Annotated in this window: 53 protein-coding genes and 1 other RNA gene (1 of these 54 cut by a window edge); 16 read left to right on the forward strand and 38 right to left on the reverse strand. The window is 65.9% G+C overall.

The window, feature by feature from the left end; genetic code table 11:
- The 13 genes from murB to rsmH form a co-directional block, all read right to left on the reverse strand.
- Positions 1-718: UDP-N-acetylmuramate dehydrogenase (murB, locus tag AX729_RS09125; protein WP_061022157.1), on the reverse strand; the 718-nt coding region annotated here is incomplete at its 3' end.
- Between the two features lie 4 nt (positions 719-722).
- Entirely contained in the window at positions 723-2126 is a 1404-nt protein-coding gene (murC, locus tag AX729_RS09130) for a UDP-N-acetylmuramate--L-alanine ligase (RefSeq protein WP_061022159.1), read from the reverse strand.
- A 217-nt stretch (positions 2127-2343) separates the two neighbouring features.
- The gene (locus AX729_RS09135; RefSeq protein ID WP_061022257.1) at positions 2344-3174 is read right to left on the reverse strand and encodes a class I SAM-dependent methyltransferase; all 831 of its coding nucleotides are present in this window, start codon (positions 3172-3174) and stop codon (positions 2344-2346) included.
- Between the two features lie 89 nt (positions 3175-3263).
- Complete coding sequence (gene murG, locus AX729_RS09140; protein WP_061022161.1) at positions 3264-4364, reverse strand: undecaprenyldiphospho-muramoylpentapeptide beta-N-acetylglucosaminyltransferase; 1101 nt, start codon at positions 4362-4364, stop codon at positions 3264-3266.
- Between the two features lie 116 nt (positions 4365-4480).
- A complete protein-coding gene (ftsW, locus tag AX729_RS09145) occupies positions 4481-5632 on the reverse strand; it encodes a putative lipid II flippase FtsW (RefSeq protein WP_061022162.1) in 1152 nt (383 codons plus the stop codon).
- A 149-nt stretch (positions 5633-5781) separates the two neighbouring features.
- Positions 5782-6093 (reverse strand): hypothetical protein, encoded by a 312-nt coding sequence (locus AX729_RS09150; RefSeq protein ID WP_156456826.1) that lies wholly within the window; start codon positions 6091-6093, stop codon positions 5782-5784.
- Between the two features lie 95 nt (positions 6094-6188).
- Positions 6189-7589 carry a UDP-N-acetylmuramoyl-L-alanine--D-glutamate ligase gene (gene murD / locus AX729_RS09155; protein WP_061022167.1) on the reverse strand — a complete coding sequence of 467 codons (1401 nt, stop codon included), beginning with the start codon at positions 7587-7589 and terminating at the stop codon, positions 6189-6191.
- A gap of 10 nt (positions 7590-7599) precedes the next feature.
- Complete coding sequence (gene mraY / locus AX729_RS09160) at positions 7600-8703, reverse strand: phospho-N-acetylmuramoyl-pentapeptide-transferase (RefSeq protein ID WP_028177068.1); 1104 nt, start codon at positions 8701-8703, stop codon at positions 7600-7602.
- 182 nt (positions 8704-8885) lie between these two features.
- A complete protein-coding gene (locus tag AX729_RS09165) occupies positions 8886-10268 on the reverse strand; it encodes a UDP-N-acetylmuramoyl-tripeptide--D-alanyl-D-alanine ligase (RefSeq protein ID WP_061022169.1) in 1383 nt (460 codons plus the stop codon).
- A complete protein-coding gene (locus AX729_RS09170; RefSeq protein WP_061022171.1) occupies positions 10265-11722 on the reverse strand; it encodes a UDP-N-acetylmuramoyl-L-alanyl-D-glutamate--2,6-diaminopimelate ligase in 1458 nt (485 codons plus the stop codon). The genes AX729_RS09165 and AX729_RS09170 overlap by 4 nt, the downstream gene beginning before the upstream one ends.
- Before the next feature lie 79 nt (positions 11723-11801).
- Positions 11802-13544 (reverse strand): peptidoglycan D,D-transpeptidase FtsI family protein, encoded by a 1743-nt coding sequence (locus AX729_RS09175; protein WP_061022173.1) that lies wholly within the window; start codon positions 13542-13544, stop codon positions 11802-11804.
- Positions 13541-13933 carry a cell division protein FtsL gene (gene ftsL, locus AX729_RS09180; RefSeq protein ID WP_061022175.1) on the reverse strand — a complete coding sequence of 131 codons (393 nt, stop codon included), beginning with the start codon at positions 13931-13933 and terminating at the stop codon, positions 13541-13543. Before ftsL ends, AX729_RS09175 begins: the two co-directional genes overlap by 4 nt.
- Positions 13934-13935: 2 nt before the next feature.
- Entirely contained in the window at positions 13936-14925 is a 990-nt protein-coding gene (gene rsmH, locus AX729_RS09185) for a 16S rRNA (cytosine(1402)-N(4))-methyltransferase RsmH (RefSeq protein WP_061022259.1), read from the reverse strand.
- Positions 14926-15366: 441 nt separating this feature from the next.
- Between rsmH and AX729_RS09190 the strand changes: the two genes are divergently transcribed.
- The gene (locus tag AX729_RS09190) at positions 15367-16230 is read left to right on the forward strand and encodes an N-acetylmuramoyl-L-alanine amidase (protein WP_197433561.1); all 864 of its coding nucleotides are present in this window, start codon (positions 15367-15369) and stop codon (positions 16228-16230) included.
- A 118-nt stretch (positions 16231-16348) separates the two neighbouring features.
- Here the strand turns inward: AX729_RS09190 and AX729_RS09195 are convergent, their stop codons facing one another.
- Complete coding sequence (locus AX729_RS09195) at positions 16349-17581, reverse strand: RNA polymerase sigma factor (RefSeq protein WP_061022177.1); 1233 nt, start codon at positions 17579-17581, stop codon at positions 16349-16351.
- Positions 17582-17603: 22 nt separating this feature from the next.
- Positions 17604-17957 (reverse strand): YciI family protein, encoded by a 354-nt coding sequence (locus AX729_RS09200; RefSeq protein ID WP_061022263.1) that lies wholly within the window; start codon positions 17955-17957, stop codon positions 17604-17606.
- A gap of 151 nt (positions 17958-18108) precedes the next feature.
- Between AX729_RS09200 and rnpB the strand changes: the two genes are divergently transcribed.
- An RNA gene (gene rnpB, locus AX729_RS09205) (RNase P RNA component class A) lies at positions 18109-18589 on the forward strand.
- Between the two features lie 186 nt (positions 18590-18775).
- Here rnpB and AX729_RS09210 read toward each other — a convergent pair.
- Together AX729_RS09210 and AX729_RS09215 are read right to left on the reverse strand one after the other, a co-directional pair.
- Entirely contained in the window at positions 18776-19489 is a 714-nt protein-coding gene (locus AX729_RS09210; protein ID WP_061022179.1) for an alpha/beta fold hydrolase, read from the reverse strand.
- Positions 19490-19555: 66 nt separating this feature from the next.
- On the reverse strand, positions 19556-19984 hold the full coding sequence (locus tag AX729_RS09215; protein WP_061022181.1) for a DUF983 domain-containing protein: 429 nt from the start codon (positions 19982-19984) through the stop codon (positions 19556-19558).
- Between the two features lie 79 nt (positions 19985-20063).
- Here AX729_RS09215 and AX729_RS09220 point away from each other — a divergent pair, with 79 nt between their 5' ends.
- A complete protein-coding gene (locus AX729_RS09220) occupies positions 20064-21434 on the forward strand; it encodes an aminotransferase-like domain-containing protein (RefSeq protein ID WP_061022183.1) in 1371 nt (456 codons plus the stop codon).
- Position 21435: 1 nt separating this feature from the next.
- On the opposite strand, the gene AX729_RS09225 is transcribed toward AX729_RS09220, so the two are convergent.
- Positions 21436-21699, reverse strand: coding sequence for a hypothetical protein (locus tag AX729_RS09225; protein WP_061022185.1), 264 nt, complete (start codon positions 21697-21699; stop codon positions 21436-21438).
- Between the two features lie 228 nt (positions 21700-21927).
- On the opposite strand from AX729_RS09225, the gene AX729_RS09230 reads away from it, so the two are divergent.
- The gene (locus AX729_RS09230) at positions 21928-22671 is read left to right on the forward strand and encodes a sulfite exporter TauE/SafE family protein (protein ID WP_061022186.1); all 744 of its coding nucleotides are present in this window, start codon (positions 21928-21930) and stop codon (positions 22669-22671) included.
- A 144-nt stretch (positions 22672-22815) separates the two neighbouring features.
- Here the strand turns inward: AX729_RS09230 and AX729_RS09235 are convergent, their stop codons facing one another.
- The 4 genes from AX729_RS09235 to AX729_RS09250 all read right to left on the reverse strand — a co-directional run bounded on the left by AX729_RS09235 (position 22816) and on the right by AX729_RS09250 (position 29619).
- Positions 22816-24225, reverse strand: a complete 1410-nt coding sequence (locus AX729_RS09235; protein ID WP_061022188.1) for an MATE family efflux transporter — start codon at positions 24223-24225, stop codon at positions 22816-22818.
- 64 nt (positions 24226-24289) lie between these two features.
- On the reverse strand, positions 24290-26089 hold the full coding sequence (locus AX729_RS09240) for an ABC transporter ATP-binding protein (RefSeq protein ID WP_061022189.1): 1800 nt from the start codon (positions 26087-26089) through the stop codon (positions 24290-24292).
- Between the two features lie 403 nt (positions 26090-26492).
- Positions 26493-28079: a DHA2 family efflux MFS transporter permease subunit gene (locus tag AX729_RS09245; protein WP_061022192.1), complete on the reverse strand. Its 1587-nt coding sequence runs from the start codon at positions 28077-28079 to the stop codon at positions 26493-26495.
- Between the two features lie 214 nt (positions 28080-28293).
- Positions 28294-29619, reverse strand: coding sequence for an HlyD family secretion protein (locus AX729_RS09250; RefSeq protein WP_061022194.1), 1326 nt, complete (start codon positions 29617-29619; stop codon positions 28294-28296).
- A gap of 194 nt (positions 29620-29813) precedes the next feature.
- Here AX729_RS09250 and AX729_RS09255 point away from each other — a divergent pair, with 194 nt between their 5' ends.
- Both AX729_RS09255 and AX729_RS09260 read left to right on the forward strand, forming a co-directional pair.
- On the forward strand, positions 29814-30449 hold the full coding sequence (locus tag AX729_RS09255; RefSeq protein ID WP_061022196.1) for a TetR/AcrR family transcriptional regulator: 636 nt from the start codon (positions 29814-29816) through the stop codon (positions 30447-30449).
- Positions 30450-30494: 45 nt separating this feature from the next.
- The gene (locus AX729_RS09260; RefSeq protein ID WP_061022198.1) at positions 30495-30836 is read left to right on the forward strand and encodes a DUF6665 family protein; all 342 of its coding nucleotides are present in this window, start codon (positions 30495-30497) and stop codon (positions 30834-30836) included.
- On the opposite strand, the gene AX729_RS09265 is transcribed toward AX729_RS09260, so the two are convergent.
- The 6 genes from AX729_RS09265 to AX729_RS09290 form a co-directional block, all read right to left on the reverse strand.
- Positions 30837-31577, reverse strand: a complete 741-nt coding sequence (locus AX729_RS09265) for a Crp/Fnr family transcriptional regulator (protein WP_061022200.1) — start codon at positions 31575-31577, stop codon at positions 30837-30839.
- A gap of 72 nt (positions 31578-31649) precedes the next feature.
- Complete coding sequence (locus AX729_RS09270; RefSeq protein WP_061022203.1) at positions 31650-33005, reverse strand: amidase family protein; 1356 nt, start codon at positions 33003-33005, stop codon at positions 31650-31652.
- 60 nt (positions 33006-33065) lie between these two features.
- Positions 33066-34076 (reverse strand): taurine ABC transporter substrate-binding protein, encoded by a 1011-nt coding sequence (locus tag AX729_RS09275; RefSeq protein ID WP_061022205.1) that lies wholly within the window; start codon positions 34074-34076, stop codon positions 33066-33068.
- Between the two features lie 22 nt (positions 34077-34098).
- Positions 34099-34938: an ABC transporter permease gene (locus AX729_RS09280; protein WP_082770387.1), complete on the reverse strand. Its 840-nt coding sequence runs from the start codon at positions 34936-34938 to the stop codon at positions 34099-34101.
- Entirely contained in the window at positions 34935-36233 is a 1299-nt protein-coding gene (locus tag AX729_RS09285; protein WP_061022207.1) for a M20 family metallopeptidase, read from the reverse strand. The genes AX729_RS09280 and AX729_RS09285 overlap by 4 nt, the downstream gene beginning before the upstream one ends.
- Before the next feature lie 244 nt (positions 36234-36477).
- Positions 36478-37692, reverse strand: a complete 1215-nt coding sequence (locus AX729_RS09290) for an extensin-like domain-containing protein (RefSeq protein ID WP_061022208.1) — start codon at positions 37690-37692, stop codon at positions 36478-36480.
- A gap of 533 nt (positions 37693-38225) precedes the next feature.
- On the opposite strand from AX729_RS09290, the gene AX729_RS09295 reads away from it, so the two are divergent.
- Positions 38226-38996 (forward strand): DUF2147 domain-containing protein, encoded by a 771-nt coding sequence (locus AX729_RS09295; protein ID WP_061022210.1) that lies wholly within the window; start codon positions 38226-38228, stop codon positions 38994-38996.
- A gap of 207 nt (positions 38997-39203) precedes the next feature.
- Complete coding sequence (locus AX729_RS09300; protein ID WP_061022212.1) at positions 39204-40637, forward strand: FecR domain-containing protein; 1434 nt, start codon at positions 39204-39206, stop codon at positions 40635-40637.
- Positions 40638-40692: 55 nt separating this feature from the next.
- On the opposite strand, the gene AX729_RS09305 is transcribed toward AX729_RS09300, so the two are convergent.
- Positions 40693-41265, reverse strand: a complete 573-nt coding sequence (locus AX729_RS09305; RefSeq protein WP_061022214.1) for an NUDIX hydrolase — start codon at positions 41263-41265, stop codon at positions 40693-40695.
- A gap of 64 nt (positions 41266-41329) precedes the next feature.
- Positions 41330-42193, reverse strand: a complete 864-nt coding sequence (gene asd, locus AX729_RS09310) for an archaetidylserine decarboxylase (RefSeq protein ID WP_061022217.1) — start codon at positions 42191-42193, stop codon at positions 41330-41332.
- 35 nt (positions 42194-42228) lie between these two features.
- Between asd and AX729_RS09315 the strand changes: the two genes are divergently transcribed.
- Entirely contained in the window at positions 42229-43893 is a 1665-nt protein-coding gene (locus AX729_RS09315; protein ID WP_061022219.1) for an aminotransferase class III-fold pyridoxal phosphate-dependent enzyme, read from the forward strand.
- 347 nt (positions 43894-44240) lie between these two features.
- Here AX729_RS09315 and AX729_RS09320 read toward each other — a convergent pair whose 3' ends face one another.
- From AX729_RS09320 to AX729_RS09330, 3 genes are all read right to left on the reverse strand, one after another.
- Entirely contained in the window at positions 44241-44900 is a 660-nt protein-coding gene (locus AX729_RS09320; protein ID WP_061022221.1) for a hypothetical protein, read from the reverse strand.
- 143 nt (positions 44901-45043) lie between these two features.
- Positions 45044-45733: a class I SAM-dependent methyltransferase gene (locus AX729_RS09325; RefSeq protein WP_061022224.1), complete on the reverse strand. Its 690-nt coding sequence runs from the start codon at positions 45731-45733 to the stop codon at positions 45044-45046.
- Positions 45734-45766: 33 nt separating this feature from the next.
- Positions 45767-46819 carry a glycosyltransferase family 4 protein gene (locus tag AX729_RS09330; RefSeq protein WP_061022227.1) on the reverse strand — a complete coding sequence of 351 codons (1053 nt, stop codon included), beginning with the start codon at positions 46817-46819 and terminating at the stop codon, positions 45767-45769.
- 270 nt (positions 46820-47089) lie between these two features.
- On the opposite strand from AX729_RS09330, the gene AX729_RS09335 reads away from it, so the two are divergent.
- Both AX729_RS09335 and AX729_RS09340 read left to right on the forward strand, forming a co-directional pair.
- Positions 47090-47806: a L,D-transpeptidase gene (locus AX729_RS09335; RefSeq protein ID WP_061022229.1), complete on the forward strand. Its 717-nt coding sequence runs from the start codon at positions 47090-47092 to the stop codon at positions 47804-47806.
- Positions 47807-47918: 112 nt separating this feature from the next.
- A complete protein-coding gene (locus tag AX729_RS09340; RefSeq protein WP_061022231.1) occupies positions 47919-48338 on the forward strand; it encodes a c-type cytochrome in 420 nt (139 codons plus the stop codon).
- Between the two features lie 14 nt (positions 48339-48352).
- Here AX729_RS09340 and AX729_RS09345 read toward each other — a convergent pair whose 3' ends face one another.
- Positions 48353-48748: a nuclear transport factor 2 family protein gene (locus AX729_RS09345; RefSeq protein ID WP_061022233.1), complete on the reverse strand. Its 396-nt coding sequence runs from the start codon at positions 48746-48748 to the stop codon at positions 48353-48355.
- A gap of 132 nt (positions 48749-48880) precedes the next feature.
- Between AX729_RS09345 and AX729_RS09350 the strand changes: the two genes are divergently transcribed.
- Positions 48881-49348 (forward strand): Lrp/AsnC family transcriptional regulator, encoded by a 468-nt coding sequence (locus tag AX729_RS09350; protein WP_061022267.1) that lies wholly within the window; start codon positions 48881-48883, stop codon positions 49346-49348.
- The gene (locus AX729_RS09355) at positions 49345-49848 is read left to right on the forward strand and encodes a GNAT family N-acetyltransferase (protein ID WP_061022235.1); all 504 of its coding nucleotides are present in this window, start codon (positions 49345-49347) and stop codon (positions 49846-49848) included. Before AX729_RS09350 ends, AX729_RS09355 begins: the two co-directional genes overlap by 4 nt.
- Before the next feature lie 13 nt (positions 49849-49861).
- On the opposite strand, the gene AX729_RS09360 is transcribed toward AX729_RS09355, so the two are convergent.
- Complete coding sequence (locus AX729_RS09360) at positions 49862-50134, reverse strand: hypothetical protein (RefSeq protein ID WP_061022237.1); 273 nt, start codon at positions 50132-50134, stop codon at positions 49862-49864.
- Positions 50131-50922 carry a DUF899 domain-containing protein gene (locus AX729_RS09365; RefSeq protein WP_197433562.1) on the reverse strand — a complete coding sequence of 264 codons (792 nt, stop codon included), beginning with the start codon at positions 50920-50922 and terminating at the stop codon, positions 50131-50133. The genes AX729_RS09360 and AX729_RS09365 overlap by 4 nt, the downstream gene beginning before the upstream one ends.
- A gap of 153 nt (positions 50923-51075) precedes the next feature.
- Between AX729_RS09365 and AX729_RS09370 the strand changes: the two genes are divergently transcribed.
- The 3 genes from AX729_RS09370 to AX729_RS09380 all read left to right on the forward strand — a co-directional run bounded on the left by AX729_RS09370 (position 51076) and on the right by AX729_RS09380 (position 54674).
- On the forward strand, positions 51076-52296 hold the full coding sequence (locus tag AX729_RS09370) for a response regulator transcription factor (RefSeq protein WP_061022241.1): 1221 nt from the start codon (positions 51076-51078) through the stop codon (positions 52294-52296).
- 29 nt (positions 52297-52325) lie between these two features.
- Positions 52326-52964: a Vgb family protein gene (locus AX729_RS09375; protein WP_061022242.1), complete on the forward strand. Its 639-nt coding sequence runs from the start codon at positions 52326-52328 to the stop codon at positions 52962-52964.
- Positions 52965-53105: 141 nt separating this feature from the next.
- Positions 53106-54674 carry a DUF4403 family protein gene (locus tag AX729_RS09380; protein WP_061022244.1) on the forward strand — a complete coding sequence of 523 codons (1569 nt, stop codon included), beginning with the start codon at positions 53106-53108 and terminating at the stop codon, positions 54672-54674.
- Between the two features lie 86 nt (positions 54675-54760).
- Here AX729_RS09380 and AX729_RS09385 read toward each other — a convergent pair whose 3' ends face one another.
- Complete coding sequence (locus AX729_RS09385; RefSeq protein WP_061022246.1) at positions 54761-55279, reverse strand: PRC-barrel domain-containing protein; 519 nt, start codon at positions 55277-55279, stop codon at positions 54761-54763.
- Between the two features lie 227 nt (positions 55280-55506).
- Positions 55507-55714 carry the end of a hypothetical protein gene (locus tag AX729_RS09390; RefSeq protein WP_061022248.1) on the reverse strand. 365 nt of this gene lie beyond the right edge of the window, so the window shows 208 of its 573 coding nt (coding positions 366-573); its start codon lies off the right edge, out of view — the gene reads right to left on this strand; its stop codon occupies positions 55507-55509.

The following is a 55714-nucleotide window of genomic DNA, read 5'->3' on the forward strand; positions in this document are numbered from 1 at the left end:
CGTCAGATGTGTATAAGAGACAGTTCTTGAAGGTCGAGCCGCCGGTCTTTTCCCGGATCGGCTGCGCAGTCTCGCGATGCGTTTGCACCTCCGCCATGCGCGCGCGGATTGCCTCGGCATCCCTGATCTCGCCGCGAAAGCGCGCGGAGGTGAAGATGATGGAGGGATCGACGCCGCTGTTGCGGTAGACGAACTTCATCTCGGCGTTGGAGAAGACATGCTGCGTGCCGTCGCGCCCCACACCCCTCGCCTCGATCAGCACGTCCTTGGTCTCACCGCCATTGGCGCCCGCATTCATGCGCAGCGCGCCGCCGATCGTGCCGGGAATGCCGAAGTAGAATTCGAGCCCGCCGATATTGGCGCTTGCCGCAACCTCCGCCACGCGCTTGTCGAGCGCGGCCGCGCCGGCAGTGACGACATCGCCGCTCGCGCTGGCATCGCCGAAGGCGCGCGGCGCAAGGCGGATCACGACGCCCGCAATGCCGCCGTCGCGCACGATCAGGTTGGAGCCGACGCCGACGACGTAGACCGGAATGTCGCTGGCGAGATGCGCGAGGAAATAAGCGAGATCGTCCTCGTCCGCGGGCGTGAACAGCACCTGCGCCGGACCGCCGACACGAAACCAGGTGAGCTCGGCGAGCGACTGGTTGGCGAGCAGCCGGCCGCGCAGCTCCGGCATCGCGGCTTTGAGGGCGGGCGTGATGTCCGGAAATCCCACAGCCCTACCCCAACGCCTTCAATTCGCCCGGCAACGCGTAGGCCCATTGCGTGATGTTGCCGGCCCCGAGGCACACGACGAGATCGCCTGATTTCGCGAGCCCTTTGACGATACCCGCGAGCTCCGGGGCCGCCGGCAGCGGGATCACCTCGCGATGGCCGTGCGCGCGCAAGCCTTCCACGAAATGGTCGCGGTCGATGCCGTCGATCGGCGCTTCGCCCGCGGCATAGACGTCGGCGACGATCACGGCATCGGCATCGTTGAAGCAGGTGCAGAATTCCTCGAACAGCGACTGCAGGCGGGTGTAGCGATGCGGCTGCACCACGGCGATCACCTTGCCGGTGTAGGAATCGCGCGCCGCTTTCAGCACCGCCGCAATCTCCACGGGGTGATGGCCGTAATCGTCGATGACGGTGATGCCATTCCATTCGCCGGTCTTGGTGAAGCGCCGCTTGACGCCGCCGAAGCCTGCCATCGCCTTGCGGATCGCCTCGTCCGACACACCGAGCGTGTGCGCAACCGCGATTGCGGCGGTCGCATTCGAGGCGTTGTGCCGGCCCGGCATCGGCAGCGCGAGGTCCGCGATCTCGTGCACGGCACCGGTCTTGCGGTCGCGGATCACGACCTTGAACTTCGAGCCGCCGCCGCCCGCGGTGAGATCGACCAGGCGCGCATCGGCCTGTGGATTCTCGCCGTAGGTGATGATGCGGCGGTCCTCGATCTTGCCGACGAGGCTCTGCACCACGGGATGATCGATGCACATCACGGCAAAGCCGTAGAACGGCAGGTTTTCGACGAAATGGCGAAACGCGTCCTGCACCGCCTCGAACGTCTTGAAGTGATCGAGATGCTCGGGATCGACGTTGGTGATGATCGCGACATCCGTCGGCAGCTTCAGGAAGGTGCCGTCGCTCTCATCGGCCTCCACTACCATCCAGTCGCCGGCCCCGAGCCGTGCGTTGGAGCCGTAGGCATTGATGATGCCGCCGTTGATCACGGTGGGATCGAGGCCGCCGGCATCGAGCAGCGTTGCGACCATCGTGGTGGTCGTGGTCTTGCCGTGGGTGCCGGCGATGGCGACGCAGCTCTTCAGGCGCATCAGCTCGGCCAGCATTTCGGCACGGCGCACCACGGGAATGCGCCTTTCGCGCGCCGCCATCAATTCCGGATTGTCGCGCTTGATCGCGGAGGACACGACCACGACCTCGGCACCGTCGACATTCTCGGCCTTGTGGCCGACCGAAACCTTCGCGCCCTTCTTGCGCAGACGGTCGAGATTGTAATTGTCGGAGGCATCCGAGCCCTGCACGGCATAGCCGAGATTGACCAGCACCTCGGCGATTCCGCTCATGCCGATCCCGCCGATCCCGACGAAGTGGATGGGTCCGATCTCGCGCGGCAATCTCATGGCTGTGTCTCTGTCTATTCCGGCTGCGGCCGCGGCATTACGCCTGTCGTGGCCGGCAACCGGCGAATCTCCTCCACTTCATGCAAGACCGGACGGATCGGGACAAGCCCGGTACGGCCTCCAGATGAGGTAATTTCCGGTTGAATGCCCCATTTTGGCCCGTTTCGCGGACCGCGAGGCCCGCGCTCCGATCACGGGGACCATGTCGCCGCTGACGTCAGACGGAGCCGGTTCGCGCGGCTGCCTCATCCTGGAGATCGAGCACGCGAAGATAGTTGCGCAGGCGATTGGCCTCGAGCGCGCCAATGAGCTTGTTCTGGTGATACGGCAACAGGAGATCGGCGAGCGGCGCGCTCCAGGGCGCGTCCAGATCGAAGATCACGCCGAGCCCGAATACGGCCGGGATCTCGGCAAAGCCGAGCTCGCGGCCGCCCCTGAGCGCGTCGGCCAGAAAGTCGTCGACCGCCGTCATCACGCCATTGCGCGCGCCGCCGGAGACCTCGGCAAACGCGAACTGGCCCATGCCGCGGAAGCCACGCCCCTCGACGAGGGCTGCCTGACCGGGAACCGCACCGGCATCGAAGCTGTAGGCATGGCGATACTCAGGTGGAATACGCTCGGGCGCATAGTAGAAATCGCGCCGACCACACGGCCAGCCGATGTCGTGCACAAAGACCAGAAGCGGCTTGCCGGCGCGACGGCTGATCGCATCGATGTAGCCGAGCTCGTTGTAGACCGTGTACCAGTTGTGATCGCCATCGACGACCCAGGCATCTGCCGCCGCAACATCGGCGAACGCCTCCAGGCTCGTCTTTGCGAGATGGCGAACGTCCGGGTTGATCTTCAGCCACTCCATGAATTCGTGCTTCGGCGCGGGATCGATGGCGGTGAGGTGTCCGGCGCGCCCACGACAATGCTCGGCAAGGAAAGGCGACATGCCGCCATATTCCGAGCCGATCTCGACGATCTCGCGCGCATCGGCGAGCCTGAGTGCCTCGAGGACCAGATCGGAAAACTCCGCGAGGGAGTGAATCAGCAGGCCCGCCACCAACAAATCCTCCGCCAGGTGTACCTGAACGCGCCGCGCGTGCGACTTCGAGCCGAGCGACCCATCTGCAAGCTTGAACGGCGCGGACGCTAAATTCCGGCGGTCTTCACCACGAGGTCCGCGAGCCTTTCGGCCGCGTCGAGCCGGCCGGCGCCGCGGGCAGCCTCCGCCATCCGAGCGAGGCGCGCGGGCTCGGCCGCGAAGGCGGAGATTTCGGCGGCGAGACGATCGGAGGTGAACTCGGCCTGCGGGATGCGGATCGCGCCGTCGACCTTGACCAGCACGCCGGCATTGGCGAACTGGTCCTGGTCGATCGAGCCGGGCAGCGGCACCAGGATGGAGGGTCGGCCGATCGCCGCGAGCTCGGCGACGGTGCCCGCGCCGGAGCGCGACACCACCAGATGGTTCGAGGCGAGCCGCGCCGGCAAATCCGTGAAGAACGGGGCGAGCTCAACCTTGATCTTGAGCTTGTCGTAGATCGCGCGCACGCGGATCATGTCCTCTTCGCGCACCTGCTGGGTGAGGACGAGGCGGCTCCATAACGCAGGCTCGAGCCGCTCGATCGCGCCCGGCACGATATCGGCCATGATGCGCGCGCCCTGGCTGCCGCCGACGACGAGAAGGCGCAGCGGACCATTCACCTCGGGAGGACTATATTTCACGGCAGCGGCGGCGAGGACCGCCGGCCGCATCGGCGTGCCGACGGTCGTTGTCTTGGCTGCCAGCGCCGGATCGCGATCGAGCACGCCGGGCAAGGACGTCGCGATGGCGCGGACGCGGCTCGACAGAAACCGGTTGGCGCGGCCCAGCACGGCGTTGGCGTCGTGGATGATGCTCGGCACGCCGGCGAATTTCGCGGCCACCAGCGGCGGCAGCGTCGGATAGCCGCCGAATCCGACGACGGCGACGGGCTTCAACCGCCTGATCAGACGATACGCGGAGAGCGTGCCCGCGGCGAGCGTCAGGCCGGCATAGGCGAGCTGGAGCGGATTGCGGCCGCGCGCGGTCTCGCTTGCCACGACGTCGATCATGTCCTTGCTGAACAGCCCGCTATAGCGCAGCGCGCGCTCGTCGGTGACGAGGCGGACGCGAAAGCCGCGCCGGATCAGCTCGACGCCGAGCGCCTCGGCCGGAAACAGATGGCCGCCGGTACCGCCCGCGGCGAGAAGAATCAGGGGGGACGTCTCCATGGTCGGAGGTTTTACAGCCTATCCTCCGTCATTGCGAGCGTAGCGAAGCAATCCAGAATCCCTCCGCGGAGACAGCCTGGATTGCTTCGTCGCTTCGCTCCTCGCAATGACAATGCCTACGCGTAGCTGCGCATCGCCTCGGCGTGGCCGCTCGCTTCGACTTCGGTGCGCGGGCGCAGCCGCGTCAGCGCCAGCATCATGCCGACACCATAGGCCAGCGACACGATCGAGGAGCCGCCATAGGAGATGAAGGGCAGCGTCATGCCCTTGGCGGGAATGAGCTGGAGGTTGACCGACATGTTGATCGCTGCCTGCACGCCGAACAGGATCGCGAGCCCGGACGCCGCGAAGCGCGAGAACATGTCCTCATTGGCATAGGCGCGCGACAGCGTGCGGATGACGACGAAGGCGAACAGGGCCAGCATCACAAGGCACAGGATGATGCCGAACTCCTCGGCCGCAACCGCGAACACGAAGTCGGTGTGGCTGTCCGGGAGGCTGCGCTTGGCGATGCCCTCGCCCGGCCCGAGCCCGAACCAGCCGCCGTTGTAGAAGGCTTCCATGGCGGTATCGACCTGGAAGGTGTCGCCGGAGGCCGGATTCATGAAGCGCCTGATGCGGCCGGCGACATGCGGGACGAACAGATAGGCGCTGAACAGGCCGGCGGCGCCGAGACCTGCGAGACCGAGCACCCAGATCATGCGCATGCCTGCGATGAAGAAGAGCGAGCCCCACACCATCAGGATCAGCATGGTCTGGCCGAAGTCGGGTTCCATCACCAGCAGGGCCACCAGCATCAGCAGCAGCACCACTGCGATCGAGGTTGCCGGCATCTCCGGCCGCCTCGTCGATTCCGCGAACAGCCATGCCGCGATCACGACGAACGACGGTTTTGCGATTTCGGAGGCCTGGATATTGACGCCGAGCAGCGTGATCCAGCGTCGCGAGCCCTTCACCTCCGGGCCGATGGCGAGCGTGAGCACGATCAGGATGATGCTCGCCGCGAAGATGATCAGCGCGGAGCGGCGGATCGCGCGCGGCGACAGGAACGAGACCCCGAGCAGCACGATGCAGGACGGCACCAGGAACAGCACGTGGCGGCTGAAGAAATGGAAGGAATCAAGGCCAATGCGGGTTGCAACCGGCGGGCTCGCCGCCAGCGACAGGATCACGCCGGTCAGCATCAAGGCCAGGATGGCGCCCATCAGCGGCTTGTCGACGGTCCACCACCACTCGGAAAAGGGGGTGCGTTCTTCACGGGAGAGCATGGGCGGCCGCTTTCGGACGGAGGTCGGTCCATTGGTCGCCGAGGTTGGTTACCGGGGGGTTAAGGGAATGGATGAAGTTTTCGGAGTGCGTGCCCCGGACGCAGCGCAGCGCCCTTGCGGTGCGCAGCAGAGTCGGGGGCACGAGAGCCCTACTCGTAATTGATCGTGACGTCCCCCGCGCGCTGATCGCGCTTGTAGACCTGGACCGTCCCGGGAATGAACCCGATCCTGACCGCGCGCTCACTGCTCCACGCGACGACAACATCAAGGTGCTCGCGCACGCTGAGAAAGGTCGGCGTGCTCTCGGGCGAGAACGTCCGGCCGCGCGCGATGATGCTGGCTTGCGTGCTGTCGGGCACCGTCGCGCCGCATGACTTCCAGACCACGACGACCAACTGGCTACCGTTTGGCGAAGCGAATGCGCGCTGGCGAACGACGCGGCATGCACCGAATCCGCTCATGATGTTGTCAATGACGACAACAAAGAGGAAGCCCGCAACGACGGGAACGGCAAGCACAACGGCGCCAATCCCGATCCAGCGTCGCCGCGACATCCTCACACCACCGGCTTCACGCCCGGCAGCGCCTGCACCAGTTCGCGGAACCTGGTGCCGCGGATCTCGAAGTTGCGGTACTGGTCGAAGGAGGCACAGGCGGGGGACAGCAGCACGACGGCGTCAGCGAGACCGGAGTCCTCCGCATCGCGCGCAGCGTGCTCGACCGCGACATCGAGGGTCTGGCTGATCTCGTGCGCAACCTGCGTGCCCAACGTGCCGGAAAACTCCTGCGCGGCCTCGCCGATCAGATAGGCCTTGCGGATGCGCGGAAAGAAACCAGTCAAACTGGTGATGCCGCCCGCCTTGGGCTTGCCGCCGGCGATCCAGAAGATGTCCGAAAAGGACGACAGCGCATGCGCGGTGGCGTCGGCGTTGGTGCCCTTGGAATCGTTGACGAACAGCACGTTGCCGCGGCGGCCGACCTGCTCCATGCGGTGCGCAAGGCCGGGAAAGCTGCGCAGGCCGTTCTGGAGCACGTCGAGGCTGATGCCCATCGCGAGCGCAGCGGCGGCGGCGCAGGCCGCGTTCTGCGCGTTGTGCAGACCGCGCAGCGAGCCGATACCGCCGAGCGCAGCGACTTCGCTGCGGGCGCCGCCCGAAGCGCTCACGATATTGCCATGCTCGACATAAATGCCGGAGGCGAGCGGATTCTTGACGGAGATGCGCACCACGTTCTTGCCGGCACGGTCGAGCCTGTCGGCGACATCGCGGCAATAGCCGTCGTCAACACCGACGATCGAGGTGCCCCCGGCTTGCACGCCGGCGACGAGGCGCTCCTTCACCGCGGCGTAGTGCTCGATGGTACCGTGACGGTCGATATGGTCCTCGCTGACATTGAGCAGGATGCCGACAGAGGGATCGAGCGAAGGCGTGAGGTCGATCTGGTAGGACGACATCTCGATGACGTGGACGCGTCCCATGCGCGGCGGCTCCAGCGACAGGATCGCGGTGCCGATATTGCCGCCCATCTGGGTGTCGTATCCGGCGACCTTCGTCAGGTGCGCGATGAGTGCGGTCGTGGTCGACTTGCCGTTGGTGCCGGTGATGGCGACGAACGGTGCGTCAGGTGCGTGCCGCCGCCGCTCGCGGCAGAACAGCTCGATATCGCCGATCACCTCGACCCCGGCCTCGCGCGCCTTCAGCACGCTCCAGTGCGGCACCGGATGGGTGAGCGGCACGCCGGGCGCGAGCACGAGCGCGGCGAAATTCGCCCACGAGACGTTGCGCAGATCCGCGGTGATGAAGCCGGCCTGCGCGGCCTTGGCGACGTTCTCGGCATTGTCGTCGGCGGCGATCACTTCGGCGCCGCCCGCCTTCAGCGCGTGGCAGGAGGCGAGCCCCGAGCCGCCGAGGCCGAACACTGCGACCGTCTTGCCGGCAAAGGATGTGACCGGGATCATCGTGTGACCGTCACCGCAGCTTCAGGGTGGACAGACCGGCGAGGGCCAGCATCACCGAGATGATCCAGAACCGGATCACGATCTGCGGCTCGGTCCAGCCGAGTTGCTCGAAATGGTGATGGATCGGCGCCATCCGGAAGATGCGCTTGCCCGTGAGCTTGAACGACACCACCTGCACGATGACGGAGACCGCCTCCAGCACGAACAGGCCGCCGATCACCGCCAGCACGATCTCGTGCTTCACCGCGACCGCGATCGCGCCGAGCATGCCGCCGAGCGCGAGCGAGCCGGTGTCGCCCATGAAGATCGAGGCCGGCGGCGCGTTGAACCAGAGGAAGCCGAGACCGGCGCCCAGCAATGCGCCGCAGAGCACCGCGAGCTCGCCGGTGCCGGCGACATATTTGATCTGGAGATATTCGGCGAACACGGCGTTGCCGGCAAGATAAGCGATCATCGCAAAGCTCGCGGTCGCGATCATCACCGGCACGATGGCGAGGCCGTCGAGACCGTCGGTGAGGTTCACCGCGTTGCCCGAGCCGACGATGACGAAGGCGCCGAAGATGACGAAGAACCAGCCGAAATGCAGCACGGTGTCCTTGAGGAAGGGGATCGTCAGCGCGGTCGAGGCCGGATCGCGGTTCAGCCGCACCAGCGCGTAGCAGGCGACCAGCGCGATGACCGCCTCGATCAGCAGGCGAAGCTTGCTGCCGAACCCGGTCGTGGTCTGCTTGGTCACCTTGAGGTAATCGTCATAGAAGCCGACAAAGCCGAAGCCGAGCGTCACCGCCAGCACGATCCAGACATAGGGGTTGAGCGGATTGGCCCACAGGACCGTCCCGACCGTGAGGCCGGACAGGATCATCAGCCCGCCCATGGTGGGCGTGCCCTTCTTGGCGAGATGCGATTGCGGACCGTCGGAGCGGATCGGCTGCCCCTTGCCCTGACGGATGCGCAGATGATCGATGATCCAGGGCCCGAACAGGAACACGAACAGCGCGCCGGTCACCACCGCGCCGCCGGTGCGGAAGGTGATGTAGCGGAAGACGTTCAGGAAGGTGCGAACGGCACCGAAGCCCGGAAATGTGTTGGAGAGCTCGATCAGCCAGTAAAACATTCAGACGATCCTATGGCGCCTTTGCACACGCAGCCCTGGCCTTGTTCGTGGCCATTATCTTGGCCTCAACGTACCTCACGCGCGTTCGCTGGTCTTCATCATCGGGTCGGGCACGACCGCAGGGGAAACCGACGGCTTCGTGCCGCAAAAGGTGGATTCGGGAACAGCGCCTTCCAAGCAGTTTATGCCTTTGCCTGCAAGGCGGCCACAAGGCCCGGCACAAACTTGTTGACCCAGAACATCTTCTTGCTGCCCTTGACAACCACGACGTCGCCTGCCTTCAGCAGGCTCGCGACCTCGCTCGGCTTCAGCGTGGCGGGATCGTCATGCCAGCCGAGGCCCTTGCCTGATGGCAGCACGTCGAACAGGTGGCGCATCAGGGGCCCGACGCAATAGATGCCGTCGATGCCGTCGAGATGCCCGGCGAGGCCGGTGTGATAGCTCGGTGCATCCTCGCCCAGCTCGAGCATGTCGCCGAGAACCGCAATGCGGCGCCCGCCGCTCACGTTGCGCGCCTGCAGGCTTTGCAGCGCAGCCGCGACGCTGGCCGGATTGCCGTTGAAGCTGTCGTCGATCACGGTGACGCCGCCCACCGCCTGTTCGACGCCGCGGCCCGTCATGATGCCGACGCGGTCGAGCTTGATCGCCAGCGTCGCGACGTCGAGATGCGCAGCATGGATGGCGGCCAGCGCGGCCAGCGCGTTGTGGACCCGGTGCGGCGCGCCCGGGGTGAGGCTGAAGGCGATCTCCTTCTTCCCGATCGCAGCCACGACCTGCCAGCTCTCGCCGTGGGGCGCGTGTGCGACCTCGTGCACCTCGGCATGCTCGCCCCCGAAGCGCACGACCTTGCCCTTCCACTCGGGCGCCTTGATCGCGGAGGGCAGCACCAGCACGCCGTCCTCGGGCAGACCGAGCGCGACCGACACTTTCTCGCGCCGGATGGCTTCGAGCGAGCCGAGCTTTTCCAGATGCACCGGCTGGACGTTGACGACGAGGGCGACCGTCGGCCGGGTCAACTCGCTGAGCCGCGCGATCTCGCCCTGCTGGTTCATGCCCATCTCGACGACCCAGAGGCTCGCATCTCGCCTGGCATTGCACAGCGTCAGCGGCACGCCCCAGAAATTGTTGAAGCTCGACGGGCTCGCATAGGCGTTCGGATAGGCGGCGAGAAATTCCTTGGTGCTGGTCTTGCCCGCGCTGCCGGTGAGCCCGATCACCGGTCCGTTGAAGCGGGCGCGGGCGGCGCGCGCGAGGCCCCAGAGGCCGTCGATCAGCGTGTCCTTCACGACGATCTGGGGAACGCGGATGCCGGCGATCTCGTGCGGCACGATCATCGCGACCGCGCCGGAGGCTTCCGCCTTGTCCGCGAACTCCCAGCCGTCACGCGCGCTGGCGAAGGCCGAGACGAAGCCGCCGCTCGGCGTGCCGCTCAGCGCGACGAACAGGCTGCCCGGCTTCACGAGGCGGCTGTCCTGGGTGACGAAATCGATCGGCGTATCCGGGAATGATCCGGCAACACCAAGCGCACGCGCGACCTCGGCAACCGTCCATATTGGCGCGCTCATGCAACCCTCGATGCTAGTGCGGCGGCAATCGCCTCGTGATCACTGAAGGGCAGCACCTCGCTGCCGACGATCTGGCCGGTTTCATGGCCCTTGCCGGCGACGAGCAGCGCGTCCCCCTCCTGCAAGTCCTCGATCGCCGCGCGGATCGCGGCGGCGCGGTCGCCGATTTCGCGGGCGCCCTTTGCCGTGGCGAGGATCGCGGCGCGGATGGCTTCCGGCTTCTCGCTGCGCGGATTGTCGTCGGTGACGATGATGCCGTCGGCGTTCTCGGCCGCGATCTCGCCCATGATCGGACGCTTGCCGGCATCGCGGTCGCCGCCGGCGCCGAACACGACCACCAGCCTGCGCTTCGCATAAGGCCTCAGCGCCTGGAGCGCCTTCGCCAACGCATCGGGCTTGTGCGCGTAGTCGACGAAGATCGGCGCGCCATTGCGCTCGCCGACGCGCTCGAGCCGGCCCTTGGCGCCTTCGAGATGTTCGAGACTTGCGAACACATCTGCCGCATCGCTGCCGGTGCCGATCGCAAGGCCGGCCGACACCAGCGCGTTCTCGATCTGGAACTCGCCGACCAGCGGCAGCCGGATCGAGTAGCGCTTGCCGCGATGTTCGAGCGTCAGCTTTTGCGAGAAACCTTCGACGGCGGCCTCCGCGAGGCGGATGCCCTCGCCTGCTCCATCGCCGTTGCGACCCAGCGCCATGACGCGCAGGCCGCGCGACTTCGCCGCCTCGATCGCTTCGGTCGAGCAATCATGATCGGCCGAGATCGCTGCGGCCCCGCCCGGCGGCACCAGCTCGCGGAACAGGCGGAGCTTCGCCGCGAGATAATGCGCTACGGTCGGATGATAATCCATGTGGTCGCGCGAGAGATTGGTGAAGCCGCCCGCGGAGACGCGCACGCCGTCGAGGCGATACTGGTCGAGCCCGTGCGATGAGGCCTCGAAGGCGAGATGCGTGACGCCCTCGCGCGCGATCTCGTCGATCTGCCGGTGCAGCGCGATCGGATCGGGCGTCGTCAGCGAGCCATAAACGGTGCGTTTGGGCGAGACCAGACCGATGGTGCCGATGCTGGCGGAGGCATGTCCCAGCCGCTCCCAGATCTGACGCGTGAAGGCGGCAACCGAGGTCTTGCCGCTGGTTCCGGTCACGGCTGCGATCGTGGCGGGCTGCGCGGGAAAGAATCTTGCCGCGGCCAGCGCCAGCATGCGGCGCGGATTGGCAACGGCGATGAACGGCACCTTGCAGGCAGCCGGCGCCTGGTCGCCGACCACGGCGACTGCGCCAGCCGCAATCGCAGCATCGATGAAGCGCGCGCCATCGGTCTTGCTGCCCGCGATGGCAAAGAAGAGATCGCCCGGCTTGACCATGCGGCTGTCGAGCGCAACGCCGCTCACGTCGAGCGCCGCAACAGCGGGTTCGATCGCGGCATCGTTGCCCAGGAGGTCGCGCAGCTTCATGGTCTTCCAGTCGACATGCCGGAAAGCCCGATCCCCGGGAAAATCCCGACTCAGCACCGGCAATGGCCTACCCGGTTGATTACTGGGTTGTCCTGGATGCTGCAAGAATAAGGCGCTCGGACGGCGGCAGGTCAAACCGCGGCTCGATGCCCAGCAGCGGCGCGATCCGCTCGATCACCTTGCCGCCGGTCGGCACCGCGTTCCAGCCCGAGGTGATGAAACCATGCGTTTCAGGCAGCGCCTGCGGCTCATCCAGCATGATCAGGACGTGATATTTGGGATCGTCGCAGGGCAGGACGGCGGTGAAGGAGTTGAGCACGCGCTTCTTGGCATAACGTCCGTTGACGACCTTCTCGGACGTGCCGGTCTTGCCGCCGACGTAATAACCTTTGACGTCCGCCTTTCTCGCCGAACCGACTTCGGCATTGAGCCGCATCAGGAACCGCATCTTGTCGCTGGTGTCCGCCTTGATCACGCGCTTGGCCATCGCCATGGCTTCGGATTCGCTGCGCTTCATGAATGTCGGCGGAATCAGATAGCCGCCGTTCACCAGCGCGTTGATGCCCATCACGGCCTGCAGCGGTGCCACCGACAGGCCCTGGCCGAACGCTGCGGTGACCGTATTCAGTTCGCTCCAGCGCCGCGGCAGCAGCGGCGCCGCGCTCTCCGGCAATTCGGTACGCAGCCGCGTCATCTGGCCCATCTTGGCGAGGAACGCCTTGTGCGCCTCGACGCCCTGGTTGAGCGCGATGCGCGCCGCGCCGATGTTGGACGAGTAGGTGAACACTTCCTTGGTGTTGATGAAGCGGCCGAGCGGATGACTGTCGTGGATCGTGAACTTGCCGTAGTGCAAGTTTCCGCGCGCGTCCCACATCGAGTTCAGGTTGATCTTGCCGGAATCGAGCCCCATCGCCAGCGTGAACGCCTTGAAGGTCGAGCCCATCTCGTAGACGCCGGTGGTCAGGCGGTTGATGCGATCGGGATCGTGCGCTTCCTTCGGATTGTTCGGATCGAAATCCGGCAGCGAGACCATCGCCACGATCTCGCCCGTCTTGACGTTGGAGACAATGCCGGAAGCGGCCTTGGCGTGGAACTTGTCCTTGGCCTTCAAGAGCTCGTCTCGCAGCGCGTGCTCGACGCGCAGATCGATCGAGAGCTCGATCGGCTTCTGCAGTCGATCGGTTGCAAAGCCGGCGCGGTGGAGATCGGCGAGCCCCTGGTTGTCCAGCCACTTCTCGAGGCCGGCGATGCCCTGGTTGTCGATGTTGACGAGACCGATGATGTGGGCGACCTCGTTGCCGGTCGGATAGACGCGCTTGTTCTCGCGCAGAAAGCCGATGCCGGGAATGCCGAGCTTGTGGATGGCCTGCTGTTGCGCGGGCGTGACCTCGCGCTTGAGCCAGGCGAAGCCCTTGCGCGACTTCAGGCGCTCGCGCACCTCGGCCTCGTCGAGGTCGGGAATGGTCGCGGTCAGCAGCTCGATCGCCTCGTCCTTGTCGATGATGCGGCGCGGCTCGCTGAACAGGCTCGCCGCCTTGACGTCGGTCGCAAGGATCGCGCCGTTGCGGTCGACGATGTCGGGCCGCGCGGTGGCCACCACCTCCTGCGAGGCCGCCCGCCGCGCGCTGTGGGCGTCGGCGCCGATCGCGAACATCACGAGGCGGCCGCCGATCAGGGCGTAGACCGCTCCGAAGGCGAGCATCGCAAGGCCAACGCGCGCGCGCGCCTTCGCGGCGCGATCGACGTTGCGCCCGTAGAGCAGGCTGCGGATCAGCCGCTGCCGCCATGGTTCCGCTGGTTTGGCCGGAGTCGCAGTGCTCATTGCTTGTCCTCGGGCTGAGGCACGGAGCCCGTTACGGTATCGGGATCGCTCGCGGCTTCGATGGCATTGAGCATGGCGCCGATGGGATCGGGCTCGCCCGGCCTGAACATCCGCGGCGGACGCTCCGGCAGGTTCTTCAGCGTGTCATATTGTGTGCCGTTGACCGGCCTCAGCGACAGATGCCGGTCGGAGAGGCCTTGCAAGCGATGCGGGGCGTCGAGCTTGGCCCACTCGGCCCGCAGTGCCGCGATCGCGTCGCGCTGCTCGCGGATCTCCGCACGCAGCCGCAGCACCTTCTCGGTGCGCGCGGTGGAGTCCATCTTGATCCGGTAGACATGGGCCGCCGCGAAGATGAGCGCACCGATGACGAGGAGGTGGATGAAACGCATGCCTAGCCACCCCTCATCACGTCGGAGAGCTTCGGCCAGGACGGCGGCGCGTCGCCTTGATGTACCGGCGCCGCGGTGCGCTCGGCAGCACGCAGCTTTGCGGAACGCGCGCGCGGATTGTTCGCGACCTCTTCCTCGCCGGCGACCACCGGCCGCCGCGTCAGAAGCTGAAAGCTCGGAGCGGCTTGCGCCGTTTCCGGCAGGTGACGCGAGCCGCCGCCGGTCTTGGCGCGCTCGGCGAGGAAAGTCTTGACGATGCGGTCTTCCAGCGAATGGAACGAGACGACGACGAGGCGGCCGCCGGGCTTGAGCACGCGCTCGGCCGCCGCGAGTGCGGTCTGGAGCTCGTCGAGCTCCTCGTTGACGAAGATGCGCAGCGCCTGGAACGTCCGCGTCGCCGGGTGAATGTCGCCTGGTTTGGAGCGCACGACCCTGCCGACGAGATCGGCCAGCGCGCGCGTGGTCGTGAACGGCGTGTCCTTGCGGTCCGCGACGATGGCGCGCGCGATGCGTCGCGAATGTCGCTCCTCGCCGAACAGATAGATGATGTCGGCGAGATCGCCTTCCGACGCACGCGCGACCACGTCGGCCGCGGTCGGGCCCGTCTGCCCCATTCGCATGTCGAGCGGACCGTCGAGGCGGAAGGAGAAGCCACGGCCGGCCTGATCGAGCTGCATCGAGGACACGCCGACATCCATCACGACGCCGTCCACGGCGTCGATGCCCTGCGCCGCGCAGACCTCGGCGAGGTTGGAGAAGCGGTCCTCGACCAGCGTGAGCCGGCCCTCGGAGCGTTCGACCAGCTCGACGCCGCCGGCAATCGCGGTGCGGTCGCGGTCGATGGCGATGACACGGGTTCCCGGCACCTCCAGGATCGCGCGGCTATAGCCGCCGGCACCAAAAGTGGCGTCGACATAGACGCCGCCCTCGCGCGGGGCGAGATGGGCGATGGCCTCCCGACCGAGAACGGGAATGTGCGGAACCGAGCTCATGCGCAACGCCTGCCGACCGACCAGCCTGACATCCAAGCGAGATCGGGGTCGAACAAGCCCATGGCGCCTCGAATCATTCCGCGTCGCGGCGGTTCCACGACAAAGCCCTCGTCCATCATGGTTACCGAGCCCATTCGTCCCGGGCCACAAACCCAGTGTTCCCAGTGGAATTTGTCGGGCAGCCATGGGATTTCGAGCCAAAATACGCTTTGGCCGCCTCCGGACGCGGGTCGGCTCTTCATCCCTCAGTAACGGCCCTTAGCGTTAAGAAAGCGTTGCTCGACTCGATACAAGTCGTAAAGGTGACGAATGGGGTGATGCCTCATCCACACACATCGCCGAAATGCATCCGTTAACCGCGCCACGCGATTGCGTACGGTGGACGGTAAAGGAATAGTAAAGAGAAGGGCTTGCCCCACTCTCCGTTCGTTTGAGCTGCTCATGCCCTCCGGTTCGTCCACACCATCGGGATCCGATTCGAAGCGTCAACGTGTTATCCCGGTTCCCAAGTCCGTGGCGAGCCTGCGGACGTTCGAGCCCGATTCCTCGACCGTCTCGGACATCATCCCCTCGCCCAATTACGGCGAGCGCAACAAGGGACGGCAGCCGGACATGATCGTGCTGCACTACACCGGCATGCCCGATGTCGAGGGCGCGCTGGCGCGGCTGTGCACGGCCGGCACCGAAGTGTCGGCGCATTATGTCGTGCTGGAGGACGGTCGCATCGTGCAATGCGTGCCCGAGGCCAAGCGCGCCTGGCACGCGGGCGTCTCCTCCTGGGCCGGAGAGGACGACATCAACTCCTGCTCGATCGGCATCGAGATCATCAATCGCGGCCATGACTGGGGCTATCCGGAATTCCCGCTGCGCCAGATCGCGGCCGTGATCGCGCTGTGCCGCGGCATCATGCTCCGCCGCAAGGTGCCGGCCCACCGGGTGCTCGGCCATTCCGACGTCGCGCCCGCGCGCAAGAAGGATCCCGGCGAAAAATTTCCGTGGCATTCGCTGGCCAATTCCGGCGTCGGCCACTGGGTCACGCCCGCCCCGATCGTGCGCGGCGAGACTCTGATGCTCGGCACCATCAGCGACGCCGTGCTGAGCATGCAGCAGGCGCTCGCCAGGTACGGCTACGGCGTGCCGCTGACCGGCAAATACGACGCCGCGACGATGGAAGTCGTCACCGCCTTCCAGCGCCACTTCCGCCCGGCGCGGCTCGATGGCGTCGCCGATCATTCGACGCTGTCGACCTTGCAGGCGCTGCTGGCGAGCCTGCCGGCGGAAGGGACACCGGCCGCGTCGAAGTGACGGAGCAAGCTCTATCCTCCGTCATTGCGAGGAGCTGTTGCGACGAAGCAATCCAGAATCCCTCCGCGGCGACAGCCTGGATTGCTTCGCTTCGCTCGCAATGACGGGTTGATAGAGCCTACCCGATCTCCCTCATCCGTCGCGCATACAAACGCCGCAACGGCTCCAGCTGTGTCGCCGCAGACGCTGCCTGATACGCCTCGTACGCTTCATCCTTGCGCCCCAACCGCCGCAGCAGATCCGCGCGCACTGCGGGCAGCAGCTCATAGCCGCGGAGCCCGCCGCGGGCGCTGATCGCATCGACGAGATCGAGGGCACGTGCCGGCCCGTCGACCATCGACACGGCGGCAGCGTGGTTGAGCTCGACCACCGGAGAGGGACAGATGCGCAGCAGCACCTCGTAGAGCCCGGCGATCTGAGGCCAGTCGGTCTGTTCAAAGCTCGTCGCACGTGCATGCAGCGCGGCGATCGCGGCCTGCACGGCATAAGGCTGCGGCCGGCCGGGCAGGCGCAGCGCATCGTCGACGAGGCGCAGGCCCTCCTCGATCTGCGCGCGATCCCACAGCGTGCGGTCCTGCTCCTCGAGCAGCACGATGTCGCCGGCCGGCGTCTCGCGCCCGGCGCGGCGGGCGTCGTGCAGCAGCATCAGGGCCAGCAGGCCCTTGATGCCGGTGCGATCCGGAATCAGCCGGTCGAGCAAGCGGCCGAGCCGGATCGCCTCAGCCGCAAGGTCGGGCCGCATCAGGTCCGCGCCCTCGGTCGCGACGTAGCCCTCCGTGAAGACGAGATAGATCACGGCGAGCACGCCGTCGAGCCGCGGCGCCAGCGCATCGTGCTCAGGCACCTCGTAGGGGATTCCGGCGAGCCTGATCTTCTGCTTGGCGCGGACGAGGCGCTGCGCCATCGCCTCCTCGCTGACGAGAAAGGCGCGCGCGACCTGGGCGGCCGACAGCCCGCAGACGGTGCGCAGCGTCAGCGCGACCTGGACTTCCGGCGCGAACGCCGGATGGCAACAGGTGAAGATCAGTCGCAGCACGTCGTCGTCGAGTATCAAGGGCGGCTCGTCGGCCTTTTGCGCGTTCAACTCGATCTCGTGCACGAGCGCCTGCTGCTTGCCGCGGAAGACCGCCTGGCGGCGAACCCGGTCGATCGCCTTGTTCCTGGCGACATTGACCAGCCAGGCGCGCGGATTGTCGGGCAGACCGCACGCCGCCCAGCGTTCCACCGCGACGGCAAAAGCGTCTTGAAGCGCGTCCTCGGCCAGATCGAAATCGCCGACGAGGCGGATCAGCGTGGCCAGCGCCCGCCCCGCCTCGTCGCGAAAGATCTTGTCGATCTCCGAAAGGGTCATGCGTCGACGCGCGGCCCGGCCGTCACTTGTCGTGCATCCAGATCGGTCGCACCTCGATTGACCCGAATCGCGCCCCCGGAATGCGGGCCGCGATCTCGATGGCCGCGTCGAGATCCCTCGCCTCGATCAGATAATAGCCGCTGAGCTGCTCGCGCGTTTCAGCGAACGGACCATCAGTCGTCAAGGCCTTGCCGTCGCGTACCCGCACGGTGGTGGCGGTCGTCGTCGGCCGCAGCCGGTCGCCGGCCTTGAAGTGGCCGCTCTGAATGATGTCTCGCGTGAAGGTCTGGTATTCGGCCATGATCTTCTCGTCGGTTGCCGGGGCGATCTTGGCGTACTCGACTTCGTTCAGATAGATCATCAGCAGATATTGCATTGCTTCACTCCTGTTGTTCGGCTGGATCGCCGACATCCAGTCGAACGGGGCACGCTCCAAACGACATCGCAGGATAAATTGTTTTCGGCCGACGGTGTGCGTCGCGATATCGGCTTGACGAAACCGTCACAAATGGCCCATGCGTAGGCCGTCAGTCGGCCGGACGGCCGCTCCGGCAGGGGCCGAAAGGCCGCCGGGGAGGAAAGTCCGGGCTCCCTTGACATGCGGTGCCGGATAACGTCCGGCGGGGGTGACCCCAGGGAAAGTGCCACAGAGAACGAACCGCCCGCCGTCGCCCCTTACGGGGCTATGGCGTGACAAGCCCTCGGGCTCGCCACGCCGAAGCTGCGCAAGCAGCGCAGGCGGGTAAGGGTGAAAAGGTGCGGTAAGAGCGCACCGCGGTTCCGGCAACGGAGCCGGCATGGCAAACCCCACCGGGAGCAAAACCGAATAGGGGCGGCATAGCGGGCCGTTCGCGAAAGCGATAACGCCGGGGGGCGATGTCAGGCCCGCCGTCCGGGTAGGTTGCTCGAGGCCGTGTGCAAACACGATCCCAGAGGAATGGCCGTCACGTATCGGTCGCGCAGGCGAACGGTGCCCTACAGAACCCGGCTTACAGGCCGGCTGATATCTTCAACGAGGGGTTCGATGCTGATCGCATCGAGCCCCTCACCATTTTGGGCCGAGCGCGCAGCTATTCACCAGTGTCATTCCGGGGCTCGCGAAGCGAGAGCCCGGAATCCATCGGGCGGCAGAGAGGGTGGAGAGATGGATTCCGGGTTCGCGACGTCGTCGCGCCCCGGAATGACGAGCGAGAGTCAGGCGACGAATTTCTCCAGCACGCCCATCAACGCCTCCGGCGTCGTGACATTCGGCGCATGACTCGCATCGAGCTCGATGTAGCGCCAGCCGTCCTCGCTCCTGGTACGTCTCGCAAACTGCCCGAACACATCGCCCGGCGGAATGCGCGTGCAATAGATGTAGCTGCGCGGCACGGACGGCTCGCCGTGCTCGAGCCTCAAGCGCGTCTCGAAGCACTTGATCGGCATCGGGACTCGGCGGGCATTGAGCCAATCGAGATCGGCTTGGGGCGTGTCGGGTGGCGGCGGATTCGGCGGGATGCGATAGCCGTCGCCGGCAGCGGCCGCCTTGCGCATCGGCTCGCGCCCGGACTCGTTGAGATCGAACAGCGATTGGCCATCGCGGGGAACGAAGGCGTCCAGATAGATCAGCTGCGTCACGCGCTCGCGCGCGCGATCAGCAACGCCGGTCGCGACCATGCCACCATAGCTGTGGCCAAGCAGCACGATGTCGCTGAGATCCTCGAAGGCGATGACGTTGAGGATGTCCTGGATGTGCGTTTCCAGATCGATCGCAGGGCTTGCCAGATGCGCGCGCTCGCCGAGCCCGGTATAAGTCGGCGCCACCAGGCGGTGGCCGGCCTGCGCCATCAGCGGATGCATCTTCTTCCAGGCCCATCCGCCGGACCAGGCGCCATGACAGAGCAGGAAGGTCTTCGCGCGTGCGGCCATCGGCGTTTCCATCGTTCTTGTTGGTACGACGGAGTGTAGCGGCCGGACGCGCGGTGTAAACGCCGCTCAGGCTGCGCGCGTGTCCACCTTCACCAGCACCGGCGCAAGCTCACCGGCCTCGCGCCGCAGCTTGCTCGCCTCGAAACCGTGCATGCCGAGCTGCCATTGCAGGCCGACGATGGCGCCCTTGGTCGGTTGCAGCAATGCGAGCGAGGCGAACAGCGTCACCGGCAGCCACACCGCGAGTTGCAACCACTCCGGCGGCGCATAGGCAGTCTCGACGGCGAGGATCGCGGGAACCACGAGATGGCCGACCACGACCATCACGAGATAGGCGGGAAAGTCGTCCGCGCGCTGGTGGAACAGCTCCTCGCCACAATGGTCGCAGGCGTCGGCCACTTTGAGGAAGCGGCCGAACATGTGCCCTTCCCCGCAATTCGGACATTTGCCGCTGAAACCGCGCCACATCGCTTTTGCCAGAGAGACCGTCGCCATGACCCCACCTCTTCCTTTTCAACGATCCATACAATAATATCTTGCATCCATACATTCAAAGGATATGGGGCTAAATTGCATGGATTGGACCCCTACAATCTCGGAGCTGAGCGGTCCGCGCTATCAGCGCATCGTCGAGGCGATGGAGGCCGACATTGCTGCCGGCCGCCTCGTGCGCGGCCAGCAATTGCCGACGCAGCGCGCGCTCGCGAAAGCGCTCGGCATCGACCTGACCACGGTGACGCGCGCCTACACCGAGGCGAGGCGCCGCGGCATCATGGAAGCCCGGGTCGGACAGGGCTCGTTCGTGTCGGAGACCAGCGCGCGCCGCGCGGTCGACCTGCCGCATCCCGTCGCGATCGATCTTTCGATGAACGTGCCGCCGCATCCGCTGGAGGCGCAGCTCGACGAGCGCATCATCGCCGGGCTGGAAGCCATCCGCGCGCAATCGGGCCTCACGGCGTATCTCAACTATCAGCCGCCCGGCGGCAGCACGCATGAGCGCGAGGTCGCGGCGCGCTGGATGCGCGCACGCGTTGCGCATGCGCAGGCCGACAAGCTCCTGATCTTCCCCGGCGCGCAAACCATCCTGTTCAACCTGCTCGCCCATCTTGCGCGGCCCGGCGACATCGTGCTGACGGAAGCGCTCACTTTTCCGGGCATCAAGGCCGCCGCAGCACGGCTCGGCGTCAAGCTTGTCGGCGTCGCCATGGATGACGGCGGCATCCTGCCCGATGCGCTGGCGAAGGCGTGCCGCGCGCACCGACCCAAGGCCGTCTATCTCATTCCGACGCTGCACAATCCGACCACCGCGACGTTGTCCGCCGAGCGGCGCAGTGCCATCGCAAGGATCATTCGCGATGCCGACACGGTCTTGATCGAGGACGACGCCTACGGCCCGCTCGACCGCTCGGCATCGCCGATCGCGAGCCTCATTCCGGAGCGGACTTATCTCGCGACCACACTGTCAAAATGCATCGCGCCCGCGCTGCGCGTCGCCTACCTGCTGACGCCCGACAGCGGCGCGCAACGGGACATGCGCACGTACTTGCAAGCGACCGTGCAGATGCCGGCGCCATTGATGGTCGCGCTGGTGACGCATTGGATCGAAAGCGGCATTGCCGATCGCATCATCGCCGCCATCCGCAGCGAGGCGGTCGGCCGCCAGCAGCTCGCGCAGCGCACGCTGAGGGGTTTTCAATTCCTGGCCAGGCCCGCCGCCCATCATCTGTGGTTGCGGCTGCCTGAGGGCCGGCCGGATGTCGCGGCACATCTCCTGCGGAATGGACTGGCGGTCGTCGCCGCCGATGCTTTCACGGTCGACGGGACACCGCCTCACGCGGCGCGTGTCTCGCTGGGGGCGGCGCGGAACAGATCGGAATTGACGGAAGCACTGCGCATCCTGATCGGCGCGCTGCAGAAGCCTGCCGACACCAGGCAGATCGTCTAGGTCATCGACGGTGACGTCGATGGCCGGAGCGCACCGCCGGCACCCCAGCTGACGGATAGGCCTGCGCTGCGTAAGCATCACTCGGCATTGCCTGCTGACCGAGAGCCGCACGCGCCGCAGGCGTGAGCTGCCCGCCATTCAGAACGTCGCGGTCAGGATGAGCGGCCTGATAGGCGGCGGGCTCGGAAAACTGGGCCTGGGCCATCGTCGGCGTCAATGCGACCGCCAGCAGCGCGGCTGCAACGGCAATTTCGGTGCGGGTCATGGTCAGTCTCCATCATAGCGTTCAGGACTGCCCCATTCGAGCGAACGATCGCGCCGGGCAGCCCCCAGGATTGAAGTACGGCCATCATCTAGGCGTGTCTTCCGCAAAAGCCCGACACCGCAGATCACGCCTGTGTGCAGTATGGATTGACCTGCCCGGCAGCAGGCATGTTATCCGGGCAATGGCGATCAATAATTCGGGATCGTCCCTTGCGACAAGGATGATCCGTTGGACACGCATACCTACGTCCTGCTGCTGTTCGGCGCGCTGGCCGGTGGCTTCGTCTCGGGACTGGCCGGGTTCGGCACGGCGTTGATGGCGCTCGGCATCTGGCTCTACGTGCTGCCGCCCTCGCTCGCGGTGCCGCTGGTGCTGATTTGCTCGGTAATCGCACAGACCTCGACGCTGCCCTCGATGTGGAAGAGCTTCGATCTGTCGCTGGTGTGGCCGTTCCTGATCGGTGGACTGATCGGCGTGCCGCTGGGAACCATGATGGTCGCCTCGGCGGATCCCAAAGTGTTCAAGCTGAGCGTCGGTGTGCTGCTCCTGATCTTTTCGAGCGCGCTGTACCTCAACAAGAGGCCGCTCGCGATCAAGTTCGGCGGCAGGATCGCCGACGGCGCGATCGGCTTTGCGGGCGGCATTCTGGGCGGCCTCGCCGGACTCTCGGGCCCGCTGCCGATCCTGTGGGCCAACATCCGCGGCTGGAACAAGCACGAGCGTCGCGGCATCTTCCAGCTCTTCAACTTCACGGTGCTCGCGACTGCGCTGGCGTTGCAAACCGCATCCGGCCTCGTCGCCTTCAAGGTGGTCTGGCTCGCACTGGTCGCGTTTCCGGGCACGCTGATCGGCGCATGGGCCGGTGCCCGGGTCTATCACGCCCTGAGCGACAAGCATTTCGGCGATGTCGTGCTCGGCCTGTTGTTCCTGTCGGGCCTTGGCCTGGTCTGGAACAGTCTCGGCGCGCTCTAAAGCATAATAGAGTCAGGCTCAACCGGCGCAGGCGATTACCTCTCCCCGACGGGGAGAGGTAATCGGAGTTCTCCGCACGCATCGATTCAATCAAACACATTCCGCCTTAGCCCTTCCGTCCTCCCAGCAAGGAACAAGTTGTCGTCACACAGGCTCGCGGGCGAGAGGCGCGATGGGTTCGGGGCTCTCCTGCTCTGGGGCCTTCTCCTCCTTCGGCGCCAACGTCAGGCGCTTGTTGAACTCGCGGCGCAGCAGCCACAGGCTCAAGCCGGCCTGCAACGTGGTCGTCGCGACCGACAGGTACCAGACGTGCTCCATGCGAAAGCCCGGCCGCGTCGAGAGCCAGATCGCCGGCAGCGAATAGGTGAACACGCGCGTCGCCGAGGTCAGGAGCACCGGCTTGGTGTTGCCGAGGGCCTGGAACATGCTCGAGCAGGTGAAGATCAGCCCCTGCGCGACAATGTTGAGCGAAATGATCCGCAGGAACAGGTAAGCGATCTCCATGGTCTCGCGGTCGTTCGAGAATCCGCCGAGCAGCAACTCCGGCTTCAACTGCGCAAGGATCATGAAGCCGGCCATCACGAGCGTGACGATCAAAGCGGCCTTGACGAAAGTTTCCCGCACGCGGGCAGCGTTGGCTGCGCCGACGTTCTGGCCGGCGATCGGCCCGGCCGCCAGCCCGACCGCAAGCGCAGGCATGTTGATCAGGCCGAGCACGCGCTGCCCGATGCCGAATCCCGCCTGCGCCGCCGCGCCGAAATCGCGCAGCACGTAATAGACCACCGCCATGAAGATGAACATCATCGCGAACTCGCCGCCGGCCGGCAGGCCGACATTGAGGATGCGCTTCAAATGGCGCGGCTGCGGCCGCCACTGCGCGGCGTTGAAAGCGACATAGCGCTCGACCTTGCAGAAATAGACCAGCAGCATCAGCGCGCCGACGGCGACCGCGATCGAACTCGCAAGCCCTGCGCCGGCAACGCCCAGCGCATAGCCGGTGCCCCATCCAGAGATCAGCACCGGCGCCAGCGCGATATTGATGGCCACGGCAAGCGTCTGCACCAGCATGACGGGACGAACGATACCGGTGGCGCGCAGCGCCGATCCCATCACCTGGGTCGCGAACTGCAGCGCGAGCGCCGGCATGAACCACAACAGATAAGTGGTCCCCGCCTCGATCGTGGCTTGGTCCGCCGCGATCGCACGCATATAGGCGCGCGACAGCGCGGCACCTGCGACCAGGGTCAACAAGCCGAACAGCACCGACAGCACCATCGCCTGGTTGAAGATCAGGTTTGCATCCGCCCGGTCCTTGCGTCCTACGGCATGCGCGATCAGCGCCACCGCGCCGACGCCAAGCACCTGCATCAGCCCGTTGACGAGGAAGCCGGCATTGCCGGCCGCGGCAACGCCCGCGACCGCGGCGTCGCCCAGGCCCGACACGAAATAGAGGTCGACCAGCTGGCAGATCATGATCGTGACCATGCCGACCATGATCGGAGGGGCCATGGCCAGGATGTGTCTCACGATGGAGCCGTTCGTCAGGTCTTTCATGTCGTTCCATCCTTGACGCATTCCTCGGCGGCGTGACAGCGGAGCCCCCGCCGCCCCGCACCGTTCATTCCGCGGCCGCGATATACCCGAGCTCCACCACCTGGCGCTCGAACAGGCCGCGATAGACGCCGTCTTGCTTGGCTGCGAGCATCGCATGCGTGCCTTGCTCGACGATCTCCCCGCGGTCGAACACCAGGATGCGATCGAGGCTCCTCACCGTCGACAGGCGATGCGCGATCACGATCGAGGTACGGCCCTTCATCAGGCGCTCCATCGCCTGCTGGATCAGCGCCTCCGATTCCGAATCGAGGCTCGACGTCGCCTCGTCCAGGATCAGCACCGGCGCGTCCGCCAGGAAAGCGCGCGCCAGCGCCACGCGCTGCCGTTCGCCGCCCGACAGTTTCACGCCGCGCTCGCCGACCAGCGTGCCGTAGCCCTTCGGCAGGCGCAGGATGAAATCATGCGCGTTGGCAAGCCGCGCCGCCTGCTCGATCGCTTCGAGGCTGGCTCCGGGCCGGCCATAGGCGATGTTCTCCGCGAGCGTGCGGTGGAACAGGATCGGCTCCTGCTGCACGATCGCGATCTGGCTGCGCAGCGATTGCTGCGTGGCGTGCGCGATGTCCTGCCCGTCGATCAGCACGCGGCCGCCGGTGACGTCGTAGAGCCGCTGCACCAGCTTGACGAAGGTGGTCTTGCCGGAGCCGGAGCGGCCGACCAGGCCGACGCGTTCGCCGGCACGGATCGTCAGCGACAGCCCATCGTACAACGGCGCGCGGTGGCCGCCATACTGGAACGTGACGTCGTCGAACACGATCTGGCCGCCCTCGATCATGATCGGCCGCGCGTCGGGCGCATCCGCGATGCCGATCGGCTCGTCATGGATCGCCACCAGCTCGTCCATGTCGTTGACCGAGCGCTGCAGATTGTTGATGTGCATGCCGACGTCGCGCAGATAGGCGTGGATGACGTAGTAGCTCGTCAGCACATAGGTGACGTCGCCGGGCGAGGCATGACCCGACATCCACAGCAGCACCGATCCGCCAATCACGGACGCGCGCAGGCACAGCAGCAAGGACAACTGCGACATCGCCGTGTAATTGTAGCGATACCAGGTCCGGCGCACGCGCACGCGCCAGCGGTTGATGACGCGGGCGAGCCGCATGTCCTCGCGCGCCTCCGCGCCGAACGACTTCACCACGGCATTGCAGGTCAGCGCGTCCGCCAGCGTGCCTCCGACCTTGGTGTCCCAAGCATTGGAGACGCGCGCCGCCGGCGCGATGTAGCGCGTCGAGAACACCACCGTGATCGCGACGTAGACGATCGCCCCGACCGCGATCACGAGGCCGAGCGAGGTCCAGTGCGCGCCGATCAGGATCATCGAGCCGACCAGCACCAGCAGCGAGGGCGCCAGCGCCATCAGGATGGTGTCGTTCAGCAGGTCGAGCGCCCACATGCCGCGCGTGATCTTTCGCACCGTGGAGCCCGCAAAGGAGTTCGCGTGCCAATCGGTTGAGAAGCGCTGCACGCGCGTGAACGCGTCCTGCGCGACATCGGACATGATCTTCAGCGTGAACGGCACGATCGCCTGAAGGCCGACGAGGCGCAGCACCATCGAGGCCGCGCCCAGCGCCACGATGGCGCCGAATGCCACCAGCGCCGCATGACGCGCATCTGGATCGGTCGGGCCGCGCGTCAACGCATCGACCAGGTGGCCCGAAAACACCGGCATGAACAGGTCGGCGACGGTCGCACCCAGCAGGCCGCCGGCCACGACGAGGCCGCGCCCGGGCTGCTTCAGCCAGTGCCGGAATACGAAGGGCAGCACCACGCGAATGGCTGCGGGTTTCTTGGACAGAGCGGTCATGACATCATCCGGCCGCACGCGCGGGCCGGCTCCATCGATGGACGCAGGCCAGCCACGAAGGCCGGAACGGCGTCACTCAAAACTGACTTTGACTTGGGAAGCGGAGCGATCGGGACGCTGGGTCGAAACCTTGGCCCAATCGAAGCTGGCGGAAGAGGCCTCTAGCAGGCCGCGTACATGCCGAGCCGGGAGATCATCGAGCGCGGGCGTACGATCTGCGAATGCGACGAAATCATGCAAATCTCTCCCCGGTTCGAATGAATGAGGTGCGCTTTATAGATGTGTCTTTAGCGATCTGCAACGGGGCTCGCGCGAGATCACGAACGAGTGTTGCATTTTTGGTTCGACCCCGCTTCGTGCGGGGCATCCCGTCCTTGCGGGCGAGGACACCGAGCGCGCCGCGCTAATGCGCGTCGCCGCCGGCACCGAACGGCGAAGGCGGCTTTTTCAGCAGCGCGACCAGCAGGCTGAGGCCGAGATAGAACAGCGCCAGGACGAAGAAGGCATCGCCGAAGCTCATCACCACGGCCTGGCGATGCACCAGCTGGGAGAGCTGCTTCATCGCCATCAGCGTGGCATCGCCGAGGCCCTGAAACTTCTGCATGAACATGCTCAGGGTTTCGGTCGCGGTCGCGTTGCCCCAGGTCACCCGCTCCTGGAGGCGCGCGATGTGAAGATCCGTGCGACTGTTGAGCACCGTATTGATCACGGCGAGTCCGACTGCACCGCCGAGATTGCGCATCAGGTTGAACAGGCCCGAGGCATTCTTGACCAATTCCGGCGCCAGCGTGCCGAGCGCGATGTTGTTGGTCGGGACCATCGCGAACATCATGCCGACGCCGCGCAGGATCTGCGGCACCAGCAACTCGTAGAAATCATAGTCGCGCGTGATCCAGGTCATCTGGTAGGAGCCGAGCGCGAACACGATCAGCCCGAACGCGATCATGTAGCGCATGTCGACCTTCGCCATGAGCCGCCCGACCAGCGGCGCGACCAGGAACATGGTGATGCCGGAGACGAACATGGTCTCCCCGATCATCAACGCGCTGTAGCCGCGCACCTCGGCGAGATAGCGCGGATAGACGTAGGTCAGGCCGTAGAGGCCGATGCCGATGCAGAATTGCAGCGTGCACCCGACGGCGAAATTGCGGTCGGAGAAGGTGCGCAAATTGACGATCGGCTCGGCCACGGTGAAGACGCGCCAGAAGAAGGCGATCGCCGAGATCCCGCAGATCCAGGCGCAGATCGCGACGGACGTGTCCTGCATCCACTCGTATTGCGGACCCTCCTCCAGCACGTATTCGAGCGTGCCGAGAAAGCTGGCCATGAAGATCAGGCCCCACCAGTCGAAGCGGTCGAGCAGCTCGAGATGCGGCTCGTCGAAATCGACCAGCGCCAGCACGCCGAGGGTGATGCCGATGCCCGGCACGACGTTGATGAAGAACAGCCAGTGCCACGACATTGCGTCGGTGATGTAGCCTCCGACCGTCGGCCCGATGGTCGGCGCCAGCGTCGCGACCAGCCCGATGATGGGGCCGACGATGTGGAATTTGGAGCGGGGGAATACGGTATAGGCCGAGGCGAACACCGTCGGGATCATGCCCGCGCCGAGAAAGCCCTGCAGCGCGCGCCAGAGCACCATCTCCTCGATGGTGCTGGCGAAGCCGCAGAGCAGGCTCGCGGCCGTGAAGCCCGCCGCCGAGATCGCGAACAGCATCCGCGTGCCGAAGGCGCGCGACAGAAAACCCGACAGCGGGATCGCGATGACTTCGGCGATCAGATAGGCGGTCTGGACCCAGGAGACTTCGCTGGAGCTCGCCGACAAGCCGGCCTGGATCTCGCTGAGGGACGCCGAGACGATCTGGATATCCAGGATCGACATGAACATCCCGAACACCATGATGATGAACGCGAACAGCCGCTTCGGCGCGATGCGCTCCGAAGCCGGATCGACCATTGTGGCAGGTGAAGCGGTGGTGGCGTCGGCCATATGTCAGCTCTGACTGGAGCAGGCTGCGAGTTGGGTACACCTCTCCCGCTTGCGGGAGAGGTCGCCGCGCTCAAAGAGCGCGGCGGGTGAGGGCTCTATCCTCTTGGGGAATCTCCCTGGCGGAGACACCCTCTCCCCAACCCTCCCCCGCAGGCGTGGGAGGGAGCGCACCTGCGCTCGGGGTAAGAGTGCGTCGAGGCTCATGTCACCGCGCTTACTGCGGATGGACCGCGGGATCGTCGAGATCGACTTCACTGTCGGCGTCGGCCGCGCCCTTGTTGGTGTCGACGGTGGCATAGACCGACATGCCGGCGCGGAGCAGGTTCTGCTTCGCCACCGATTTCGGCACGCGAATGCGGACCGGCACGCGCTGCACGATCTTGGTGAAATTGCCGGTGGCGTTGTCCGGCGGCAGCAGCGTGAACACCGAGCCCGCGCCGGCCGCGATGCTGTCGACGACGCCGGAGAACTTGCGCATGCCGTAGGCGTCGACCTTGATCGTCACAGGCTGGCCGGGGCGAATCCGCTTGAGCTGGGTCTCCTTGAAGTTCGCGTCGATATAGACGTCGTCCAGCGGCACGATGTTGCCGAGGCGCTGGCCGACCGCGACGAAATCGCCGGTGTTGACCAGGCGATTGGAGAACGTGCCGTTGACGGGCGCGCGCACCGCGGTGAAGGCGAGGTCGCGCTCGGCCTTGGCGAGCGCGGTCTTGAGCTCGGCGAGCTGGGCCTGGGCTTCGGACTGCTGCGCCTTGGCGACATCGACATTGCTGACGGCAACGTTGTAGGCCGCCTGCGCGGCCTTGACCGCGGCGGCGCCCTGATCGCGTCCGGCTTCCGAGCTCTCGAAGGTGGCGCGGGAGGCAAAGCCCTTGCTGCTCAGCGCCTGCTGGCGCTCATAATCGAGATCGGCGCGCTTGAGGCCTGCCTCCGCGGAGACGAGTTGCGCCTTGGCCTGCGCGACCTGGCTGTCGAGCGCGGCGACCTGGCGGCCGATGCGATCGATCGTGGCCTGCTGGGTCGCGATCTTGGTCGCGGCGGCTTCAACGGCGATCTTGTAGTCGCCGTCGTCGATGCGGAAGACGATATCGCCGGCACGCACCGGCGTGTTGTCGCCGGCGAGGATCGAGGCAATGTGGCCGGCAACGCGCGCGCCAAGCATCGTGTTGTTGGCGCGGACATAGGCGTCGTCGGTGGAGATATAGAAGCGGCCGACCAGCGTGTAGTAGCCGGCATAGCTCGCGGCCGCGAGCGCCAGCACGAGACCCAGGCCCATCAGGACGAATTTGCGCTTGCCGGACTTGGGGGCAGCTGACTTGGGCGCGCCGGCGGCGGACGCGTCCGGCGCGGGGGCTGCCGGCTTGTCGTTCACCGGTTTCTGCGGCGCCTCCGGTGTCGGACGCCTCGTTTCCTCGGCCACATGAGGGCGCAACTGCTCGGCAACGGGTGCGGCTGTCTCGGACACCGCATCACCGCCCGCCTGGTCCTCAACCGCTTCCTGGCGGAGGACGCGAGCCGTCTGGTCTCTCGATATGGCCATGAAAGGCCTCCCCAAAATCGCGACCAAGGACGACCGCTGCGCAGCCGGCTTCCTCTCGCTAATTCCAGATATCATTGACCGAACCGTTCGGTCAATATAGACAAATATGCCCGAGAGGACTGTACTGCCGCGAATCCTTTATTCGGGTTTCATGGTCATCATCCGATCCTAAAACCTTTCGAGACCCTAAACCAATGGTTGTAGCTGCCGGCGAACATCTACACGTCGTCCAGGAGGAAGACAGCTCCAAGCGCCGCCAGATTCTGGAGGGTGCCCGCAAGGTGTTCATGGATCTGGGTTTCGATGGCGCCAGCATGGGCGAGATCGCGCGCGCCGCGCAGGTCTCCAAGGGCACGCTCTATGTCTACTTCGCGGACAAATTTGCGCTGTTCGAAGCCATCCTCGAACAGGAGGCGCGCCAGCACGGCCAGGTCGTGTTCAATTTCGATCCTGCGCGGGATGCCGAGACCACGCTGATGGAGTTCGGCCGGGCCTACATCCATCTGCTCTGCCGGCCCGGCGGCGGATCGGCGATCCGCACCGTGATGGCGATCGCCGAGCGCATGCCCGATGTCGGCCGCCGCTATTATGCGCGCGTGCTGGACAAGACCATCAACCGCCTGTCCGATTATCTGAAAGCCCATGTCGCCTCCGGCGATCTCGAGATCGGCGATTGCGATCTGGCGGCCTCGCAGTTCATGGAATTGTGCAAAGCCTCGCTCTTCATGCCCTTCGTGTTCCAGGCCGCGCCCGCGCCGTCGGAACAGCGCATCACCGAGGTGGTGGACAGCGCGACGCGGATGTTTCTGGCGGCGTATCGGGCGAAGTAGCAGCGCGTTGCGCACACGGGGCGAGCGGCATTATATATCGGGACCATGTCTCGTGATCTTCGCCCGCCGGTCGACATCCTCCACTACGAGATCGTCCAGGAACAGGCCTCGGCGCTTGGACGAATGGGCCGCGCACTCGAGCAGGCGCTGGCGCGTTTGCGTGAGTTCGACGCGGCCCATGCAGCGGCGGAGGTGCCGGCCTCAATGCAACCGGCGAGGCGCAAGCTGGTGATGGAAGCCGGCCATGCGCTCTGGATGTTCGTGGTCCAGCGCGAGGCCTCGGGTCTGCGCGACAGCCGCCATATCATGCGGACCTACAACGTCCCGGGCGAGGTGCAGCGCTGCATGGGGCTGCCTCCCGCGCCGTCGAAGCGAGACTCGTCTTGACTATGGCGGCGCGCGCTCGTCGCTCACCTGCTTCCTCAGCGCCGCGAGATCATTGACGACCATCTTGGTCGCACCGGTCGAGATGATGCCCTCGTCCTGGAGACGGTTGAGGATCAGGCTGATCGACTGGCGCGTCGCGCCGATCATGCGCGCGAGATTGGCCTGCGTGATGCGGCCGAGCGAGATCGGGCCGTTCTCGTCCTGCGCCGCGTTCTCGCATAGTTTCACCAGCAGCAGCACCAGCCGTTCCGCCGCCTTCTGCCCCGCCAGCGTCTGCGCCAGCATCGAATAGGTCTCGCCCTTGAAACCGAGACACTCGATCAGCGCGACTGCGAACGAGGGCGACTGCGCGATCAGCCGGCGGATCGCATCCTGGTCGAGATGCAGCGCCTCGACCCGGCCGAGCGCGCGCGCCGACCAGCTATGCCGGTGATCGCCGAGAATGTAGGGGGCGCCGACGAAGTCACCGGCCTCCCAGGTCGCCAGCATCAACTCGCGCCCTTGCGTGCCGGCATGGGTGCTTTCGACGATCCCGCTCAGAATGACGTGGATGCCGTTGGCGGGCTCGCCTTCCCGCAGCAGGTACTCGCGGTTCTGGTAGGTGGCCAACCTGCCGGTCCGCATCACCAGGTCCAGATCGGGCTTGTCCAACGCCTTCAGCACGTAACGTCCGGTCCCGGACCTTTGCACCTCCGCGCACGGCTCGGGATCGCCGACCTCATGCGCATGACCGCGCCCCACGATCCGTCTCCCTTGAAGTGACGGCCCGAAGGCTAGGAGGTCTCCGGTCGGAATGCAACGCGGCGCAACCGCTCAAGGCACGGCCGCCGCAGCCGTGAACGCACAGGCGAGGTCGGCGAGCAGGCGCTCCCGACCGGCCGGCGCCAGGAACGTGACGCCGTACGGCACGCCGGCGCTGGTGATCGCATTCGGGACTGCGATCGCGGCAAGCCCGAGCGGATTGGCGTAGTTGGTGTAGTAGCCATTGTTGAAGTTGGCCGTCAGCGGATCGCGCGCCACATCCTCAATGCTGAGGATGGTGCCGACGGTCGGCACGACCAGCGCATCGTGCGCGTCCCAGAAATCGCGAAGCCTGCGCTGGACGTCCTTGACCTCATAGAATGCGCGGTAGGCATCAGCGGCGGAGAACTTCCGACTGCCGAGGACGAGATCGCGGACGATCTTGACGCCGGCATCGGGATGGGCGTCGAGGAACGCACCGACCGAGACGTCACGCTCGGCAAGGAACGGACCGAAGAACATCAGATCGTTGATCGAGGTGAACGGCGCGAAATCGACCGGCGCGATCGGCAGATCGAGTTGTCGCAGCCTGTGCAGCGCATCTGCGAACAGCCTCTCCGTCTCCGGATTGCCGAAGAACTCGAGCTGGTCGACGCGTGGCGTTGCGATCTTCAGCGGCCGCGCGGGGGACGCCTGCTCTGTCCAGCCGGCGAAATTCTCCGGCGAGAAGCAGTCCTCGGGATCGCGCCGCGCCAGCACACGATAGACGTCGTAGCCGTCACCGGGATATCGCGTGTAGAGCGAAATGGTGTCGAAGCTCCGGCACGCGTAGACCATACCGCGCTGGCTGAAGGCACCCGGCGCCGGCTTGAAGCCGGTAACGCCGCAATAGGACGCGGGCACCCTGCCCGATCCGCCGGTGTCGGTGCCGAACGCGAAGGACGACGTGCCGGTTGCCACCGACACCGCCGCGCCCGAACTGGAGCCGCCGGGAATGTAGTCCGGATTGTGCGGATTGCGTGCGATACCGTAAGGCGAACGGACGCCGACGAGTCCCGTCGCGAACTGGTCCATGTTGGTCTTGCCAACATAGATCGCGCCGGCCGCGATGGCGTCAGCCACCGCCGGGCTCGTATCCTTCGCGACATAGGCAAATTCCGGGCAGGCCGACGTGGTTTGCTCGCCCGCGACATCGATGCAGTCCTTGACCGAAAAGACGAGCCCGTAGAGCGGCAGGCCGTCGATCTCGCCGATGCGCGCATCGAGCGCGCGCGCCGCGGCCATGACGTTCTCGGGCTCTGCCGTCGATATCCAGACGCCGCTCTGGTCGGCATCCGTCAGGCGCGACAGCACGTGTGCGGCGACGTCTGACGGCTTGAGCGCGCCGTTGCGATAGGCGGCGCGGAGATGGCGAGGCGAGATATCCATATGGGTCACGTGCTCATGGAAACCGGAGATGCCGGCGGGACGAGCCCGCCGGCAAGGGCCTCAGCGGCCGACCACCTTCTCGATATAGGACGGCTGGATGAAGGCCTCGAAGTCGGCGCGCGGCAACAGCTTCGGCAGGCGCTCCTGCTTCACCAGAAAGTCGGCGGTCGAAACCAGCGTGTCGACAAACTTGCCCTTCTTCGCGGTTGTGCCGAGATACTCCTCCGTGAGCTGCTGGTTGCAAGGAACCATGCCGGTGCCCTTCATCATCCGCGTCGCGTCGGGTAGCGGCAGCGACAGCTCCTCTGCAATGATCTCGGCCGTCTTCTCCGGGTTCTTCAGCCAGAAGTCGATCCCCTCGCATTCGGCCTTGATGAACTTCTCGACGTAGGACGGATACTTCTCTGCGAACGCGTTCATGACGACGCCGATGTCCCAGGTCGGATAGCCGCGCTTGGTCATCTCGCCCGACGTGATGAGGATCTTGCCGCCGTTCTTCACGGCCTTGTCCAAATTCGGCTCCCAGAACCATGCAGCGTCGATGTCCCCGCGAAGCCAGGCGGCCGCGATGTCCGACGGCGCGAGATCGATGATCTTCATCGAGGCGGGATCGACGCCTTCGTCCTTCAATGCCTGCAACAGCAGATAATGTGTCGTCGATCCGAACGGCGCGGCAACCGTCTTGCCCTTGAGGTCCTTGAGCGAGGAGATGTTCTTGTCGCTGCGAACCACCAACGACTCGACATAGTCGAGCAGATTGATCACCAATATGCCCTTGATCGGCAGCGCCCGGGTCGCACCGATCGCCGTCGGGGGATTGCCGAGGCCGCCGAAATCGACGTCTTTGCCGGCGATCGCGCGCAGCATGTCGCCGCCGCCGCCGACCTTGACGTATTTGATGTCGACACCCGGCATCTCCTTGGCGAGCAGGCCGAGATGCTTGGTGACGAGCTGCGCGTTCACCAGATTCAGGTAGCCGACGGTCACCTTGGCCGGCTTGTCCTCGGCGCGAGCGGTGGCCGTGAGTGCCAACGTAGCAAGTGCGAGCGTGGCAACAAGTTTCTTCATCATGTCGATCTCTCCTCGATCAGGACTAGGTTCGGGCCCACGGCATCAATAATTTGGCGATTCCGCGCATCGTCAGGTCGAGCACGACGCCGGTCAGGCCAAGCACGATCAGGCCCATGATCACCACGTCGGACAGCAGGAATTTTGCGGCATCCCAGATCATCCAGCCGATGCCGGCCGAGGCCGCCACGATCTCGGCGGCGACGAGGACGGTGTAGGTGAAGCCGAGCGAGATACGCATGCCCGCGAGGATCAGTGGTCCCGCTGCGGGCAGATAGACGTGAAAGAGCAGGTGGCGCCGCGTCGCGCCGAGGGATTGCGCGGCACGCACATAGACGGGATCGACGCTGGTGACGGCCTGGATCGTCGAGATCACGATGCCCGGCAAACCTGCAAGGAACAGCAGCGACAGCTTGGAGCTCTCGCCGATGCCGAGCCACATCACGAGGAGCGTGTAGAGCCCGAGTGGCGGCAACGGGCGATAAAACTCGATCAGCGGATTGAGCAGCGCACGTGCATTCCTGGATACGCCCATGAAAACGCCGAGCGGAATGCCGACGAGGCAGGCCAGTGCGAAGGCCAGCAGGATGCGGTAGAGGCTGGCGCCGAGATGCTGAAGCAGGGTGGCGCCCTGATAGCCCTTCGTCATGGTCTTGACGAATGCGGCCCACACCGCCTGCGGCTTCGGCAGAAACAGCTCGTTGGCCCAGCCGATCTGCGTGACGATGGCCCAGGCGACCAGCAACACGGCGACGGTGAGCGTCGAGAGCAGCAGCGATCGCGAGACCGTCGGCAGTTGCAGACTGCCTCGCCGCGTGCGATCGGCCTGGATCGGAATGGCCATCGGACCTGCCTCGACGCTCATGTGCGCACTCCCAGAATCTGCATGATGGTCAGCGCGTAGATCCGCGTCGCCGTCACCGATTTGGTGATCGAGATGTTCTCGTTGTCGACAGCCCAGCCGTCCTCGCCCGGACCGAAGGTCACCGCGTTGATGCCGGCTTCGCGGAAGCGGATGGTGTCGTTGAAGGCATTCTTGCGATTGACGCCGGGCTCGCGGCCCATCAGGCGCCGGTAGACCGCGCGAAGCGAGCGGCATGGCTCTTCCTCGACCGGCACGGGCTCGGTCGCGTTGACGAACAGGGAGCCTGGCACCTGGCGCACCCCGACCTTGACGTCGTTGACGCCGGCAAACGTCTGCTGCCCCAGGCGCTCGATGTCGGAGATCACGCTGGCGAGCGTCATGCCCGGCACGATGCCGACCACCGCGAGTGTGATGGTGCAGGCATCCGGTGAGAATTGCATCTCACCAGGCAGGCCGCCGCGGATCCGCACCACCGAGCAGCAGGGCGGCGTATGCCCCATGAATTGGCTCGGCACGTGCGTGAACGTCATCTGCTGGAGTTTCGGCAGCAGCTTTGCCGCTTCCATGATGGCGTTCACGCTGATGTCGGGCCGCCAGATATGCGACTTGATCCCCTGGACCGTGACCTCGATCAGGCAATGTCCGGAATTGGCCACCGAAAGGTTCATGCCCCAGTCTTGACTGACATCACCCCAGGCGGTCGGCTCGGCTGTGATCTCGTAGTCGGCCGTGAGGCCGACTTTGTCGAGCATGTAGATCGAGCCTTCGGTGCCGTTGCGCTCCTCGTCGACGGTGTAGCAGCAGATCAAGGTGCCATCGAACTTCACGCCCTCTTCGATCAGGGCCTGCACCGCGAGCAGCGATGCGGCGAGATTGCCCCGCGTGTCGGAGGTCCCGCGCGCGTAGAGCAGATCGCCATGGCGCGTCGCCTTGAACGGATCGAAATCCGTCATGTGCCATTTCTCGGGCTCGACCACCGGATAGGTGTCGAGATGATCGTTGAGGATCAGCGACGGCGCGCCCTCTCGTCCTTTCAGCACGCCGAGCACGTTGGGCCGGTGCGGCTGCGCACTGTGCTTGGTGACCTCCATGCCGAGGGCTTCAAGCTTGCCCGCGACCAGCATTGAGATGGCCTCCTCCTCGGCGGGCGGCAGGTCGGGATCGAGCGGATTGCCGGAACGCGGCTGGCCGGTGCGGATCAGTTCCGATGCAAGGTCGAGCCAGCGTTGCTCCGTGACGCGCGACAGCACGCGCTGCTCGAGATCGGAGTAAGGCGGGGTGACAGGCATCTGCATGGTAGGTTCCGCTGGCTCACGGCGCCGGCCGCGCCGCTTCGTTGCAGAACCTTCATTGCAGCGACTGTGCCAACGGCCGGGCAAGCCCGTCCGGTCGCGGATTGCGACTGCAGTTCAATGGCTTGGACGGAAACCGCGACCGCGCAAATTTTTGCGCGTCAACAGCGCTTTGCCAACGATAGAGCGCTGGCTGAACAGACCAGCCGCACCGGGAGGACGGCCGCCCCTGTTCCGGCGCACGCGCCTATTCGTCGATGTACTCGTCCTCTTCGCGCTTGCGCGTCATGCTCTTGCGCGCCCCCAGCGAACCGGTGACGGACGGCTCGCGCGCATTGGCGTAGGGCCTGCGCGACTGCGCCCGCGCGGCGACCTCGTCGCCGGAGACCGCGGCCGGCTGGCAGATCAGGCGACGGCTGGCGCGGCGCATCAGATCGACGTGGATATGGTCGTAATGGAAGACGTTGGACCCCGGCGCGAGCACCGTGGTGAAATGCGCGCACGCACCCGCCTGCACGTCGCGCAGGAAGCCCTGCTCCTCCGGCACTCCGCGCCAACCGTCCTTCACGGTGACGCGTCGCCCATCGGCGAGCACGAAGGCGGAGATGTCGAGCGCATTGCCGAAGGCGTGCTCGGAGATATGGGCGCGCGAGTTGCCGTTCATGCCGCGGCAGGAATAGGCGGAGATCTGCTTGATCTCGGCGACGCGGACGCCGAACCAGCGCATCGCCGAGGGCTGCACGGTGTCCGCGAGCCAGCGGTCGAGCTCGGACACGATCGGACAGGCAAGCGTCGCGGTCGGCTTGATGGCGACGGGACCGACGGCGGTGACGGGATTGCCCTGCGCCGGACCAAGACGCGGCAGCGGCTGCTGCGCGGGCGCCTGCGAGTAAGGGGCGGGACCGGCCTGCCGCGCCGGATAGCTCGGCGCATTCATGTAGCGCGAGGCACCCGCGGCATCGGTGCCCTCGGGCGGCAGATCGATCTCGTCTTCCTGCGGCGCTACACCGGGCGCATTCAGCGGCATCGGTCCGGTAGAGGTGCCATAGCCTGACGGTTGGCGCACCGCGCTCTCAGGGTAGTTCGACCGCGCCGGATAGGACGATGCCGGATAATTCTGGCCCTGCGGATAGTTCGACCGGGGCTGCGTCACCGGCCAACGCGGCTGGTTGCCGATGCTGCCGGGCGGCCGCAATTGCTCGTCCGCAAAGCCATAGGTGCCGGAGGCCTCGCCGATGGCGGCGACCTTGAGTGGAAATTCGGCGCCGCACTGGCCGGGTCCGGAAATCGGGTCGATGCGAACGATGTCCGCACTCTCCTTGACCGCACCGGATTTCAGGCATGCCGCTTCCGCCTCGGTCCGCCACGCTTCACGTTCGGCCTGAAAGAAGCCGCGACCGCAACCAGCTAGCGAAACAAGGACGATGGAGCCGACGAGATACAAACGAACTCCGCGCGTCATGCACGCACGTTCGGTGAATTTACTTAAAGACTCTTCAACGTGTCGATTTCAGCCTTCCTTAACCATGCTGGCCGCGCTCGCTGGCCGCTGCCAGCGATGAGCGACAGCAAGACTCACTTTTCCGCGAGGAGACTCTCTGTTAACCATAACGGTTGCGGCAAAGCGCGCGACAAGCGGGAGCGACTTCATGACGTTCGCCGGTAAACTGAGCGTTGTCACCGCCTACCTCGCCATGGCCTTCGTCGGCGCCATCGTGCTCGGCATGATCTAGCGGCTCATCCAACGCAAGCTGTTCTGCCTTCTCCCATTGCAGGAGACGTGGCCCGCGAAGCTCGGCGGACGAGGAATTATGCCCTCGCACGCTCGCCATCGGTGCGATCGAGCCAAGTCGCAATGTGCGCTGCCTCACCCGGGACCATGGCGGTCGTTGTGACGCCCATCACAGAACGCCTGATCGCCCTGGCGTAGGGTCGGACCACGCTTCATCCACCAGCGACCAGTCCATATCGGGACCACGCAATTCGGAGGTTGTCATGAACAGGCTCTCCATCGCCGCCACCGCGCTCTTCCTCGCGTCGACCGCTTTCGCGCATGCCGGCAATTCAATCTCGTTCCAGATCGAAGGCCAGCGCATCCGCATCGAGACACCACGCAACTGCGCCTCACTCAATTGCGTAACCATCGTCGCGCCGGGCCTGTCGGACAAGCCGATCAAGCTGAACGACATCAACCTCAAGGGCCTTGGCGGCTCCAAGGACGACGACGCCGACACCACCCCGGCTCCCGCGCCCACGACGGCGCAGCCCGTGCCGGCTCCAGCGCAGCAGCAGCCCGTGCCGCAGGCGCCGGTCCAGGCAGCCGCTCCCGCCGCCGCGACCGTCGCCGCCGCTCCGTCGGCCGGCGTCGACAACACCCAGCCTGCGCCCGTTGCTGCGCCTGCTCCGGTTGCCTCGCCTGCTCCCGTCGCTGCTGCTCCCGCGCCGTCCCCGGCTCCGGTTGCCGCAGCGCCCGTGGCGGCGCCGAACTCACCGATCGGCCTGTGGGCAACCGAAGGCAACAAGGGCAATGTCCGCGTCGAGCAGTGCGGTGCCAATCTGTGCGGTTACGCCGAGAAGACCAACGCGCGCATCCTGATCAACATGAAGCCCGACGGCTCGAAGTGGAGCGGGCGCATCCACGATCCCGACTCCGGGCGCAAGTACGACTCGACCATCGCGATGAAGGGCCCGAACGCGATGCGCGTGCAGGGTTGCGCCTTCGGCGGCATGTTCTGTGGCGGCCAGACCTGGAAGCGCGTGAGCTGACGCACGACGCGCATCACTCCGCGAGGAATGCACAAATCTTCGCCATGCCCGGGCTCGTCCCGGGCACGACGTTATGGAGATGCCTCAGCGTGGCGTCTGAACGTTCGCACCTCCCGCCCGCACATGTTCATGCGCCATTCAGCTGCGCCCGGCTGAAATCCGCAGCTCTCGCCTCGCGTTCTTCTCTGGGACCTCCTCGTGACTTCATTGGTGGCTTGGCGCCGCTTCGCGTTCGCGCTCGCCCTGCTGGCCTTGCCGCTGGCAGGCAGCAGCGTGGCTTGTGCATCCGAGGTCATCGAACTCGCCCAGGCACAGCCGCAGCCACAGCCGATACCCGCCCCCTCCCCGACGCCCTCGGCCTCACCGACACCGTCTGCAGAGGCACAGCCCGCCGCCGTCGAGCCGATCGGCAACGTCGCGACGGTGACGGGGATTGCGACCGTGATCCGCGACAAGAACTCGTATCCGCTGCGCGTGCGCGACGACATCTATCTCAACGACGTGGTCCAGACCTCGTCGAACTCCTCGCTCGGCATCACCTTCGACGACGCCACCACGTTCAATCTCTCGGCCAGCGCCAGGATCACGATCGACAGCTACGTCTACGAGGACGGCGGCAAGCAGAACGCCGCGATCTTCGACGTCGGCAAGGGAACGGTTGCCTTCGTGGCGGCGGCGGTGGCGAAGACCGGCGACATGAAGATCACGACGCCGACCGCGACGCTTGGCATCCGCGGCACAACGGGAGTCGTCGAGGTGCCGGAAGGCGCGGCGGCGAGCAGGGCCAGCAACGTCAACATCAAGCTCTATCCCGACGCCGACGGCCGGGTCGGCCACATCGACGTCGACGACCGCAGCAGCGGCGCGCGGCTCGGCGCGCTGACGCAGGCGTCCAGCGGCTTTGCGATCAGGCCGGGTGCGGGCGCAGCTGGCGTCATGCGCTTTGCAGCAGTGCCGATCGTCATTCCGCCGCAGCAGATCGCGCGCGACCGCGGCTTCGTCGGCCAGGTCCATCTGGCGCAGACCGCGGGCCGGCAGATCGTCATCGAGCAGCGCGACTTCCGCCGCGCCAATCCCGGCGCGCTCAGCCGTATTCCGCGGCCGGTCCAGCCGCAGCAGCAGCAATTGCGGCCGAATACGCCGCCGGGACAACAGCGACCGAACGGCCAGCCCGGTCAGAACATCCGTCCGGGTCAGCAGCAGCCGGGTACGCCGAACCGGCAGGGCGCGCGGCCGCCGCAGCGGCAGGGCCAAGGCGGCGCGGTGCAGCCGGACACGCCGCGCGCGGGTCGGGATCAGCAACGACAGCAGGGCCAGCGACAGGACCCGCGGCAAGGCGCGGAACGTCCGGCAGGCGCCGCGCGTGCCGGGCAAGGCCTGCGGCCGGGCGGCGTGCAGCAGACGCAGCCGCAACGCGGCCAGACTCCGCAGCAGCCTGGAGCAGTCACACCGCTTCAGCCGGGCACTGCGCCGCCAGCACCGCGTACGGGATTGCAGCCCGGCCAGCCAGCGCAGCCACCAGCGGCGCAACCGCCGGGCATCCAACGCCAGGGCGGATTCCAGCAGCGCATCCCCGCCGTGCAACGCCCTGCGGCCCCGCGCAGACCTGGACGCGCAGAAGGGAATAAAGAGCGGCGGTAACGCTCCTCCTTCTTCCGTTGCATGAGAAGGTGCGCCAGCGCGGCTTGGCACGCGCTCACGCAGCGCCGCGCAGCCAGGCCCTCACCTTCTGCAACAGGCCGCCCTGTCTCAGTTCGTCGACCGAGGCGGCTTCGGCCGGCATCAAGCCATTCAAGGCCGCATCGACTTGCTCGGCCGCCAGCGGCGGCGTCTGCTCGGGAGCAGGCGCGGGAGCCAGCCCTGCCGCCGCGAGCGCGATGGGACCAACCTGCGTGAGGAACGCGCGCTCATATTCGCGGGAGAGGCGCCCGATCGCATCGTCCAGCGTCAGCCAGTCGACCGCCTTGATGTCGTTCATCAGCTTGCGGACCGGCCCGCCGTCAGCCTCCATCCGCCAGAAATGCACGACCTTGGCGCGCGCCCCGGACTGATAGACGAGCGTGCCCAGGAATTCGTGCACGGCAACCGCGTGGCCGGTCTCCTCCAGCACCTCGCGATGCGCGGCTTCCTTCGGCGTCTCGCCGTCGTCGAGCTTGCCCTTGGGCAAGACCCATTCGTTGCGCTTGCGCTGGCGCACGACCGCGATCAGCGGCGCAGAGTCACGCCGCAGCACAATACCACCCGCGGCCATGACCGGCGCCCGCGCCATCGCTCACATCCAATATCGTCGTCCCCGACAGACGGTATAGCCAGCAGCGACGGCGGATTGAAGGCTATTTTCTTCCGAGCAGCGCCTGGCCTGCGCGAATGCGCGTGCCCTCGGCGATACCGTCGCAGAAGTTGAAATCGCCGGGCGCGAGGATGATGATGGTGGAGCCGTGCTCGAACCAGCCGAGCTCCTCGCCCTTGGCGACCTTCACGTCGCAAGGGAAATTGACCGGCCCCTTCGTCTGCGCGTTCAGCACCATGTCGAGGAAGTGAAGGCGGATGCTCGCGACCAGGATCGCCGCGACGGGCACCAGTGTCACCGCTTCGCCGGTCGACAGGTGGGTGCGGATCACCGCGCGCTCGTTCTTGCAGAACAGACGCTCGACGCGCTTGAGCGCGATCGGGTTGACGTTCCAGACGTCGCCATGGATCAGCGTGACGCGTTCGATATGCGCATCATAGGGCGCGTGGAAGCGGTGATACATGCTCGAGGTCAGCCGCAGCGTGACGAAGGAGCCGTTGCGGTGCTGATCGACCAGCGCGGAATCGCCGAGCAGATCGAGCAGCGAATAGGGCGCGCCCTTGACCTGGAACAGCTCGGTGTCGGCGATCTTGCCGTGGGCTCCGACGATGCCGTCGGACGGGCTTGCGACCACCGAAGGATCCGGATCGAACGGCCGCAAGCCCGGCTTGAGCTCCCGGGTGAAGCAGTCGTGCAGGCTCTTGAAATGAGTCTTGCGCGCCTCCGACAGGTCGAGGTCCGAGAACAGCTTCCACAACGCGATCGAGAAGTCCCGGACGAGCGGATTCTCGATCTTGGAGAACCAGCCCATGAAGCGGGTCAGGGCCGCGCGGGGAATGCGGTTGGTCAACAGGAAGTTGAGGTCTTCCTGCTGGGTGAAAGAGGCGATGAGGGCTTTGACTGTCATGAATCTGTCAGCTCGCAGGGTTAGCGCTTGTTGTCATGGAAACGACACTCCCGATTCTCTCGATGTCCGTGGCCGCCGCAGCGTCCGCTGCCGCCGTCTTCCCGAAGCTGAAGGCGCGCATCGCACTGTCCCGCGCCAAGCACCGGTCGCTCGCCGGGCACTCCAAGATGTCGCGCCGGGTGGCGCGGCTGCTGCCGTTCTACGAGTTCGGCGAAGACGATTACTTCTCCTGCGACGGCGCGCCGGCGAACATCACCGCGCAACGCAAGGACGGATTCTTCCGCCTCGCCCGCCTCTATGCCGAGCGCTATCCGAAGGGTCGCGCGATGACGAAGGAGGCGGCGGAAAAGATCTCCGACCTGAACTTCACCGAGAGCTACCGCGTGCCGTTCCAGTTCTCGCGTCTCGTGCGCGAGCACCTGGGCACCTCGACCTTCATGGAGTCCTCGCGCGGCGTCACCGTCACCGACGTCGACGGCAACACCTTCTACGACCTCACCGGCTCCTACGGAGTCAACATCTTCGGCAACGACTTCTACAAGGAGTGCATCGAAGGCGCCGAGAAGCGGGCGCATGCGCTGGGTCCCGTGCTCGGCCCCTACCATCCCGTCATCCTCGACAACGTGGCGCGGCTGTGCCGGATCTCGGGCCTCGACGAAGTCTCCTTCCACATGTCCGGCACCGAAGCCGTGATGCAGGCGGTCCGGCTGGCGCGCTATCACACCAAACGAACGCATCTCGTTCGCTTCGCCGGCGCCTATCACGGCTGGTGGGGCGACGTGCAGCCCGGCGTCGGCAATCCGATCCCTGCGCACGAGACCTACACCCTCGCCGAGATGTCGGAGAAGACGCTGCACGTGTTGCGTACGCGCCGCGACATCGCCTGCGTGCTGGTCAATCCGCTCCAGGGCCTGCATCCGAACGCCAACGCGCCCGGCGATTCCTCGCTGGTCGATTCCTCGCGCGGCGGCAATTTCGACCGCGCGGCCTACACCGAGTGGCTCAAGAAGCTCCGCGAGGTCTGCACCGAGCGCGGCATCGTTCTGATCTTCGACGAGGTGTTCGTCGGCTTCCGCCTCGCCGCCGGCGGCGCCCAGGAATATTTCGGCGTGCGCGCCGACATGGTGACCTACGGCAAGAGCCTTGCCGGCGGCCTGCCGGTCGGCGTGGTGTGCGGCAGACGCGAATTGATGCGCCGCTTCCGCGACGACCGGCCCGCCGACATCTGCTTTGCCCGCGGCACCTTCAACTCGCACCCCTACGTCATGACGGCGATGGACGAGTTCCTGAGCCGCCTCGCCAGCCCGAACTTCCGCGCGGTCTATGACGGCCTCGAGGAGACCTGGAACGGCCGAGTCGAAAAGCTCAACCGGATGATGAGCGATGCCGAGCTGCCGGTGAGGTTCGCCAATTTCTCCTCGATCTGGACGGTGAAATACACCACGCCGTCCCGCTACAACTGGATGCTGCAATATTACCTGCGGGCCGAGGGCCTCGCCTTGAGCTGGGTCGGCACCGGCCGGCTGATCTTCAGCCTCAACTACACCGACGCCGACTTCACCGAGATCGCCGAACGGTTCGTCCGCGCCGCCGGGAAGATGAAGGCCGACGGCTTCTGGTGGCACGACGGCGTGCTCACCAACAAGAACATCAAGCGGCAGATCCTCAAGGAAATGGTCGCCAAGCGCTTCGGGCGTTGAGGCCACACTGCTTGGGCTTGCTCGGCCTCTCCCGCTTGCGGGAGAGGCCGACGCGCCCCGGGCGATGCGAAAGCATCGTCCCGCGCGCGGCGGGTGAGGGCTCTCACCGCTCGGGGACATCCTCAGTGGTCTGCTGCAATCCCGACGCGGAGACACCCCCACCCCAGCCCTCCCCCGCAAGCGGGAGAGGGAGCCCACTGCCGATGCCGCTGAATTGTGTGCACCATGTGCGATTGTTTGACCGCACACGGGGAAAGGCGAAGAAGCCCCCAAGACGTGGATGCCCGGGACGAGCCCGGGCATGACGCAACCTTCAGACATCGGAGTGTATCGTGCGAGCGGCGCGCTCAGGCGTGCTGCTCTTCGAGCGTGGGTTCGCCGATCAGGCCCAGCGTGTGCTCGGGGTTGAGGTGCAGGCCGGGGTCCATCAGCTCGCCGCGCATCAGCGCGAGCGGGGCCTTGCGATAGAGCATCAGGTCGTGGAACGGATCGGTCAGGATCTTGGTCATCCAGACGAGGCCGGTCTCGACGTCGCGGATGAAGAACAGGTGCACGGTGCGGAACAGAAGACCGCCGCCGCCGACCACGAGCCAGATCTTCGCCACCTGACGCATGAAGTCGGTCGCGTTCGCCCAGGGCGTGAACAGGCCGAACAACGTGGGATCTGCGACCAGCACCAGGGGCGAGAGCGCCCAGATCGCCATCAGCACCACCTTGCGCTGCAGGTTGTAGCCGACCTTGATCTCTTCCTTGTACTCGTGCGTCGCATGGTTGATGTGATCGTAATCGTGCGGCTCGAAGAAGAAGTGGCCAGCCTGGCGCGTGGTCATCGAGACCAGCCAGCCGACCAGCGCGGAGACCACGGGGTCGATGAACAGCCAGACATAGGCGAAGAGGAAGCTCAGCGCGCTGACGAAGTGCAGGCTCTGATTGATGCGGCTGTGGTGATAGTAGCGATGGTCGTCCCAGCGCTGGATCCGCAGCTGCTCGAGATAATTCTTGATCATGCTCTCCCCCAAAATGCTTTCGGGTACGGGATTACAGGGATTCGATGTAGGCCGTGTGACAACATCATTGTGTCATGTGACGATGCGCAGCGGCGCGATGACGCACGAGTTACGCTCTATCGCTTCACCATGAGGAGCAGCAGTTACGCCGCCTTGGCGACATCGACCTTGCGGAAGCGCACCAGCGAGAAGTGACCGAGCGGCGGAATCAGGCGGCGCTCGGCGAGCTCGATGCCGTTCGCGCCGGCGAGCCACTTCGCATAGCGCGACCAGGCGAACTCGGCGGTGCGGAAGCCGAGCGGACGCACCACGGGCTGAAGCTTCTGTTCGATGAAGCGGCGCATGCCGGTGTCGGCGGAGACGCGGGTGAGGATGATCAGCTCGCCCCCCGGGCGCAGCACGCGGGCGAATTCGTCGAGCGCCTTTTCCGGATTGGGCACGGCGGTGACGACATACTGCGCCATCACGACGTCGAAGGAATTGTCGGGAAATTCGAGCTTCTCGGCGTCCATCACCGCGAGGCCCTCGACGTTCTTCAGCTTCTGCTCCTTCACCCGGCGGCGCGCCTTGTCCAACATCGCTTCCGAGATGTCGGTGCCGAAGATGCGCAGGTTCGGGGCATAGAGCGGCAGCGAGATGCCGGTGCCGACGCCGACCTCGAGCACACGGCCGCCGATCTTGTTGGTGGCCGTAATCGCGGCCTGCCGCCCCTTGGCGAACACGCCGCCGAACACGAGGTCGTAGACCGGCGCCCAGCGATCATAGGCCTGCTCGACCGTGCCGCGGGTGAGGTCGAGTTGCTGCGTGCCGTCAAGGTTCATGATCTTAGCCATCGATGAGGTTCTCGCTGTGGGTCAAAGGGTCGATCAGCCGCGTACCGGCCGCCGCGCCATGCGAGGCGAGGCACGCAAGGCGCGGCTGGGCTGAAGTGAGGTGAGATTGCCGACGAACTGGCGCGCGCTGTTTTCCCAGGAGCGTTCCAGCGCGAAATTGCGGCAGGTCTCGCGCGACATGGTGAGCGCACGCAGGCACGCGGCGCGCAGATCGTGGTCGATCGCGCCGATCGGGTGATCGGCGATGACGTCCTTCGGGCCCGTCACCGGAAACGCCGCAACCGGCGTGCCGCAGGCGAGCGCCTCGAGCTGCACCACGCCAAAGGTGTCGGTCAGGCTGGGAAACACGAAGACGTCGGCGGCGGCCAGATGCGCGGTCAGATCCGCGCCCTTCTTCTCGCCGAGAAAGACCGCGTCGGGATATTTCCTCTCGAGCGCCGCCTTCTGCGGGCCGTCGCCGACGACGACCTTGGTGCCGGGCAGGTCGAGCGAGAGGAAGGCTTCGAGATTCTTCTCCACCGCAACGCGGCCCATGGTCATGAAGATCGGCCGCGGCAGATCGAGCCTGGCCGGAGAATCGGGGTGGAAGAGTTCGGTGTCGACCCCGCGCGTCCAGAAGCCGAGCCGTTTGAAGCCGCGCTCGGACAGCTCCTGCCGCAGCGACGGCGTCGCCACCATGGTCATCGCGGCCGCGTCGTGGAAGTGGCGCAGCACGGCATAGCCGACGCTCGCGGGGATGCCGGTCCGCACCGAGACATATTCCGGAAAGCGCGTCGTGTAGGAGGTGGTGAAGGCGAGCCGGTTGCGGCGGCAATAGGCCCGCGCGGCCCAGCCGATCGGCCCCTCGGTCGCGATGTGCAGCGCGTCCGGCGCCGCCTTCTCGATCCGCCGCGCGATCTCCTTCGCCGACGGCAGCGCGAAGCGCAGGCCGGGATAGGTCGGCAGCGGCCAGGACCGAAAGCCCTCCGGGGTGAGGAAGTCGATCTCGACGTCGAGGGCCTTGGCCGCATGTGCCAGCGAGGTCAGCGTCCGCACCACGCCGTTGACCTGCGGATGCCAGGCGTCAGTCGCGATTAATACCCGCATGGGAAAATCCCGAGAGTTTGATGATTCTCAGGCATCGACCATCAACGAAGGATATTTCAGGCGTGTGACGTCACAGAAGTGTCGGCGGGCTGTTTTGTTCGCGAAGGGGCTCGCGCAGCCACGAAACTGTCATGAAACAATTCTTGCCGCCATGAAACCGTTTTCGGTTTTCCGCGCAAATGTCCCGAAACGTTTTGCCGTTAGTGATCTACGCAACGGAGCACCGAAACGGTGCCGCGGTGATTAACACCGAGCAAACAGGGGCGATCAATGTTCAATCTGGACACCTTCAAGGCCTATTCGCGCGCCGCTGCGTTCGGTGCAGTGACGATCTCCGCAATCGCGTTCGCAGGTGCAGCCAACGCCGCGCCGGTGCAGATCTTCCCGTTCTTCCAGCCGCTGCCGCCGATGGCCGCGCCGCAGCCGTTCGAGCCCTATCAGCCGTATCAGCCGGCGCCCTACCAGGCCGCGCCGTCCGAGGATCAGGATTCGGTCAAGTTGCCGGCCCGGTTCCGCCGCCAGACTGTTTCCTACGCGACGCGCGAAGCGCCCGGCACCATCATCATCGATACGCCCAACACCTATCTCTATTACGTGCTCGGCAACGGCCAGGCGCTTCGTTACGGCATCGGCGTCGGCCGCGAAGGCTTCACCTGGTCCGGCATCCAGTCGGTCAGCCGCAAGGCCGAGTGGCCGGCCTGGACCCCGCCGCCGGAAATGATCGCCCGCCAGCCCTATCTGCCGCGTCACATGGCCGGCGGCCCCGGCAATCCGCTGGGCGCACGCGCCATGTACCTCGGCGGCACCATCTACCGCATCCACGGCACCAACGCGCCTGACACCATCGGCAAACGCGTCTCCTCCGGCTGCATCCGCATGACCAACGAGGACGTCACCGACCTCTATTCCCGCGTCAACGTCGGCACCAAGGTGATCGTGCTGCCGATGACCGAGCGCAGGGCCGATCTCGGCGCTGCGACGCGGTAAAGCGACAGGACATTGTGACGCGAACGGCCCCGGAACCCGCCGGGGCCGTATCCGTTTGTCCTCCACGTGCCGACGCGCGCTGCTGCGGTGCGATCCACGATGGAGGGCGCAGATGCAACCCCACCTGCAATTCCCGGCAAGTTCGCGGTTGCGCACGATCATCGGCGCCGGAGCGCTGACGCTGCTCTTGTCCGCTCCCTCCGCGCTCGCACAGCAGCCGGCGAGCGATGAAGCTGCTCATCAGGCCTTCAACAATTCCTGCCGCACCTGTCACTCCATGAAAGAGGGCGACAATCGTCTCGGTCCGAATCTCAACAAGATCGTCGGACGCAAAGCCGGCTCGCTGCCGAACTACACCTACTCGTCGTCGATGAAGGAAGCCGGCTTCGTCTGGGATCAGGACAAGCTCACCCGCTTCATGATCAAGCCTGATGAGGTCGTGTCGGGCCACAAGATGCAGCCTTACGGCGGCGTTTCGGCAGAAGAAGCGGCCAAGGTGGTTGCGTATCTGCAGGCGGCGGGCAGCCAATAGGACGCCCCGCAGCCCTACGCATCCGTCGGCTCGTATCGTCGCTCGACCTGGAATGATTTCGCCGTGATCAGCCAGGCGTCATCGATGCGATGGTACGCGAGGTAGTCGACGTACTGAAGCAGATCGATACGAACGCGAACCTTCACCAGCGCCTGCGCCGGCGAGGCCATGTCGATCAGCAATATCTCCCGAAGGCGCGGGGCGTCCTTGGATTTGGGCGACGGGGTCGATGCCAGCAGCGCCCTGTAGTCGCGAACCGGCAATAGCCGCAATTCGGCGTCGCGAATTCCGTGGAGCTGCGCCGTCGGCGCAAAGACTCGGTCGAACTGCGAAACGTCGTTGTCGTACATCAGCGTGAAGTAACGCTCGACAGCCTCGAGCAGGGGCGCAAGGGTTTGACGTTCGGTCATGGTTCACTCCATCAGCGGCGGGGTCGGAGCAATCCATCCCATGGAAAGCCGAGGCATGTCCTTGCGAACTAGGCTAGTCTCGACGGCTCCGGCGCAACATTGCGCCCTTCTTGATCCAACGGGATGCGGTTCATGCCAAAATGCGAGCTGGATGCGATCGACCGGCGCATCGTCACCGAACTCCAAGCCAATGCGCGATTGAGCAATATCGAGCTTGCCGACCGGGTCGGCTTGTCGCCATCGCCCTGCCTGCGGCGGGACGGTTATATCGACGGTTACCGCGCCTCCTTGCGGCGCAGCCGCCTCGGGCTCGGCTTCTCCGCCTTCCTCGGCGTCAAGATCAATGGCCATGCCAACGAGCAGGCGCTGAGCTTCGAGCGGACTGTCGTGGACATGCCCGAGGTCGTTGCCTGCCATCTCGTCTCCGGCGAAGCCGACTATCTGCTCGAAATCGTGGTACCCGAGCTCGAGGACTACCAGCGCTTCCTCGTCGACAAGCTGCTCAACCTGCCCATTGTGAGGGAGGTCCGCAGCAGCATCGCACTCCAAACGCTCAAGGCGGGCGCGCCCCTGCCACTGGCGCACCTGGCATCGCCATGATCCGATTGCTGACACCCGCCGACGCCGCAATCTACCGCTCCGTCCGGCTAGAAGCGCTCGCGACCAATCCCGAGGCATTTGCCAGCACGTACGAACGCGAGCAGGACAAGCCGCTGTCCTGGTTCGAGGAGCGGCTCGCGATGTCGGACGTGTTCGGCGCTTTCATCGCAGACGAGCTGGCGGGTACCGCCGGCTTCTGGCGGGAGGACAGTGCGAAGACCGCGCACAAGGCCGTGCTCTGGGGCATGTACGTGCGGCCACAGGCGCGGAAGTCGGGCATGGGAAGGCTGCTCATCGACGCAGTCGTGGCGCACGCCGCACAACGCGTCGAGCAGCTTCACCTCGCCGTCGTCAGCGAGAACGAGGCGGCCTTGCAGCTCTACAAGGCTGCCGGATTCGTCGAGTACGGCCGCGAAATCAGGGCACTGAAATTGGGCGACAGATACTACGATGAGACCCTGATGGCCTTGTTCTTCGACAGAGGTGACACGACACGGTGAGGGGGCTGGCGTCTTACCGACAGACCGCAGCCCGCCGCTCCGCAATCAGCCTCAGCCACGCGGCGGCATGAAACGCACTCATCAAAAGATACATCGGCACCATCCCCCCGAGCAGAAAGCCCTGCCCGGCGCCGCAGAGCATGTCCGCTGGACCACCGCCGATCATGGCCGTCAACACGGCCATGATCGCAAAGGTCGGCGTGGCGGCCAGAGCAAGCCATCCGGCGAGGCGGCGCGCGGCCGCGACGCCGTCGAGCCTGCGGACCGCTCCGACCGGACCAATCATGTCCGCTCCCCCGCCGCCTCCTCGCGAAAGGCCTTCTCGCCGGCGTCCGAGATCTCGACCCATTTCTTGTCGGGCGCGGCGCCTTCGGTGTAGCTGTCGTGCCAGTTCCACCATTTGTAGGTCGGCGTCTGCGGATAGCCCCCCGGCGAATCCTCCCACACCTCCTGCCGGCCGAGCGGCGTGATGTCGAGATAGTTCCAGGTGCCGCCCATCTGCTCGTCGCCGCGGCTCTTGACGAAATAGGTGCGGAAGATGCGCGTCCCGTCGCGGAAGAACACGTTGGTCCCGTGCCATTCGTCCACGCCGAAATCGGCATCGAAGCTGTCGGTGATGGTGACCCATGGCATGGTCCAACCCATGCGCTGCTTCAGCCTGATGATGTCCGCCTGCGGCGCGCGCGAGGCGAACACGAGCGTGGTATCGCGGGCATTGAGGTGCGCGACATGGGCGACCTGGTCGGCGACCATCGAGCAGCCCCGGCAGGCATGATCGGGCCAGCCGAACACGCCCGGCTCGAAGAATGCGCGGTAGACGATCAGCTGCCGCCGGCCCTGGAACAGGTCGACCAGACTGAGCTTGCCGCCGGGGCCCTCGAACGCATAGGTTTTGTCCACCGCCATCCACGGCATGCGCCGCCGCTCGGCGGCCAGGGCGTCGCGGGCACGGGTATGGGCTTTCTCCTTCACGAGCAGCTGCAGGCGGGCGGCCTCCCAGTCCTGCGGCGACACCACCGGCGGCGTCTGCATGGGGGGCTGTCCGTTCGTCCCGGCGTTTTGAACTGATGTCATGATGGCCCTCCAAATCTCTTGCTTCGGCCGTCATTCCGCGCCGCGCTCTGACGGACGCGGAACCGCCCGCCCCTCACCGCACATCGTCGGCCGTCAACGATTTCTGGCATCTGGCGGTTGCGCGGCGGGAGTAACAAGTGTGGCGGGATTGACATGGAGTCGCTGATCACCGCCGCTGCGCGCGCGCTCGAGGCCGGTGATCCGCTCGGCGCGCTGAATCGTGTTGCGCTGCGCAACGATGCGCCGTCGCTGGCGCTACGCGGCATCGCGATGGCGCAGCTCGGCGATCTCGCGAAAGCGAAAGCTCTGCTGCGCAGCGCCGTACGTGGCTTCGGTCCACGGGAAGCGGTCGCACGCGCGAGATGCGTGGTGGCCGAGGCCGAGATCGCGCTCGTCTCGCGCGATTTGAACTGGCCGCCGAAGACGCTCGCGGCGGCACGCGCGACGCTCGAACGCCACGGCGATCTCGCCAATGCCGCCCATGCAGGTCACATCGAGGCGCGCCGTCTTCTCCTCCTCGGACGTCTCGACGAAGCCGAGCGGACGCTGGCCGGCCTCATCACCTCCCCACTCCCGCCGGCATCGCAAGCCGTCCGCGAGCTCGTCAGCGCCGGCATCGCCATCAGGCGGCTGAAAACGAAGCACGCGCGCGCAGCCCTCGACCGAGCCGCACGTGCAGCGCGCCTCGCCGGCATTCCTGCGCTGGCGGCGGAGGTCGAAAGCGCCAGTCTCGTGCTCGACACCCCGGCAGCGCGCCTGATCGCGCGCGGCAGGGAGCATCCGCTGCTGCTCGGACAGGTCGAAGCACTGGCGGCATCCACGGCGCTCGTCGTCGACGCGTTCCATCACACCGTTCGCAAGGGAGGCGTGGTCGTTTCGCTCGGAACGCGGCCGGTGCTGTTCGCGCTCGCCCGCCCCCTGGCGCAGGCATGGCCCGCGGATGTGTCCCGGGAGACGCTGATGGCCGCAGCGTTTGGCGCCAGACACGTCGATGATTCGCATCGCGCACGGCTGCGGGTCGAGATCGGGCGGCTGCGCGCCAAGCTGAAGCCTCTGGCGGATGTCAGCGCGACGAAGCAGGGTTTTGCGCTGGTGCCGCGCAAGACGCGAGAGGTCGTGGTGCTGGCGCGGCCCGTCGAGGAAAAGCACGCCTCCGTCCTAGCCCTTCTCTCGGACGGTGAGCCGTGGTCGAGCTCGGCGCTGGCGCTGGCACTGGGAACGAGTGCGCGCACCGTGCAGCGCGCGCTCGACGAGCTGGCGCGATCGAACAAGGTGCAGTCGTTCGGACACGGCCGCGCGCGGCGCTGGATGACCCCGCCCGTTCCGGGTTTCCCGACAGGCTTGTTACTCCCGCCGCCGCTCCCGAAGACGTAAGGTGACGTCACATCAAAGGGACCAAGCACATGAAGCGTTCAGCCGCCGAGATCATCAGGGAGTACGGACCTTTCGCGGGCGTCGAGACGGTGCATGGCGTCACCTATGACGGCGAGCATGTCTGGTTCGCATCCGGCGACAAGTTGAACGCCGTCGATCCGGCCAGCGGCAGGATCGCGCGCTCCATCGACGTGGCCGCGCATGCGGGAACGGCGTTCGACGGCCGGCACCTGTTCCAGATCGCGGAGGACCGCATCCAGAAGATCGATGCCGCTTCGGGCAAGGTGCTCAGCACCATTCCGGCACCCGGCGGCGGCGGCGATTCCGGCCTTGCCTGGGCCGAGGGCTCGCTCTGGGTCGGACAATATCGCGAGCGCAAGATCCATCAGGTCGATCCCGAAACGGGAAAGGTTCTCCGCACCATCGAGAGCAAGCGCTTCGTGACCGGCGTGACCTGGGTCGACGGCGAGCTCTGGCATGGCACCTGGGAGAACGAAGAGAGCGATTTGCGGCGGATCGCCCCTGATACGGGCAAGGTGCTGGAGCAGCTCGACCTGCCCGCCGGGACGGTGGTGTCGGGGCTGGAATCCGACGGCGGCGACCGCTTCTTCTGCGGCGGCGGCACGCGCGGCAATGTGAGAGCGGTCCGCCGTCCTCGGCGCGGCTAGCCTCGTCGCGATGCATTGAACACGGGGTAACGCCGCGCTCGCAGTCGTTAACCTGTTCGCCCCAATTCCACCCCACCGGTGCGCTCTAGCGCCCTCCTCGCCCGCCCTGTAAAATCCTTGCCGGGGCGGCTTGGGGGATTGATGCGACTTACGTTGAATCTGAAGACGGTTCTGATCGGGGTCGCGGTGCTCGCGGCGTCGTTCTTCATCAGCCTGAAGGCGATGGACCTCCTGTCGCCGCGCGCGCCGAACTCGGCGCCGCCGGTCACACAATTGCCGCCGCTGCCGCCGGCGTCGAAGAGCTCCATCGTCGTTGCACCGGTCGCGATCGCGCTGTCGGCGATCCGCGAGCAGGCCGAGAAAGCCGCGCCGCGCAATTTCGCAGGGAAGGCCGACAACCCGATCTCGCAGATCCTGGAGAACGCCGATATCGGCTGGTCCGCCGTGCGCGGGCCGATGGCGGCTGCCGGCGACAAGGACGTCCTGACGATCTCGACGCCGCTCAGCGGCAGGCTGAACGTGACGGGCTCGCTGTCGTCGAAAGCCACGGGCGCGCTTGGCGATGCGCTCGGCAGCGTGCTCGGGGGGGACGCGGCAAAACGGATCGGAGCGGTCAACATCAAGAACCTGAACGCGAGCGCCGAGATCAAGGGCAACGTGATCGTCACCTCGCGCCCGAAGCTTGCGGCCGCCTGGCACCTGGAGCCCAATCTCGGCGCCCAGGTCAATCTCGGCGACACCAACCTCAACGTCGCCGGCGCCAAGGTCAACGTGCCGGCGCAGGTGAAGCCGCTGATCGACAAGACCGTCGGCGAGCAGATCAACGCGGTCTCCGAACGGATCCGCAACGATCCTTCGCTGCGGGACAATGCCAGGGTGCAATGGGCCAAGGCGTGTCGCTCGATTCCGCTGCAAGGCACGGGCTCCTCGGCCGCGCTGCCGCCGCTCTGGCTCGAGATGAAGCCGGTCCGCGCGATCGCGGCACAGCCACGCGTCGATGCACAGGCCGTAACGCTGCTGCTCGGCCTCGAAGCCGAGACACGCGTGACCTCGACCTCGACCAAGCCGGACTGTCCTTTCCCCGACAAGATCTCGATCGTACCGCCGACCGGCACCGGCGTGAACATCGGCGTGCCGATCGACGTGCCCTTCACCGAGATCAACAAGCTGATCGCCGCGCAGATGGTCGGCCGCACCTACCCCGAGGACGGCTCCGGTCCGGTCGACGTCACCGTCAAGAGTGCTAATGTGGTCCCCTCGGGTGACCGGCTGCTGATCTCGCTTCTGGTGCGCGCCAAGGAGAAGAAGAGCTGGTTCGGCCTCGGCGCCGAGGCGACGGTGCACATCTGGGGCCGGCCGGTGCTCGACCAGGCGCGGCAGACGCTGCGGCTCGCTGACATCGAGCTCGCGGTGGAATCCGAGGCGGCCTTCGGTCTGCTGGGCGCAGCCGCGCGCGCGGCGGTACCGCAGATGCAGCAGGCGCTGTTGCAGAAGGCGACGCTCGATCTCAAGCCGATCGCTGCGAACGCCCGCGAGAAGATCGCGGCCGCAATCGCCGACTACCAGAAGAGCGAGGACGGCCTCAGGGTCGAGGCCAGGATCGACAGCCTGACCCTCGCCGACATCGCTTTCGATTCCAAGACGCTGCGTGTCGTCGCGGAAGCCGGCGGCTCGCTGAATGTATATGTGACGAAGCTGTCAGGGATGTAGCGCACCGCAATCGCGGGCGACAAAGACACGAAAGCGCGCCCGGGGAAAGCCGGGCGCGCTTCGTTTAGACAATTCCGCTAGCCGAGTTACTCTGCGTACTTGAACTCGGGCATGTTCTTCAGCTCGTCCTTGCTGGCGTTGAACACGGCGTGGTCCGGATACCATTTCGACGTGGACGACGTCGTGGTCGCAGCGGGCTTGTCCGTGCCGGTTGCAGCGCCCGTGGTGGTCGTGGTGGTGGTCGCGCCCGGCTTGGCGCCCGTGTAGGCGACGGCCTCGTTGACGAACTTCAGCTTCTCATAGGGCACGGCGACCAGATGCTCGCCCACGCCGAGGAAGCCGCCGACGCCGATCACGGCGATCTTGATGGCGCCGCTCTTGTCCATCAGGAGATCATTGATCGTGCCGATGTTCTCATTGGCCTCGTTGTAGACCTTCAGGCCGTCCATCTTCGAGGTACGCCACTGGCCGGATGCGGTCGTGGACACCGTCGTGGCGGTGGCCGCGGTCGGCGCCTTGTCGGTGGTGGCGGTCGGCGATTGCGCAAACGCGGCGGTCGCAAGCAGGGCTGTGCCGGCAAGGCCGGCGACGATCGACTTCATCATTTTGTCCTCTCCTTCAAAAGAAACTCGTGCGGAGAGAACAGCGCTGACCACGCGCAGTTCCGTGCGCGCCGCAATTTCGTCGCGCAATGCGCGAGAAGATGGAATCGAGAGGATTGTTCCTGCGTCACCCAGGAACCTTTCGCGATGCACGGTTCCTCGCCGACGATCATGCGCCCTGGGTGAAGCACGACCGCGGCGAGGACCGCACCGACCTGGCGTCGCTCAGGTCAGCTCTCGTAGTCGATCAGCAGCGCGGAGAAATTCGAATTGCCGGACGAGCTGCCATTGGCACCGTAGGACGATGCCGACGATTGCGACTGTTGCAACGCTTGAAGAAACTGCTGGAGGATCTCCGCGGTCGTCGCATCGGTCGACGTGCTGCTGGTCGAGTCCGTCGTCGACGACGTATCCGACGAGCTGTCGTCCGGCGGCGGT

This window comes from Bradyrhizobium sp. CCH5-F6 (assembly GCF_001556045.1).
In the GTDB taxonomy this organism is placed as follows: Bacteria; Pseudomonadota; Alphaproteobacteria; order Rhizobiales; family Xanthobacteraceae; genus Bradyrhizobium.

What these genes read in the sequence shown, in the direction of transcription:
- AX729_RS09255 (WP_061022196.1), top strand. Translation starts at nt 29,814, where the DNA reads ATGGTTGTAGCTGCCGGCGAACATCTACACGTCGTCCAGGAGGAAGAC.
- AX729_RS09335 (WP_061022229.1), top strand. Translation starts at nt 47,090, where the DNA reads ATGTTCAATCTGGACACCTTCAAGGCCTATTCGCGCGCCGCTGCGTTC.
- AX729_RS09190 (WP_197433561.1), top strand. Translation starts at nt 15,367, where the DNA reads ATGCCCTCCGGTTCGTCCACACCATCGGGATCCGATTCGAAGCGTCAA.
- AX729_RS09175 (WP_061022173.1), bottom strand. Translation starts at nt 13,544, where the DNA reads ATGAGCACTGCGACTCCGGCCAAACCAGCGGAACCATGGCGGCAGCGG.
- AX729_RS09375 (WP_061022242.1), top strand. Translation starts at nt 52,326, where the DNA reads ATGAAGCGTTCAGCCGCCGAGATCATCAGGGAGTACGGACCTTTCGCG.
- rsmH (WP_061022259.1), bottom strand. Translation starts at nt 14,925, where the DNA reads ATGAGCTCGGTTCCGCACATTCCCGTTCTCGGTCGGGAGGCCATCGCC.
- AX729_RS09325 (WP_061022224.1), bottom strand. Translation starts at nt 45,733, where the DNA reads ATGGCTAAGATCATGAACCTTGACGGCACGCAGCAACTCGACCTCACC.
- AX729_RS09240 (WP_061022189.1), bottom strand. Translation starts at nt 26,089, where the DNA reads ATGACCGCTCTGTCCAAGAAACCCGCAGCCATTCGCGTGGTGCTGCCC.
- mraY (WP_028177068.1), bottom strand. Translation starts at nt 8,703, where the DNA reads ATGTTTTACTGGCTGATCGAGCTCTCCAACACATTTCCGGGCTTCGGT.
- AX729_RS09280 (WP_082770387.1), bottom strand. Translation starts at nt 34,938, where the DNA reads ATGAGCGTCGAGGCAGGTCCGATGGCCATTCCGATCCAGGCCGATCGC.
- AX729_RS09220 (WP_061022183.1), top strand. Translation starts at nt 20,064, where the DNA reads ATGGATTGGACCCCTACAATCTCGGAGCTGAGCGGTCCGCGCTATCAG.
- AX729_RS09225 (WP_061022185.1), bottom strand. Translation starts at nt 21,699, where the DNA reads ATGACCCGCACCGAAATTGCCGTTGCAGCCGCGCTGCTGGCGGTCGCA.
- AX729_RS09350 (WP_061022267.1), top strand. Translation starts at nt 48,881, where the DNA reads ATGCCAAAATGCGAGCTGGATGCGATCGACCGGCGCATCGTCACCGAA.
- AX729_RS09250 (WP_061022194.1), bottom strand. Translation starts at nt 29,619, where the DNA reads ATGGCCATATCGAGAGACCAGACGGCTCGCGTCCTCCGCCAGGAAGCG.
- AX729_RS09200 (WP_061022263.1), bottom strand. Translation starts at nt 17,957, where the DNA reads ATGCAATATCTGCTGATGATCTATCTGAACGAAGTCGAGTACGCCAAG.
- AX729_RS09290 (WP_061022208.1), bottom strand. Translation starts at nt 37,692, where the DNA reads ATGACGCGCGGAGTTCGTTTGTATCTCGTCGGCTCCATCGTCCTTGTT.
- AX729_RS09315 (WP_061022219.1), top strand. Translation starts at nt 42,229, where the DNA reads ATGGAAACGACACTCCCGATTCTCTCGATGTCCGTGGCCGCCGCAGCG.
- AX729_RS09380 (WP_061022244.1), top strand. Translation starts at nt 53,106, where the DNA reads ATGCGACTTACGTTGAATCTGAAGACGGTTCTGATCGGGGTCGCGGTG.
- AX729_RS09195 (WP_061022177.1), bottom strand. Translation starts at nt 17,581, where the DNA reads ATGACCCTTTCGGAGATCGACAAGATCTTTCGCGACGAGGCGGGGCGG.
- AX729_RS09285 (WP_061022207.1), bottom strand. Translation starts at nt 36,233, where the DNA reads ATGCAGATGCCTGTCACCCCGCCTTACTCCGATCTCGAGCAGCGCGTG.
- murD (WP_061022167.1), bottom strand. Translation starts at nt 7,589, where the DNA reads ATGATCCCGGTCACATCCTTTGCCGGCAAGACGGTCGCAGTGTTCGGC.
- AX729_RS09245 (WP_061022192.1), bottom strand. Translation starts at nt 28,079, where the DNA reads ATGGCCGACGCCACCACCGCTTCACCTGCCACAATGGTCGATCCGGCT.
- murC (WP_061022159.1), bottom strand. Translation starts at nt 2,126, where the DNA reads ATGAGATTGCCGCGCGAGATCGGACCCATCCACTTCGTCGGGATCGGC.
- AX729_RS09370 (WP_061022241.1), top strand. Translation starts at nt 51,076, where the DNA reads ATGGAGTCGCTGATCACCGCCGCTGCGCGCGCGCTCGAGGCCGGTGAT.
- AX729_RS09340 (WP_061022231.1), top strand. Translation starts at nt 47,919, where the DNA reads ATGCAACCCCACCTGCAATTCCCGGCAAGTTCGCGGTTGCGCACGATC.
- AX729_RS09320 (WP_061022221.1), bottom strand. Translation starts at nt 44,900, where the DNA reads ATGATCAAGAATTATCTCGAGCAGCTGCGGATCCAGCGCTGGGACGAC.
- ftsL (WP_061022175.1), bottom strand. Translation starts at nt 13,933, where the DNA reads ATGCGTTTCATCCACCTCCTCGTCATCGGTGCGCTCATCTTCGCGGCG.
- AX729_RS09295 (WP_061022210.1), top strand. Translation starts at nt 38,226, where the DNA reads ATGAACAGGCTCTCCATCGCCGCCACCGCGCTCTTCCTCGCGTCGACC.
- AX729_RS09270 (WP_061022203.1), bottom strand. Translation starts at nt 33,005, where the DNA reads ATGGATATCTCGCCTCGCCATCTCCGCGCCGCCTATCGCAACGGCGCG.
- AX729_RS09170 (WP_061022171.1), bottom strand. Translation starts at nt 11,722, where the DNA reads ATGAAGCTGCGCGACCTCCTGGGCAACGATGCCGCGATCGAACCCGCT.
- AX729_RS09165 (WP_061022169.1), bottom strand. Translation starts at nt 10,268, where the DNA reads ATGAGCGCGCCAATATGGACGGTTGCCGAGGTCGCGCGTGCGCTTGGT.
- AX729_RS09330 (WP_061022227.1), bottom strand. Translation starts at nt 46,819, where the DNA reads ATGCGGGTATTAATCGCGACTGACGCCTGGCATCCGCAGGTCAACGGC.
- ftsW (WP_061022162.1), bottom strand. Translation starts at nt 5,632, where the DNA reads ATGCTCTCCCGTGAAGAACGCACCCCCTTTTCCGAGTGGTGGTGGACC.
- AX729_RS09345 (WP_061022233.1), bottom strand. Translation starts at nt 48,748, where the DNA reads ATGACCGAACGTCAAACCCTTGCGCCCCTGCTCGAGGCTGTCGAGCGT.
- AX729_RS09215 (WP_061022181.1), bottom strand. Translation starts at nt 19,984, where the DNA reads ATGGCGACGGTCTCTCTGGCAAAAGCGATGTGGCGCGGTTTCAGCGGC.
- AX729_RS09260 (WP_061022198.1), top strand. Translation starts at nt 30,495, where the DNA reads ATGTCTCGTGATCTTCGCCCGCCGGTCGACATCCTCCACTACGAGATC.
- AX729_RS09305 (WP_061022214.1), bottom strand. Translation starts at nt 41,265, where the DNA reads ATGGCGCGGGCGCCGGTCATGGCCGCGGGTGGTATTGTGCTGCGGCGT.
- AX729_RS09365 (WP_197433562.1), bottom strand. Translation starts at nt 50,922, where the DNA reads ATGACATCAGTTCAAAACGCCGGGACGAACGGACAGCCCCCCATGCAG.
- AX729_RS09385 (WP_061022246.1), bottom strand. Translation starts at nt 55,279, where the DNA reads ATGATGAAGTCGATCGTCGCCGGCCTTGCCGGCACAGCCCTGCTTGCG.
- murG (WP_061022161.1), bottom strand. Translation starts at nt 4,364, where the DNA reads ATGGAGACGTCCCCCCTGATTCTTCTCGCCGCGGGCGGTACCGGCGGC.
- AX729_RS09360 (WP_061022237.1), bottom strand. Translation starts at nt 50,134, where the DNA reads ATGATTGGTCCGGTCGGAGCGGTCCGCAGGCTCGACGGCGTCGCGGCC.
- AX729_RS09210 (WP_061022179.1), bottom strand. Translation starts at nt 19,489, where the DNA reads ATGGCCGCACGCGCGAAGACCTTCCTGCTCTGTCATGGCGCCTGGTCC.
- AX729_RS09355 (WP_061022235.1), top strand. Translation starts at nt 49,345, where the DNA reads ATGATCCGATTGCTGACACCCGCCGACGCCGCAATCTACCGCTCCGTC.
- AX729_RS09275 (WP_061022205.1), bottom strand. Translation starts at nt 34,076, where the DNA reads ATGATGAAGAAACTTGTTGCCACGCTCGCACTTGCTACGTTGGCACTC.
- asd (WP_061022217.1), bottom strand. Translation starts at nt 42,193, where the DNA reads ATGACAGTCAAAGCCCTCATCGCCTCTTTCACCCAGCAGGAAGACCTC.
- AX729_RS09150 (WP_156456826.1), bottom strand. Translation starts at nt 6,093, where the DNA reads ATGAGCGGATTCGGTGCATGCCGCGTCGTTCGCCAGCGCGCATTCGCT.
- AX729_RS09235 (WP_061022188.1), bottom strand. Translation starts at nt 24,225, where the DNA reads ATGAAAGACCTGACGAACGGCTCCATCGTGAGACACATCCTGGCCATG.